Source organism: Streptomyces albofaciens JCM 4342 (assembly GCF_008634025.1).
Lineage (GTDB): Bacteria > Actinomycetota > Actinomycetes > Streptomycetales > Streptomycetaceae > Streptomyces > Streptomyces albofaciens.
The window spans coordinates 722,786-777,346 of sequence record NZ_PDCM01000001.1 but is presented as its reverse complement, the minus strand read 5'-3'; the positions used below and the strand labels follow the sequence as shown (position 1 = coordinate 777,346).

At 70.3% G+C, this 54,561-nt stretch carries 65 protein-coding genes (2 of these 65 only partly in view); 9 read left to right on the top strand and 56 right to left on the bottom strand.

From position 1 onward, the window contains the following. The 4 genes from CP973_RS03735 to CP973_RS03720 all read left to right on the top strand — a co-directional run. A protein-coding gene (locus tag CP973_RS03735) for a sensor histidine kinase (RefSeq protein WP_150237489.1) crosses the window boundary here: on the top strand, positions 1–114 show its 3' portion. It extends 1,326 nt beyond the left edge of the window; the window shows 114 of its 1,440 coding nt (coding positions 1,327–1,440); its start codon lies off the left edge, out of view; the stop codon is at positions 112–114. Positions 115–169: 55 nt separating this feature from the next. Beyond that, positions 170–1,453, top strand: a complete 1,284-nt coding sequence (locus tag CP973_RS03730) for an LCP family protein (RefSeq protein WP_244409258.1) — start codon at positions 170–172, stop codon at positions 1,451–1,453. Positions 1,454–1,503: 50 nt separating this feature from the next. Next, the gene (locus CP973_RS03725) at positions 1,504–3,030 is read left to right on the top strand and encodes an FtsW/RodA/SpoVE family cell cycle protein (RefSeq protein ID WP_150243090.1); all 1,527 of its coding nucleotides are present in this window, start codon (positions 1,504–1,506) and stop codon (positions 3,028–3,030) included. A 167-nt stretch (positions 3,031–3,197) separates the two neighbouring features. After that, the gene (locus CP973_RS03720; RefSeq protein ID WP_150237487.1) at positions 3,198–4,394 is read left to right on the top strand and encodes a class I SAM-dependent methyltransferase; all 1,197 of its coding nucleotides are present in this window, start codon (positions 3,198–3,200) and stop codon (positions 4,392–4,394) included. 7 nt (positions 4,395–4,401) lie between these two features. Here CP973_RS03720 and CP973_RS03715 read toward each other — a convergent pair whose 3' ends face one another. The 4 genes from CP973_RS03715 to tsaB all read right to left on the bottom strand — a co-directional run bounded on the left by CP973_RS03715 (position 4,402) and on the right by tsaB (position 7,367). Beyond that, positions 4,402–4,767: a hypothetical protein gene (locus CP973_RS03715; RefSeq protein ID WP_150237486.1), complete on the bottom strand. Its 366-nt coding sequence runs from the start codon at positions 4,765–4,767 to the stop codon at positions 4,402–4,404. A gap of 206 nt (positions 4,768–4,973) precedes the next feature. Then, the gene (gene tsaD / locus CP973_RS03710) at positions 4,974–6,119 is read right to left on the bottom strand and encodes a tRNA (adenosine(37)-N6)-threonylcarbamoyltransferase complex transferase subunit TsaD (RefSeq protein ID WP_150237484.1); all 1,146 of its coding nucleotides are present in this window, start codon (positions 6,117–6,119) and stop codon (positions 4,974–4,976) included. Continuing rightward, on the bottom strand, positions 6,112–6,654 hold the full coding sequence (gene rimI / locus CP973_RS03705) for a ribosomal protein S18-alanine N-acetyltransferase (RefSeq protein WP_244409720.1): 543 nt from the start codon (positions 6,652–6,654) through the stop codon (positions 6,112–6,114). Before rimI ends, tsaD begins: the two co-directional genes overlap by 8 nt. A gap of 53 nt (positions 6,655–6,707) precedes the next feature. Beyond that, a complete protein-coding gene (gene tsaB / locus CP973_RS03700; protein ID WP_150237482.1) occupies positions 6,708–7,367 on the bottom strand; it encodes a tRNA (adenosine(37)-N6)-threonylcarbamoyltransferase complex dimerization subunit type 1 TsaB in 660 nt (219 codons plus the stop codon). Positions 7,368–7,453: 86 nt separating this feature from the next. Between tsaB and CP973_RS03695 the strand changes: the two genes are divergently transcribed. Then, on the top strand, positions 7,454–8,020 hold the full coding sequence (locus CP973_RS03695; RefSeq protein ID WP_150237480.1) for a hypothetical protein: 567 nt from the start codon (positions 7,454–7,456) through the stop codon (positions 8,018–8,020). Positions 8,021–8,095: 75 nt separating this feature from the next. Here the strand turns inward: CP973_RS03695 and CP973_RS03690 are convergent, their stop codons facing one another. From CP973_RS03690 to glmS, 7 genes are all read right to left on the bottom strand, one after another. Next, positions 8,096–8,311, bottom strand: a complete 216-nt coding sequence (locus CP973_RS03690) for a hypothetical protein (RefSeq protein ID WP_150237478.1) — start codon at positions 8,309–8,311, stop codon at positions 8,096–8,098. A gap of 177 nt (positions 8,312–8,488) precedes the next feature. Continuing rightward, complete coding sequence (tsaE, locus tag CP973_RS03685; RefSeq protein WP_150237476.1) at positions 8,489–9,034, bottom strand: tRNA (adenosine(37)-N6)-threonylcarbamoyltransferase complex ATPase subunit type 1 TsaE; 546 nt, start codon at positions 9,032–9,034, stop codon at positions 8,489–8,491. Positions 9,035–9,143: 109 nt separating this feature from the next. Beyond that, positions 9,144–10,406 carry an alpha/beta fold hydrolase gene (locus CP973_RS03680; RefSeq protein WP_150237474.1) on the bottom strand — a complete coding sequence of 421 codons (1,263 nt, stop codon included), beginning with the start codon at positions 10,404–10,406 and terminating at the stop codon, positions 9,144–9,146. Beyond that, positions 10,403–11,563, bottom strand: coding sequence for an alanine racemase (gene alr, locus CP973_RS03675; RefSeq protein WP_150237472.1), 1,161 nt, complete (start codon positions 11,561–11,563; stop codon positions 10,403–10,405). The genes CP973_RS03680 and alr overlap by 4 nt, the downstream gene beginning before the upstream one ends. Positions 11,564–11,627: 64 nt before the next feature. Continuing rightward, positions 11,628–13,055, bottom strand: a complete 1,428-nt coding sequence (locus tag CP973_RS03670) for an NAD(P)H-hydrate dehydratase (protein WP_150237471.1) — start codon at positions 13,053–13,055, stop codon at positions 11,628–11,630. A gap of 91 nt (positions 13,056–13,146) precedes the next feature. After that, positions 13,147–13,515 carry a holo-ACP synthase gene (locus CP973_RS03665; protein ID WP_150237469.1) on the bottom strand — a complete coding sequence of 123 codons (369 nt, stop codon included), beginning with the start codon at positions 13,513–13,515 and terminating at the stop codon, positions 13,147–13,149. Continuing rightward, positions 13,512–15,359 (bottom strand): glutamine--fructose-6-phosphate transaminase (isomerizing), encoded by a 1,848-nt coding sequence (glmS, locus tag CP973_RS03660; protein WP_150237467.1) that lies wholly within the window; start codon positions 15,357–15,359, stop codon positions 13,512–13,514. Before glmS ends, CP973_RS03665 begins: the two co-directional genes overlap by 4 nt. Positions 15,360–15,518: 159 nt before the next feature. On the opposite strand from glmS, the gene coaA reads away from it, so the two are divergent. Beyond that, a complete protein-coding gene (gene coaA, locus CP973_RS03655; RefSeq protein ID WP_150237465.1) occupies positions 15,519–16,517 on the top strand; it encodes a type I pantothenate kinase in 999 nt (332 codons plus the stop codon). Between the two features lie 39 nt (positions 16,518–16,556). Beyond that, positions 16,557–17,489, top strand: coding sequence for a DUF389 domain-containing protein (locus tag CP973_RS03650; RefSeq protein ID WP_150237463.1), 933 nt, complete (start codon positions 16,557–16,559; stop codon positions 17,487–17,489). Here the strand turns inward: CP973_RS03650 and glmM are convergent, their stop codons facing one another. From glmM to CP973_RS03625, 5 genes are all read right to left on the bottom strand, one after another. Then, a complete protein-coding gene (gene glmM, locus CP973_RS03645) occupies positions 17,490–18,848 on the bottom strand; it encodes a phosphoglucosamine mutase (RefSeq protein WP_150237461.1) in 1,359 nt (452 codons plus the stop codon). A gap of 142 nt (positions 18,849–18,990) precedes the next feature. Further along, positions 18,991–19,503, bottom strand: a complete 513-nt coding sequence (rpsI, locus tag CP973_RS03640) for a 30S ribosomal protein S9 (RefSeq protein ID WP_004571852.1) — start codon at positions 19,501–19,503, stop codon at positions 18,991–18,993. A gap of 41 nt (positions 19,504–19,544) precedes the next feature. Then, complete coding sequence (gene rplM / locus CP973_RS03635) at positions 19,545–19,988, bottom strand: 50S ribosomal protein L13 (protein WP_150237458.1); 444 nt, start codon at positions 19,986–19,988, stop codon at positions 19,545–19,547. Between the two features lie 205 nt (positions 19,989–20,193). Further along, a complete protein-coding gene (locus tag CP973_RS03630) occupies positions 20,194–21,450 on the bottom strand; it encodes a glycosyltransferase 87 family protein (RefSeq protein WP_150237456.1) in 1,257 nt (418 codons plus the stop codon). Between the two features lie 63 nt (positions 21,451–21,513). Then, on the bottom strand, positions 21,514–23,166 hold the full coding sequence (locus CP973_RS03625; protein WP_150237454.1) for an ABC-F family ATP-binding cassette domain-containing protein: 1,653 nt from the start codon (positions 23,164–23,166) through the stop codon (positions 21,514–21,516). A gap of 56 nt (positions 23,167–23,222) precedes the next feature. On the opposite strand from CP973_RS03625, the gene CP973_RS03615 reads away from it, so the two are divergent. After that, positions 23,223–24,047 carry a hypothetical protein gene (locus tag CP973_RS03615; protein WP_167538259.1) on the top strand — a complete coding sequence of 275 codons (825 nt, stop codon included), beginning with the start codon at positions 23,223–23,225 and terminating at the stop codon, positions 24,045–24,047. Between the two features lie 21 nt (positions 24,048–24,068). On the opposite strand, the gene truA is transcribed toward CP973_RS03615, so the two are convergent. The 33 genes from truA to CP973_RS03445 form a co-directional block, all read right to left on the bottom strand. Further along, entirely contained in the window at positions 24,069–24,920 is an 852-nt protein-coding gene (gene truA, locus CP973_RS03610) for a tRNA pseudouridine(38-40) synthase TruA (protein ID WP_150237450.1), read from the bottom strand. A gap of 73 nt (positions 24,921–24,993) precedes the next feature. Then, positions 24,994–25,488, bottom strand: coding sequence for a 50S ribosomal protein L17 (rplQ, locus tag CP973_RS03605; protein ID WP_150237449.1), 495 nt, complete (start codon positions 25,486–25,488; stop codon positions 24,994–24,996). A 256-nt stretch (positions 25,489–25,744) separates the two neighbouring features. Continuing rightward, on the bottom strand, positions 25,745–26,767 hold the full coding sequence (locus tag CP973_RS03600; protein ID WP_030890689.1) for a DNA-directed RNA polymerase subunit alpha: 1,023 nt from the start codon (positions 26,765–26,767) through the stop codon (positions 25,745–25,747). Positions 26,768–26,963: 196 nt separating this feature from the next. Then, entirely contained in the window at positions 26,964–27,368 is a 405-nt protein-coding gene (gene rpsK / locus CP973_RS03595) for a 30S ribosomal protein S11 (protein WP_004571845.1), read from the bottom strand. Positions 27,369–27,432: 64 nt separating this feature from the next. Further along, entirely contained in the window at positions 27,433–27,813 is a 381-nt protein-coding gene (rpsM, locus tag CP973_RS03590; protein ID WP_004571844.1) for a 30S ribosomal protein S13, read from the bottom strand. A 205-nt stretch (positions 27,814–28,018) separates the two neighbouring features. Next, positions 28,019–28,132, bottom strand: a complete 114-nt coding sequence (rpmJ, locus tag CP973_RS03585) for a 50S ribosomal protein L36 (protein WP_003956441.1) — start codon at positions 28,130–28,132, stop codon at positions 28,019–28,021. A 59-nt stretch (positions 28,133–28,191) separates the two neighbouring features. Further along, complete coding sequence (gene infA / locus CP973_RS03580; protein ID WP_003956442.1) at positions 28,192–28,413, bottom strand: translation initiation factor IF-1; 222 nt, start codon at positions 28,411–28,413, stop codon at positions 28,192–28,194. A 196-nt stretch (positions 28,414–28,609) separates the two neighbouring features. After that, positions 28,610–29,446, bottom strand: a complete 837-nt coding sequence (gene map, locus CP973_RS03575) for a type I methionyl aminopeptidase (protein WP_150237448.1) — start codon at positions 29,444–29,446, stop codon at positions 28,610–28,612. A gap of 123 nt (positions 29,447–29,569) precedes the next feature. Next, a complete protein-coding gene (locus tag CP973_RS03570) occupies positions 29,570–30,223 on the bottom strand; it encodes an adenylate kinase (protein WP_030589659.1) in 654 nt (217 codons plus the stop codon). Continuing rightward, entirely contained in the window at positions 30,223–31,536 is a 1,314-nt protein-coding gene (gene secY, locus CP973_RS03565) for a preprotein translocase subunit SecY (protein WP_150237447.1), read from the bottom strand. The genes CP973_RS03570 and secY overlap by 1 nt, the downstream gene beginning before the upstream one ends. A gap of 235 nt (positions 31,537–31,771) precedes the next feature. After that, a complete protein-coding gene (gene rplO, locus CP973_RS03560; protein ID WP_004571840.1) occupies positions 31,772–32,227 on the bottom strand; it encodes a 50S ribosomal protein L15 in 456 nt (151 codons plus the stop codon). A 1-nt stretch (position 32,228) separates the two neighbouring features. Beyond that, a complete protein-coding gene (gene rpmD / locus CP973_RS03555) occupies positions 32,229–32,411 on the bottom strand; it encodes a 50S ribosomal protein L30 (protein WP_004571839.1) in 183 nt (60 codons plus the stop codon). Next, a complete protein-coding gene (gene rpsE / locus CP973_RS03550; protein ID WP_004571838.1) occupies positions 32,411–33,016 on the bottom strand; it encodes a 30S ribosomal protein S5 in 606 nt (201 codons plus the stop codon). Before rpsE ends, rpmD begins: the two co-directional genes overlap by 1 nt. Before the next feature lie 77 nt (positions 33,017–33,093). Then, positions 33,094–33,477 carry a 50S ribosomal protein L18 gene (gene rplR, locus CP973_RS03545; RefSeq protein WP_030375637.1) on the bottom strand — a complete coding sequence of 128 codons (384 nt, stop codon included), beginning with the start codon at positions 33,475–33,477 and terminating at the stop codon, positions 33,094–33,096. A 3-nt stretch (positions 33,478–33,480) separates the two neighbouring features. Continuing rightward, positions 33,481–34,020 (bottom strand): 50S ribosomal protein L6, encoded by a 540-nt coding sequence (rplF, locus tag CP973_RS03540; RefSeq protein ID WP_004571836.1) that lies wholly within the window; start codon positions 34,018–34,020, stop codon positions 33,481–33,483. A 21-nt stretch (positions 34,021–34,041) separates the two neighbouring features. Beyond that, on the bottom strand, positions 34,042–34,440 hold the full coding sequence (rpsH, locus tag CP973_RS03535; RefSeq protein ID WP_150237446.1) for a 30S ribosomal protein S8: 399 nt from the start codon (positions 34,438–34,440) through the stop codon (positions 34,042–34,044). A gap of 267 nt (positions 34,441–34,707) precedes the next feature. Beyond that, the gene (locus tag CP973_RS03525) at positions 34,708–34,893 is read right to left on the bottom strand and encodes a type Z 30S ribosomal protein S14 (protein WP_004571834.1); all 186 of its coding nucleotides are present in this window, start codon (positions 34,891–34,893) and stop codon (positions 34,708–34,710) included. A 2-nt stretch (positions 34,894–34,895) separates the two neighbouring features. Beyond that, a complete protein-coding gene (gene rplE, locus CP973_RS03520) occupies positions 34,896–35,456 on the bottom strand; it encodes a 50S ribosomal protein L5 (RefSeq protein ID WP_030016984.1) in 561 nt (186 codons plus the stop codon). Next, positions 35,456–35,779 carry a 50S ribosomal protein L24 gene (rplX, locus tag CP973_RS03515; RefSeq protein WP_004571832.1) on the bottom strand — a complete coding sequence of 108 codons (324 nt, stop codon included), beginning with the start codon at positions 35,777–35,779 and terminating at the stop codon, positions 35,456–35,458. Before rplX ends, rplE begins: the two co-directional genes overlap by 1 nt. 3 nt (positions 35,780–35,782) lie before the next feature. Continuing rightward, complete coding sequence (rplN, locus tag CP973_RS03510; RefSeq protein ID WP_003974257.1) at positions 35,783–36,151, bottom strand: 50S ribosomal protein L14; 369 nt, start codon at positions 36,149–36,151, stop codon at positions 35,783–35,785. Between the two features lie 131 nt (positions 36,152–36,282). Continuing rightward, positions 36,283–36,564 carry a 30S ribosomal protein S17 gene (gene rpsQ / locus CP973_RS03505; RefSeq protein WP_030589651.1) on the bottom strand — a complete coding sequence of 94 codons (282 nt, stop codon included), beginning with the start codon at positions 36,562–36,564 and terminating at the stop codon, positions 36,283–36,285. Beyond that, on the bottom strand, positions 36,564–36,788 hold the full coding sequence (rpmC, locus tag CP973_RS03500) for a 50S ribosomal protein L29 (protein WP_004571830.1): 225 nt from the start codon (positions 36,786–36,788) through the stop codon (positions 36,564–36,566). The genes rpsQ and rpmC overlap by 1 nt, the downstream gene beginning before the upstream one ends. Further along, positions 36,788–37,207 carry a 50S ribosomal protein L16 gene (rplP, locus tag CP973_RS03495; RefSeq protein ID WP_004571829.1) on the bottom strand — a complete coding sequence of 140 codons (420 nt, stop codon included), beginning with the start codon at positions 37,205–37,207 and terminating at the stop codon, positions 36,788–36,790. Before rplP ends, rpmC begins: the two co-directional genes overlap by 1 nt. Before the next feature lie 5 nt (positions 37,208–37,212). Then, entirely contained in the window at positions 37,213–38,037 is an 825-nt protein-coding gene (gene rpsC / locus CP973_RS03490; protein WP_150237445.1) for a 30S ribosomal protein S3, read from the bottom strand. Beyond that, entirely contained in the window at positions 38,037–38,384 is a 348-nt protein-coding gene (rplV, locus tag CP973_RS03485; protein ID WP_009997296.1) for a 50S ribosomal protein L22, read from the bottom strand. The genes rpsC and rplV overlap by 1 nt, the downstream gene beginning before the upstream one ends. Before the next feature lie 45 nt (positions 38,385–38,429). Then, on the bottom strand, positions 38,430–38,711 hold the full coding sequence (gene rpsS, locus CP973_RS03480) for a 30S ribosomal protein S19 (RefSeq protein ID WP_150237443.1): 282 nt from the start codon (positions 38,709–38,711) through the stop codon (positions 38,430–38,432). Positions 38,712–38,723: 12 nt separating this feature from the next. After that, positions 38,724–39,560: a 50S ribosomal protein L2 gene (gene rplB, locus CP973_RS03475; RefSeq protein ID WP_030677025.1), complete on the bottom strand. Its 837-nt coding sequence runs from the start codon at positions 39,558–39,560 to the stop codon at positions 38,724–38,726. Between the two features lie 39 nt (positions 39,561–39,599). Further along, a complete protein-coding gene (gene rplW / locus CP973_RS03470) occupies positions 39,600–39,923 on the bottom strand; it encodes a 50S ribosomal protein L23 (protein ID WP_030589643.1) in 324 nt (107 codons plus the stop codon). Continuing rightward, positions 39,923–40,573 carry a 50S ribosomal protein L4 gene (rplD, locus tag CP973_RS03465; protein ID WP_150237442.1) on the bottom strand — a complete coding sequence of 217 codons (651 nt, stop codon included), beginning with the start codon at positions 40,571–40,573 and terminating at the stop codon, positions 39,923–39,925. Before rplD ends, rplW begins: the two co-directional genes overlap by 1 nt. A gap of 8 nt (positions 40,574–40,581) precedes the next feature. Further along, on the bottom strand, positions 40,582–41,226 hold the full coding sequence (rplC, locus tag CP973_RS03460) for a 50S ribosomal protein L3 (protein WP_150237439.1): 645 nt from the start codon (positions 41,224–41,226) through the stop codon (positions 40,582–40,584). A gap of 17 nt (positions 41,227–41,243) precedes the next feature. Further along, complete coding sequence (gene rpsJ / locus CP973_RS03455; RefSeq protein ID WP_004571821.1) at positions 41,244–41,552, bottom strand: 30S ribosomal protein S10; 309 nt, start codon at positions 41,550–41,552, stop codon at positions 41,244–41,246. Positions 41,553–42,004: 452 nt separating this feature from the next. After that, complete coding sequence (locus CP973_RS03450; protein ID WP_150237437.1) at positions 42,005–42,916, bottom strand: helix-turn-helix transcriptional regulator; 912 nt, start codon at positions 42,914–42,916, stop codon at positions 42,005–42,007. Between the two features lie 147 nt (positions 42,917–43,063). After that, positions 43,064–43,342 (bottom strand): hypothetical protein, encoded by a 279-nt coding sequence (locus tag CP973_RS03445; protein WP_150237436.1) that lies wholly within the window; start codon positions 43,340–43,342, stop codon positions 43,064–43,066. An 865-nt stretch (positions 43,343–44,207) separates the two neighbouring features. Between CP973_RS03445 and CP973_RS03440 the strand changes: the two genes are divergently transcribed. Next, positions 44,208–46,043, top strand: coding sequence for a nucleotidyltransferase domain-containing protein (locus CP973_RS03440; RefSeq protein WP_150237434.1), 1,836 nt, complete (start codon positions 44,208–44,210; stop codon positions 46,041–46,043). A gap of 69 nt (positions 46,044–46,112) precedes the next feature. Here the strand turns inward: CP973_RS03440 and panD are convergent, their stop codons facing one another. The 7 genes from panD to CP973_RS03405 all read right to left on the bottom strand — a co-directional run. Then, entirely contained in the window at positions 46,113–46,544 is a 432-nt protein-coding gene (gene panD / locus CP973_RS03435) for an aspartate 1-decarboxylase (protein ID WP_150237432.1), read from the bottom strand. Between the two features lie 212 nt (positions 46,545–46,756). Continuing rightward, a complete protein-coding gene (tuf, locus tag CP973_RS03430) occupies positions 46,757–47,950 on the bottom strand; it encodes an elongation factor Tu (protein ID WP_030589621.1) in 1,194 nt (397 codons plus the stop codon). 158 nt (positions 47,951–48,108) lie between these two features. Continuing rightward, the gene (gene fusA, locus CP973_RS03425) at positions 48,109–50,229 is read right to left on the bottom strand and encodes an elongation factor G (RefSeq protein ID WP_150237431.1); all 2,121 of its coding nucleotides are present in this window, start codon (positions 50,227–50,229) and stop codon (positions 48,109–48,111) included. Between the two features lie 39 nt (positions 50,230–50,268). After that, positions 50,269–50,739 (bottom strand): 30S ribosomal protein S7, encoded by a 471-nt coding sequence (rpsG, locus tag CP973_RS03420; RefSeq protein WP_004571813.1) that lies wholly within the window; start codon positions 50,737–50,739, stop codon positions 50,269–50,271. Positions 50,740–50,741: 2 nt separating this feature from the next. Then, positions 50,742–51,113, bottom strand: coding sequence for a 30S ribosomal protein S12 (rpsL, locus tag CP973_RS03415; protein ID WP_003948652.1), 372 nt, complete (start codon positions 51,111–51,113; stop codon positions 50,742–50,744). 423 nt (positions 51,114–51,536) lie between these two features. After that, positions 51,537–52,016, bottom strand: coding sequence for a DUF1707 and DUF4190 domain-containing protein (locus tag CP973_RS03410; protein ID WP_150243083.1), 480 nt, complete (start codon positions 52,014–52,016; stop codon positions 51,537–51,539). 298 nt (positions 52,017–52,314) lie between these two features. Then, positions 52,315–54,561, bottom strand: partial view of a DNA-directed RNA polymerase subunit beta' gene (locus CP973_RS03405; protein WP_150243081.1) — the 3' portion only. The gene runs 1,653 nt beyond the window's last position; only the last 2,247 of its 3,900 coding nucleotides appear in the window; its start codon lies off the right edge, out of view; it ends in the stop codon at positions 52,315–52,317.

The window sequence follows — 54,561 nt, the reverse complement described above, 5'->3', positions numbered from 1 at the left end:
GCGCACGGCGGCGATCTGTCCGTACGGGACCGGGAGGACGGGGGGTCCGGCGCGCGCTTCGTGGCCGTCCTGCCCGGAGGCTCCGGGGCTCCCCGGTCCCCCGTTCGCTCCTGAAGTCGCCTTCAGTACCTTCAGGCTTCCTTCAGCCCCGCCCGGCCAGCCTGGTCGGATGAAGCACCGTCGCAGGCCCATCGCCCCGGACGCACCCCGCCCGCAGGGACGCCGGCGCAGACCGCGGCGCCGTGTGCTGCGCGGGCTCCTGCTGTGTGTCTGTGCGCTCCTGCTGTGCGCCGCCGGTGCGGGCTGGTACTTCTACCGGGACCTGGCCGGGCAGATCGGCTCGTCGCGGGCGCTCGGCGACGGCGCGCCGAAGTCGTCCGGCGGGGCGACCAACATCCTGTTGATGGGGCTGGACAGCCGCAAGGACCGCGACGGCAATGATCTGCCGAAGGACGTGCTGGCAAAGCTGCACGCGGGCGCCTCTTCCGACATCGGCGGCTACAACACGAACACGCTGATCCTGCTGCACGTGCCCGCCGACGGCGGGCGGGCCACCGCGTTCTCCATTCCGCGCGACGACCTCGTGGACATACCGGGACACGGCAAGGACAAGATCAAGAAGGCGTACGGGCTGGCCAAGGCCGCCGTGGAGGACCGGCTCGCGCGCCAGGGCGTCACCGACCACGACCGGCTGGAGCGGGAGGGGCGGGAGGCCGGGCGCCGGGCCGAGATCGAGACGGTACGCGCCTTCCTCGGCGTGCCGGTCGACCACTTCGCCGAGGTCAGCCTGGTGGGCTTCCTGCACATCGCGGACGCGCTCGACGGCGTACCGGTGTGTCTGAAGCACCCGGTCAAGGACCGGTACTCGGGCGCCGACTTCCCGGCCGGGCGGCAGACCCTGGACGGGCCGCAGTCGCTGGCGTTCGTACGGCAGCGGCACGGCCTGCCCGCCGGCGACCTGGACCGTACGCGCCGCCAGCAGGCGTTCCTGGCGTCCGCCACGCACAAGCTGAACTCGGCGGGCACCTTCACCGACCCGCTGCGGCTGCTGAGGCTGATGGACGTCGCCAAGCAGGACCTGGTGATCGACGAGGGCTGGGACCTGCTGTCGTTCGTCCGGCAGGCGAAGAACCTTTCGGGCGGTAACGTACGATTCTCCACACTGCCCGTCGAGGGCTTCGCCAAGCACCGCGGCGAAGACGTGAACCTGGTCGATCCGCGGAAGATACGGCGGCTGGTCGCCCGGGAGACGGGCGCCGCGAACGGCGGCTCCGCCGCGCCCGAGGCCTCGGCCGGGTCCGGTGCCGCCTCCGGCGCACCTCGCTCACCTGCGGGAACCCTGCAACCGTCGCCCTCGTCTTCTTCATCGGCGGTGGAGTCCGGTTCCGGGGCGGGAGGTTCCGGGCAGACGGCTCCCATAATCGATGGCGGAGGCATCCCGTGCGTGGACTGACGAGCTCGCTCCGGCCCCCCGAGGGCCCGGAGAGCGACGCCGAGCGCACGATGACGTTCGCCGCCCTGGCCCAGGCCCCCAACCGGCGGCGTACGGAGATGTGGCTGCTGGCCTTCGCCATGCTGATCACGGTCTTCGGCTACACGTACACCGGTCTGTCGATGACCGGCAGGCTGCCTGACGGGCTGCCCGGCTTCGCCGCCGCCATGTTCTTCATGGCGCTCGTGCCGCACCTGGTCGTCCGCCGCTTCGCGCCGCGCGCCGACCCGCTGATCCTGCCGCTCGCCACACTGCTGTCCGGCATCGGCCTGGTGCTGCTGAACCGCCTCGACATCACGTACGCGGCCAAACCGAGCCTGCACATGACCCCGGCGGCGGGCGGGCAGCTGGTGTGGACGGTGATCGGGGTGGCGGTCTGCACGGCCACGCTGATGCTGCTGCGCGACCACCGCTTCCTCCAGCGCTACATCTACCTGACGATGGCCGTCGCGCTGGTGCTGCTGATGGCCCCGGCGTTCTTCACCGCGGACACGTACGGCGCCAAGCGCTGGATATTCGTCGGGCCGCTGTCGCTGCAGCCCGGCGAGTTCGTGAAAATAATGATCGCGGTGTTCTTCGCGGGCTATCTGACCCTGAACCGCGACGCGCTCGCGCTCACCGGACGCCGGGTGATGGGCGTCCAGCTGCCGCCCGGCCGCCAGCTCGGGCCGATCTTCACGATATGGGTCATCAGCCTGCTGGTGCTGGTCTTCGAGCGCGACCTCGGTACGTCGCTGATCTTCTTCGGGCTCTTCGTGATCACGCTCTACATGGCCACCGAGCGCACCAGCTGGGTGCTGTGCGGCCTGGCCATGGCCGTGGTCGGCGCCGCCGTCGTCGGCATGACCGAGCCGCACGTCAAGGGCCGGGTGATGGCCTGGCTGCACCCCATGGACATCTTCCTGCCGGAGAAGGAGCGGCCGCCGGGCCTGATATCCGACCAGGCCGCCCAGGCGCTGTTCAGCTTCGGCAGCGGCGGCATCAGCGGTACGGGCCTGGGCCAGGGCCACCCCGAACTGATCGGCTTCGCGGGCAACAGCGACTTCATCCTCACCACCGTCGGCGAGGAACTGGGCCTGGCCGGCGTGATGGCCGTACTGCTCCTGTACGTCCTGCTCGCGCAGCGCGGCCTGCGGGTGGGGCTCACCGCCCGCGACCCCTTCGGCAAGCTGCTGGCGGTGGGCCTGGCCAGCGCGCTGCTGCTCCAGGTCTTCGTCGTGTCCGGCGGCGTCACCGGGCTGATACCCCTCACCGGCAAGGCCCTGCCGTTCCTGGCCAAGGGCGGATCGTCGCTGGTCGCGAACTGGGTCATGGTGGCGCTGCTCATCCGTATCAGCGACAGCGCGCAGCGGCGGCGCGAGCCGGTGGGCATGCCGGGCGGGCGGGGCGGCGCACGTGGCCGGCGCACGCGGGCGGCCGACCCGGACGCGACACAGGCCACACCGCGCGTGGTGGCGGCGCTGCCGGGTCCGGCCGCCCAGGGAGGCGGCGGCCGCGCGCGGGGGCACGGGCGCCGCGCCCGCCGCGCACGCGGCTAGACCCTCCCGTACGACGCACCGCCCCCGCGTGCCCAGGCCCTCTCGTACAACCCACCACCTTCCGCGCGGCCAAGGCCCTCCCGCACAGCGCACCGCCCCAGCCGCTGACGCGCCGCCCGGACCGGCCGGTCCGCCCCGCCGCTCCCCCGCCCGCCCCCTGGCCCACAATGGACCAGGTGAACCAGGCGAACGACCTCGACTCCTTCTCCGCGCTGCACACGCCCGAAGGGCAGGCGCTGCTGGCCGAGCTGCGCGCTCACGACCCGGCCGACGAGCTGGCGACCGCGACCCGGCTGCGGCGCGACCACCCGGCGTCGCTGGTCTCCGCCGCGCTGGGCCAGGCGCGGCTGCGCCAGCGCGCGGCGGCCAAGTTCGGGGCGGACGCCGCGCACATGTACTTCACGCCCAACGGCGTCGAACAGTCCACCCGCAGCACGGTCGCCGCCCACCGCGCCACCCGCCTCGCCGCCCTCGGCGTCCGCTCGCTCGCCGACCTGTGCTCCGGCATCGGCGGCGACGCCATCGCCCTGGCCCGCGCCGGCATCCACGTGCTGGCCGTCGACCGCGACCCGCTGGCCTGCGCGGCGGCCCGCGCCAACGCCGAGGCGCTGGGGCTGGCCGACCGGATCGAGGTGCGCTGCGCCGATGTCACCGAGGTGGACACCTCGGCGTACGACGCGGTGTTCGTCGACCCGGCGCGGCGGGGCGGGCGCGGCGGCCGGATCTTCGACCCCGAGGCGTACTCGCCGCCGCTGTCCTGGGCCGTACAGGCCGCCCGTACGGCACCGCACGCCGCCCTGAAGATCGCGCCGGGCATCCCGCACGAGATCGTCCCCGACGAGGCGGAGGCGGAGTGGATCTCCGACGGCGGCGACGTGAAGGAGGCCGTCCTGTGGTTCGGCACCGCGCCCGGCGCCCGCCGCGCCACGCTCCTGCCCGCCGGTGACTTCCTGCTCGGCACCGGCCTGCCCGACCCGGAGCCGGGCCCGGTCGGGCGCTGGCTGTACGAACCGGACGGCGCCGTCATCCGCGCCCACCTGGTGGCCGAGGTCGCGCAGCGGGTGGACGGCCGGCTGATCGACCCGACCATCGCCTACATCACCGCGGACGAGCACCGCCCCACCCCGTACGCCACGGCCTACGAGATCACCGACACCCTGCCCTTCAACGTCAAGAAGCTGAAGGCGCTGCTGCGCGAGCGGGGCGTCGGGGTCGCCGTCATCAAGAAGCGCGGTTCGGCGGTCGAGCCCGACGAACTGCGCAAGAAGCTCAAGCTCTCCGGGCCGAACTCCTGCGTGGTGTTCCTGACGCGAGTGGCCGGCGCGCCCACGATGCTGCTGGGCCGCGAGGCGCCCACCGCCTGACGGCCGCCTACGCCCGGTCCGTCAGCTCCTCCGCGTACACCTGCGAGAGGGGCTGCGGGCCGACGTACTGCTGGCAGGTGCACTGCCCCGGCTCGTACGCGACCGGCTTCTTCTCCGCGTCCCAGGCCGTCGGCACCTGGACCGCCTCATGGCACCTGCCCTGCTTGTCGTGCTTGGCGAGATGGTGCGTACACCCGCACACCGGCTCCGGCGGCCGCTGCGCCGCCTCCAGCTCCAGCCGCTCCCGCCGCACCAGCTCCAGGCGCTCCATCTTCCGCTTGTGCCGCGTCTTCAGCGCCTTGCGCCCGGTCTCGGCCACCGTGGCGAAACCCCCCGCCATGAAGAACGCGAACACCCACCAGATCCAGTTCACGGCCTGCCGCCTCCCCGTATGTCTGCATTTTCGGCTTGGCCAGGGTATGACGTGGTGTCACGAACAGGCAGGGCAGGTTTGCGCGGCGGCGCCCTTCGGAGACCGGGGCGCCGTGATCACGGCGCTTCGCCGGCCGCCACGGCGTCGTGCAACAGCGTGATCGAGGCCGTTCGCCCGCTCCCCCTACGAGTACGGGTTGTCCCCGCTCACGAATACAGGTTGTCCTTGCTCAGCTCATGGAAGTGATCGTGATCGTGCGCGTGACCATGACCGTGGTCAGGGCCGTGGCCGTCCCCGTGGTCGTGGTCCGTCCCCGGTACGTGCGGCTCCGTGACCGGGAGGGACGAGTCGGCCGGGAGGTCCCAGGAGGAGGCCGGGCGGTTGCGGGCGACCATTTCGGCGCCGAGGGCGGCGACCATGGCGCCGTTGTCGGTGCAGAGTTTGGGGCGGGGGACGCGGAGGGTGATGCCCGCCTTCTCGCAGCGGTGCTGGGCCATCGCGCGGAGGCGGGAGTTGGCCGCGACGCCGCCGCCGATCATCAGGTGGTCGACGCCGTTGTCCTTGCAGGCGCGCACCGCCTTGCGGGTCAGTACGTCGACGACCGCCTCCTGGAAGGACGCCGCGACGTCCGCGACCGGGACCTCCTCGCCCGCCGCGCGCCTGGCCTCGATCCAGCGGGCGACGGCCGTCTTGAGGCCGGAGAAGGAGAAGTCGTAGATCGGGTCGCGGGAGCCGGTCAGGCCGCGCGGGAAGCGGATGGCTTCCGGGTCGCCCTCGCGTGCGTAGCGGTCGATGACCGGGCCGCCCGGGAAGCCCAGGTTCAGGACGCGCGCGACCTTGTCGAACGCCTCGCCCGCCGCGTCGTCGATGGTCGAGCCGAGGGGGCGGACGTCGGCGGTGATGTCGGGCGCGAGCAGGAGGGAGGAGTGGCCGCCGGAGACCAGCAGGGCCATCGTCGGCTCGGGCAGGGCGCCGTGTTCGAGCTGGTCGACGCAGATGTGCGAGGCGAGGTGGTTGACGCCGTACAGCGGCTTGCCGAGGGCGTAGGCGTACGCCTTGGCCGCCGAGACGCCGACGAGGAGGGCGCCTGCCAGGCCGGGGCCGGCCGTGACGGCGATCCCGTCGAGGTCGGACGCGGCGATCCCGGCCTCCTTCAGGGCGCGCTGGATGGTGGGGACCATCGCCTCCAGGTGCGCGCGCGAGGCCACTTCCGGTACGACGCCGCCGAAGCGCGCGTGCTCGTCGACGCTGGAGGCGACGGCGTCCGCGAGGAGGGTGTGCCCGCGCACGATGCCGACGCCGGTTTCGTCGCAGGAGGTCTCGATGCCGAGGACGAGCGGTTCGTCAGCCATGGGTGGGGGTTCCTTGCGCGGTGGGAGGTTCGGTGGACGGGGAGGGGGTCGCGGCCGGGGTCCCGGCCCCGGAATCGGCCGGAGATTCGGAGGGGGACTGGGTGGTACGGCGCATGACGAGGGCGTCCACGTTGCCCGGCTGGTAGTAGCCGCGCCTGAAGCCGATCGGCTCGAAGCCGAAGCGCTCGTACAGCCGCTGCGCCCGCGTGTTGTCGACGCGTACTTCGAGGAGCACCTCGGCGCACTCGAAGGCGGTCGCGGCGGACAGCAGCTCGGTCAGCAGCCGGGAGCCGAGCCCAGTGCCCCACTGGTCGCGGGCGGTGGCGATGGTCTGGATGTCGCCGGTGCCGTCGACGGCGGCCAGGCCGCCGTAGCCGACCAGGCGGCCGTCGAGTTCGGCGACGACGTAACGGCGGTTGGCGGCCGGTCCGCGGGCGTGTGCCAGCTCGGACCAGAACATGCCTGCCGACCAGGCGTCCTCCGGGAACAGCTCGCGCTCCAGGTCCAGTACGGGGGCGATGTCCCACCAGCGCATCTCACGGAGCACGGCGCCGTCCCGCGCGCCCTGTCCGGAAGCCACCCTCGCGGTCACTTCGGCGTGACCACCTTGTAGTTGGCGGGCACCTGCGCGTCCGGGCGGCGCAGGTACAGCGGCTGCGGCGGCAGCAGTTCCTCGCCGCGCGCCAGCTTCTCGGCGGCGAGCGAGGCGAGCGCGCCCGCGGACTGGTGCTCGGGGCCGCCGGCCCGCAGGCCGGTGAAGGTGTCCGCGTACAGCACCGCGCCCGCGCCGACCGCGGGCACCCCGCCGACCTGGTCCGCGATGTCCGCGGGGCGGTCCACGGCGGGCTCGGTGAGGCGGGTGCGGGCGTCGGCGTAGCGCGCCCAGTAGACCTCCTTGCGGCGCGCGTCGGTCGCCACCACGAACGGTTCGTCGAGCCCGGCGGCGTACGCGATGCCGTCCAGCGTGCACAGGCCGTGGACGGGCACGTCGAGGGCGGCCGCGAAGGTCGCCGCCGTGACGAGCCCGACCCGCAGTCCGGTGTACGGGCCGGGGCCGACGCCGACCACGATGTCGCTGACCGCGTCGAGTTTCACGCCCGCCTCGGCGAGCACCCGGTCGACGGCGGGCAGCAGCAGTTCGCCGTGCCGGCGCGCGTCCACCTGACGCTCCTCGGCGAGTACGCGGGAGCCGTCGTGGACCGCGACGGTGACGGCGGGGGTTGCGGTGTCCAGAGCAAGCAGCAGCACGCCTCCAAGACTACGGCGCGGCCGTGGGTGCCCTGCCGGGTGCTACCGTCACCCGTAGTCACGCGCGTACGAAAGGTGGCACGGCGGTGTCCGGTAAGAGCAGCACGATCGTCACCGCTTTGACCGCGGCCGCGCTCGCCGCCGTCGGCTTCCTGGCCTATCAGGCGTCCGCCTCGGCCCCCGACCACACCACCGCGGGCAAGCGCCCGTCGTCCTCCGCGAGCCCGGCCCCGGGCAAGGGCAAGGACGGCGCGGACCAGCAAAAGGCCGAGGTCCCGGTCCCGCCGGACTCGGGCGAGGGCGAGCGGGTCGTCTACGCGCTGGGCGCCCGGCGGGTGTGGCTGGTCACGGCGGACGGCAAGGTGAAGCGGACGTACGAGGTCACGCCGAGCACGGTGTCCCCGGCGCCGGGGACGTACAAGGTCACCGGGCGGTCGCTGAAGATCCCCGGCTCGGACGGGGTACCGATCGAACACGTGGTGCGCTTCACGGTCGCCGAGGGCGTGGTGATCGGCTTCAGCTCGGCGGTCGACGGCTCGATGCCGGACCCGAACGCGAAGAAGAAGACCGGCGGCATCCGGGAGACCCGCGAGGACGGCACGGCGATGTGGGACTTCGCGCTGCGGGAGACGAAGATCGTCGTCGTTCCCTAGGGCGGGGGTCGTTTCCCGAGGGGCGGCGTGCGCGTCCCCGAGGGACGGTGGCCGAAGGGCGCGGGGACGCCGCCCCTACGCCGCGTCGCGCCTCCCGGCCCTCTGCGTCTCCTGCACGCCGACGACGCGCGTCCCGTCTGTCTCCGCGTCCTCCTCGGCACGCGACGGCGGCTCCGGGGGCGTGGACACCGCGCTGGCCGCGGCGCACGCCGCCAGCAGTTCGTTCATGGTCGGCGACGGCTCGGTCGCGCCGCTGCGGACCCCTGCGGTGACGGGCTGGTGGGCCGACATGGATGCCTCCCGTGGCTCCTGGGCGGGCAAGCGGGCGTAGTTAGGCAGACCTAACCGGCTCTCTCTTCACCCATGTGACCACGTTCGGCGCCGCGCGCGCAACATCTTCCCGACGGCTTGTCGGAAACTACGGTGCGAGGCGCCGCCCGCTCCCCGCCCGGCGCGGCCCCTTCCCGCCTACTCCCCGGCCAGCACCGACAGGTCCACACCCGCCCAGCGCGGCCCGACACCCCGGACGGCGACCTCGCGCACATCGTCCTCGTCGGTCACCACGTCGGAGTGCGCGCCGTCCGGCAGGCCCGGCGCGTCCGCGCCCACCGTGCGCCCGATGACCAGATGCAGCCGGTCCTCGGACAGCTCCTCGACCTTGTCCTCGCCCCACTCCACGACCACCACCGACTCCGGCAGCGACACGTCGAGGTCCAGGTCCTCCATCTCGTCCAGCCCGCCGCCGAGCCGGTACGCGTCCACGTGCACCAGGGCCGGGCCCTCGGCCAGCGGCGGATGCACCCGGGCGATCACGAACGTCGGCGAGGTGACCGCCCCGCGCACGCCCAGGCCCTCGCCCAGGCCGCGGGTCAGGGTCGTCTTGCCCGCTCCCAGCTCCCCGGTCAGCATCACCAGGTCCCCCGGCCGCAGCAGCCCGGCCAGCCGGCGGCCCAACTCCTGCATGCGGGTGGGCGACTTGACGGTTACGTGCACGGTCGTCTCGGTGGCGCTCATGCGCCGATGGTACGGCGCACACAACCGGCATTCCGAACCCGGCGTTCCGGACCCGGCGTCGCTGACCCGCCCGCCGTACCGTCCGCGCGGCGGGCGCCGGGCCGCCGCGCTACGCCCGCGCCGACCGCGCTCCCGCGGCCGCCGCCGCGGCCCGCCCGATCAGCGTCTCCAGATGGCCGGTGACCACCTCGGGGCGCTCCAGCATCACCAGGTGGCCCGCGCCCGGCTCGCACACCGACTCGGCGCCCGGCAGCAGCTCGGCGATGGTGTCGCTGTGGTCGGAGGGGGTGATCAGGTCCCGGTCGCCGGCCAGCACCAGGGCCGGTACGGCGTCGAACGCGGCCAGCGCCTCGGTCTTGTCGTGCACCGCGAAGGCCGGGAAGAACTCGGCGACGACATCGATCGGCGTCGCCTCGATCATCCGCTCGGCGAACCGCGCCACCCCCGGGTCCACCTCTTTCGGCGTACCGAACGAATAGCGCTTGACCAGCCCGGCGAAGAGGTCGGCGGTCGCCCGGCGGCCCTTCTCGACCAGCTCGCTCTGCGCGCCGAGCGCCTTGAGCACGCCCGGCGCCAGCTTGTGGAACGCCTTGACGCCCAGTGACGGCAGCCCGAAGGCGACCTCGCTGAGCCGCCCCGCGGAGGTGCCGATCAGGGCCACCCCGACCACCCGCTCCGCGACGTACTCCGGATACTGGTCGGCCAGCGCCATCACGGTCATACCGCCCATGGAGTGCCCGACCAGCACGATCGGCCCCTCCGGCACGGTGGTGTCCAGCACCGCCTTCAGGTCCCGGCCGAGCAGGTCGATGGTGACCCGCTCGGTGCCCTCGCGCTGGGCCCTGCCGCGCTCCGAGCGGCCGTGGCTGCGCTGGTCCCAGTGGACCGTGCGCACCGCGCCGCGCAGGGCGGCGCGCTGGAAGTGCCAGGAGTCCTGGTTGAGGCAGTAGCCGTGGCAGAAGACGACCGTGAGCGCCTCGGCGCGGCGCCCCAGCAGCTTCAGCAGCCGCTTGCGGCGCGCGCTGCCGGTGCCGCCGCCCTTGGTGCCTCTGCCGTCGCCCGGCTCGTCGATCTCGTAGTGCAGTTCCGTGCCGTCCTCGGCCACGGCCGTGCCCGGCGTGCCGCGCAGCGTGCCGTACGGGCCCGCCGCGTCCAGCGCGAGCCGCGCCTTGCGCCGCATGCCCCGGCCGACCGTCAGCCGCTCGATGGCCACACCCGCGGCGGCGCCCGCCGCCACCACGCCGATCGCCGCTCCGGCGATGCCCGCGTGGCGTCCGGCCCGCGTCCAGCCGCCGACCGCCGTGGCCGCCCCGGCCGCCGCTTCCGCCGCGTCGATCGCGGTGTCGGCGGCCGCCCCCGTCCTGTCGCTCATGTCCCGCTCCCCGTGTCCGCGCGCTCATCAACATAGACGCGTGGCACCCGGGTACCGATCCGCGTGACGATTTCGTACCCGATGGTGCCGGTCGCACGCGCCCAGTCCTCGGCGGTCGGCTCGCCCCGGTCCCCCGGGCCGAACAGCACAGCCACGTCTCCCACCTGGGCCGGGTCCCCGCCAAGATCGACCACAAACTGATCCATCGCGATCCGTCCGGCGACCGTCCGCCATTTGCCCGCGACCAGTACCGGTCCGCTGCCCGACGCATGCCGCGGGATGCCGTCGGCGTAGCCGAGCGGCACCAGGGCGAGGGTGGTCTCGCCGGACGTCGTGTACTGGTGACCGTACGAGACGCCATGGCCACCGGGTACGCGCTTCACCGACGCCAGCGCCGCCTCCAGCGTCATCACCGGCCGCAGTCCGAAGTCCTCCGGCGCGCCCATCTCGGGGCTGGGCGAGAGGCCGTAGACGCCGATCCCGGCGCGCACCAGGTCGAAGTGCGCCCGGGGGAGGCTGAGCAGCGCCGGGGTGTTGGCGTGATGCCGTACCTCGGGGTCCAGACCGGCCTCGCGGACCACCGCGTCGGCCTCGGCGAAGAGCGCCAGCTGTGCGTCGATGGAGGGGTGGCCCGGCTCGTCGGCGCATGCGAAGTGCGACCAGACGCCGGTGACGCGGACCGTGCCCTCGGCCTCGGCGGCGCGCGCGGCGGCGACCAGTGCGGCCCAGTCGGCGGGCTGGCAGCCGTTGCGCCCCAGCCCGGTGTCGACCTTCAGCTGCACCCGGGCGGTACGGCCGCAGGCCCGCGCCGCGTCCATGACCTCGCGCAGCGCCCACATCCCGCTGACCGACACGTCGATGTCCTGCTCGATCGCCTGCCGCCAGGGCCCGCCGGGCGTCCACAGCCAGCACATCAGGCGGCCGGTGTCGCCCGCGTCCCGCAGCGCGAAGGCCTCCTCCGGCAGGGCCGTGCCCAGCCAAGTCGCCCCGGCCTCCCGCGCGGCACGGCCGCAGCGGACGGCGCCGTGGCCGTACCCGTCCGACTTCACCACGGCCATCAGCTCGGCCCGTGGCGCGCGGGCCCGCAGCGCCCGCACATTGGAGCGCACCGCGGCGAGGTCGATGGCCGCACGGGCACGCATGGCTGTGTGGTTCATCCACACAGTGTCTCAGGACGGGGATTGGGGCCCGGCGAGGCAGGTGGAGAAGGAGGGCCCGCCCTCACGACCGGCTGACGTCCCGCCACGCCTCCCCCAGCGCCCCCGCCACGTCCGTCGCCAGGATCGGCGCGCCGTCCGGGGTGGCCGCCAGCCGGGCGGCCAGGCCGTGCAGATACGCGCCCGCGGACGCCGCGTCGCGCGCGGACAGGCCGGTGGCCAGCAGCGATCCGGTCAGGCCGGACAGCACGTCGCCGCTGCCGGCGGTGGCCAGCCAGCCGGTGCCGGTGGGGTTGGCGCGCACGGGGCCGCCCGCCGGGTCGGCGACGAGGGTGGTGGAGCCCTTCAGGAGGGCCGTGGCGCCGTACCGCTCGGCCAGTTCCCGTACGGAGCGCAGGCGGGACGCCTCGACGTCCGCCCGGTCGGCGCCGAGCAGCGCGGCGGCCTCCCCGGCGTGCGGCGTCAGCAGGGTCGGCGCGGCGCGGTCCCGTACCCGCGCGGCGTCCAGGAAGCGCAGCCCGTCGGCGTCCACCAGCACCGGTACGTCGGAGCCGAGCACGTCCGCCACCGCGTCCCCGTCGTCGCCGATGCCGGGGCCGATGACCCAGGACTGGACGCGGCCCGCCTTCGAGGGCGGCCCGGCGTGCACCAGGGTCTCCGGGAACCGCGCCAGCACCTCGTCGGCCGCCGGGCCCACGTACCGTACGGCCCCGGCGCCGCCGCGCAGCGCCCCGGACACGGCCAGCACCGCGGCGCCCGGATAGCGCGCGGACCCCGCGACCACGCCCACCACACCGCGCCGGTACTTGTCGCTCTCCGCCGAGGGGCGGGGCAGCAGGGCCGCCACGTCCGCGTACTGGAGCGCCTCCACCCCGGCGTCCGCGGGCAGATCGAGGCCGATGTCCACCAGCCGCAGCGCGCCCGCGTACTCGCGCGCCGGGTCGATCAGCAGGCCCGGCTTGTACGCGCCGAAGGTCACCGTCACATCGGCCCGTACGGCCTCCCCCGGCACCTCGCCGGAGTCCGCGTCCACGCCGCTCGGCAGGTCGACGGCCACGGTCATGGCCCCACGGGCCGCCTCGGCCAGCCGCGCCGCCTCCGGCCGCAGGCCGCCCTTGCCGCCGATGCCGACGATGCCGTCCACGACGAGATCGGCGCGCGCGATGTCGGCGAGGGCGTCGCCGGACACCCGGCCGCCGGCCGCCCGGAGGGCCGCCAGGCCGCCCGCGTGCGCCCGTTCCGGGGACAGCAGGACGGCGCGTACGCCCGCGCCGCGCCGGGCCAGCCGGGCGCCCGCGTACAGCGCGTCGCCGCCGTTGTCACCGCTGCCCACGAGCAGTACGACCCGGGCCCCGTACACCCGCCCCAGCAGCTCCGCGCAGGCCACCGCCAGCCCGGCGGCGGCCCGTTGCATCAGGGCCCCTTCGGGCAGCCGCGCCATCAGGTCCCGCTCGGCCGCCCGTACGACATCCACGCTGAACGCAGTCCTCATGCACCCAGTCTGACCCCGGGCGGCCCCGGCATTCCTCCCGGCTCGCCCGGCCACGGGTACCGGCGCGTCCGGCCGCGCCCGCCGGCAGCGCTCACCCCTCCGCGATCACCACCGCCGAGGCCACGCCCGCGTCGTGACTGAGCGACACGTGCCAGGACCGCACGCCCAGTTCCGCCGCCCGCTCGGCCACCGTCCCGCGGATCTGGAGCATCGGCTGCCCGGACTCCAGCACCGCCACCTCCGCGTCCGTCCAGCGCAGCCCGCCGGGCGCGCCCAGCGCCTTGGCCACCGCCTCCTTGGCCGCGAACCGGGCGGCGAGCGAGGCGATGCCCCGGCGCTCGCCGCTGGGCAGCGTCAACTCCCGCTCGACGAACAGCCGGTGCGCCATCTCCGGGGTGCGCTCCAGGGCCGCCCCGAAGCGGTCGATCTCGGCGACGTCGATGCCCACCCCGATGATCATTCGACGGTCACCGACTTGGCGAGGTTGCGCGGCTGGTCCACCTCGTTGCCGCGCGCCGTGGCCAGTTCGCAGGCGAACACCTGGAGCGGCACCGAGGAGACCAGCGGCTGGAGCAGGGTGGGCGTGCGCGGGATGCGCACGACGTGGTCCGCGTACGGGACGACCGCCTCGTCGCCCTCCTCCGCGATCACGATGGTGCGCGCGCCGCGGGCCCGGATCTCCTGGATGTTGGAGACGATCTTGCCGTGCAGGACGGACCGGCCGCGCGGCGACGGCACGACCACCACCACCGGCACACCCTCCTCGATCAGCGCGATCGGGCCGTGCTTCAGCTCGCCCGCCGCGAAGCCCTCCGCGTGCATGTACGCGAGTTCCTTGAGCTTCAGCGCGCCCTCCAGGGCGACCGGGTAGCCCACGTGCCGCCCCAGGAACAGCACCGTGTCCTTGTCCGCGAGACCGCGCGCCAGCTCCCGTACCGGCTCCATCGTCCCCAGGACCTGCTCGACCTGCGTGCCGACGCCGGCCAGCTCGCGCACCACGGCCCGGATCTCGTCGCCCCACTGCGTGCCGCGCACCTGCCCCAGGTACAGCGCGAGCAGGTAGCAGGCCACCAGCTGGGTCAGGAACGCCTTGGTGGAGGCGACCGCGACCTCGGGCCCGGCGTGGGTGTAGAGCACCGCGTCCGACTCGCGCGGGATCGTCGAGCCGTTGGTGTTGCAGACCGCGAGGACCTTCGCGCCCTGCTCGCGGGCGTGCCGCACCGCCATCAGGGTGTCCATCGTCTCGCCGGACTGCGAGATGGCGACGACCAGGGTGCGCGGGTCCAGGATCGGGTCCCGGTAGCGGAACTCGCTGGCCAGCTCCACCTCGCAGGGGATACGGGTCCAGTGCTCGATCGCGTACTTGGCGATCATCCCGGCGTGGAAGGCCGTGCCGCAGGCCACTATCACCACCTTGGTGGCCTCGCGCAGCACCGCGTCGTCGATGCGGACCTCGTCCAGCGAGAGCACCCCGGACGCGTCCACCCGGCCCAGCAGCGTGTCCGCGACCGCCTTCGGCTGCTCGGCGATCTCCTTGAGCATGAAGTAGTCGTAGCCGCCCTTCTCGGCGGCCGAGGCGTCCCAGTCCACGTGGTACTCACGGACCTCGCCCGGCGCCCCGTCGAAGTCCGTGACCGTCACCCCGTCCCGGCGCAGCTCCACGACCTGGTCCTGGCCCAGCTCGATCGCCTCACGGGTGTACGCGATGAACGCCGCCACGTCCGACGCGAGGAACGCCTCGTCCTCGCCGACACCCACCACCAGCGGTGAGTTGCGGCGCGCGCCCACCACCACGTCCGGCGCGTCCGCGTGCACCGCGACCAGCGTGAACGCGCCCTCCAGCCGCCGGCACACCTGCCGCATCGCCTCGGCCAGATCGCCGCAGGAGGAGAAGCTCTCCGCCAGCAGATGCCCGACCACCTCGGTGTCCGTCTCGGACGCCAACGTGTGACCGCGCCCGGACAGTTCGGCCCGCAGCGCCGCGAAGTTCTCGATGATGCCGTTGTGGACGACGGCGACCCGCCCGGCGTTGTCCAGGTGCGGATGGGCGTTGGCGTCGGTGGGCGCGCCGTGCGTGGCCCACCGGGTGTGCCCGATCCCGGTCGAGCCGGTCGGCAGCGGACGCTCGGCCAGCTCCTTGTCGAGATTGGCGAGCTTGCCCGCCTTCTTGGCCGCGGCCAGCCCTCCGTCGGCCAGGACGGCCACCCCGGCCGAGTCGTAGCCGCGGTACTCCAGCCGCTTCAGCCCGGCGAGCACGACGTCCAGGGCGGACCGGCCGCCCGTATACCCCACGATTCCGCACATGAGGGCAGCCTACGGGGCGACGTGATCAAAGCCCCCGCTCTATACGGTCAACCCGCGGCGCCGCCGCCCTACGGCGCCGCTCACGGCCCGTCCGCGACACGGACGGCCACAACCCCACCCCGGAGGGAACCGGGCGCCGCGCGCGCGGACAATGGGCGCGTGCCCCTCACCACAGAGCCGACCGAGTCGCAGCACCGCCGCCGCGCCGAGCGCACGCCGTACGTGGACCTGACGCGCGCCGAGTGGAGCGCCCTGCGGGAGAAGACCCCGCTGCCGCTGACCGCCGAGGAGGTCGAGCGGCTGCGCGGCCTGGGCGACGTGATCGACCTGGACGAGGTGCGCGACGTCTACCTGCCGCTGTCCCGGCTGCTCAACCTGTACGTCGGCGCCACCAGCAACCTGCGCGGCGCGCTCAACACCTTCCTCGGCGACGCGGGCGGCGGCCACGGCGCGCAGCCCGGCACACCGTTCGTCATAGGGGTCGCGGGCAGCGTGGCCGTCGGCAAGTCCACCACCGCCCGGCTCCTCCAGGCGCTGCTGGCCCGCTGGCCGGAGCACCCGCGCGTCGAGCTGGTCACCACCGACGGCTTCCTGTTCCCCAACGCCGAACTGCACCGCCGCGGCCTGATGTCGCGCAAGGGCTTCCCCGAGTCCTACGACCGCCGCGCCCTGACCCGCTTCGTCGCCGACGTGAAGTCCGGCAAGTCCGAGGTCAGCGCCCCGGTCTACTCCCACCTGATCTACGACATCGTGCCCGGCGAACGGCTGACCGTGCACCGCCCCGACATCCTGATCGTCGAGGGCCTGAACGTCCTCCAGCCCGCCCTGCCCGGCAAGGACGGCCGCACCCGCCTCGGCCTCGCCGACTTCTTCGACTTCTCGGTCTACGTGGACGCCCGCACCGAGGACATCGAGCAGTGGTACCTGGGCCGCTTCCGCAAACTGCGCGCCACCGCCTTCCAGAACCCGTTCTCGTACTTCCGGAAGTACACCCAGGTTTCCGAGGAAGAAGCCCTCGACTACGCCCGGATGATCTGGCGCACCGTCAACAAGCCCAACCTGGAACAGAACGTCGCACCGACCCGGGGGCGCGCCAACCTCGTGCTGCGCAAGGGGCCGGACCACAAGGTGCAGCGGCTGTCCCTGCGCAAGCTCTGACGACGGCGGGAACCCGCCGCCTTCCACGAGAGGTACACCGTGCTGCACCTGCGCCTGATCGTCCCCGCCGACCGTACGCAGGCCGTGCTGCGCCTGGTGGAGAGCACGGTCGGCACCACCCACCTCGCCGTCCTGGCCGGCGCCGCGCACGATCCGCCGGGCGATGTCGTCCTGTGCGACGTGGCCCGCGAGGCCGCCGACGGCCTGCTGCACGAGCTGCGGGCGCTCGGCATCGACCGGGACGGCGCGATCGCCGTCGAGAACATCGACCTGTCGCTGTCCACCCGCGCGGACCGGGCGGAGAAGGACGCGCCCGGCGAGGGCGCGGACGCCGTGCTGTGGGAGTCGCTGACCGACGCCACCCACGAGGAGTCCACGCTCTCCGTCACCTATCTGGCGTTCCTGACGCTCGCCACGATGCTCGCGGCCTGCGGCGTGGTGCTGGACAACGCGATCCTGATCGTCGGCGCGATGGCCGTCGGCCCGGAGTTCGGCCCGCTGGCCGGCGTCTGCACGGCCCTGGTGCGCCGCGCGCCCGGGCTGGCCTGGCGCTCCCTGCTGGCGCTGGTCGTGGGCTTCGCGGTGGCGATGGCGCTGACGGTGGGGTTCAGCCTGGTCATGGACGCGGTGGGGCTCTTCCACGCCGAGGCGCTTACGGCCGAGCGCCCGAACACGAACTTCATCTACCGGCCGGACTGGTTCTCGTTCGTGGTCGCCGTCCTCGCCGGGATCGCCGGGGTCCTCTCCCTCACCTCGGCGAAGTCCGGCGCCCTGGTCGGCGTGGCGATCTCGGTCACCACCGTCCCGGCCGCCGCGAACGCCGCCGTCGCCTTCGGCTACAGCTCGTACCGGCAGGCGTGGGGCTCCACGGAACAGCTCCTGCTGAACCTCGCCGGCATCGTCATCGCGGGCACGCTGACACTGCTGGCCCAGAAGATCTTCTGGGCCAGCAGGAAGCGCGTACGGGGTTAGCTAGCCCAGCGCCGACTTCACCACGTCGGCCAGCCGTCCGGCGACGGCCCCCGCCTGCTCGATGTCGGCGGCCTCGACCATGACGCGGACCAGCGGCTCGGTGCCGGAGGGGCGCAGCAGTACGCGGCCGGTGGCGCCCAGTTCCTTCTCGGCCTCCGCGACCGCGGTGGTCAGCTCCGGCGAGGTGCCGACCCGCGTCTTGTCGACGTCCGGGACGTTCACCAGCACCTGCGGCAGCCGCTCCATGACGCCGACCAGCTCGGCCAGCGGGCGGCCGGTGTCCGCGACGCGGGCGGCCAGCATCAGGCCGGTGAGGGTGCCGTCGCCGGTCGTGGCGTGGTCCAGCGCGATGACGTGGCCGGACTGCTCGCCGCCGAGCGCGAACCCGCCGGCCTTCATCTCCTCCAGGACGTAGCGGTCGCCGACCGCCGTCTGGACGAAGGTCAGGCCCTCGCGCTCCATGGCCAGCTTGAAGCCCAGGTTGGACATGACGGTCGCCACGACGGTGTTCTTGCGCAGCGTGCCGGCCTCGCGCATGCCGAGCGCCAGGACGGCCAGGATCTGGTCGCCGTCGACCTCGTTGCCCTGGTGGTCCACCGCCAGGCAGCGGTCCGCGTCGCCGTCGTGCGCCACGCCCAGGTCGGCGCCGTGCTCGACGACCGCCGCGCGCAGCTTGGCGATGTGGGTGGAGCCGCAGTCGTCGTTGATGTTCAGGCCGTCGGGCTCGGTGCCGATGGTGACGACCTCGGCGCCGGCCCGCGCGAACGCCTCCGGGGAGACCCGGGAAGCCGCGCCGTGCGCGCCGTCGATGACGATCTTCAGGCCGTCCAGGCGGTTGGGCAGCACGCCCACCAGGTGCGCGACGTAGTTGTCGAAGCCCTGGTCGTAGTCCTTGACCCGGCCGACACCGGCGCCGGTGGGCCGGTCCCACGGCTCGCCGGAGCTGTGCGCCCGGTAGGTGCGCTCGATGCGGTCCTCCAGCTCGTCGGCGAGCTTGTGGCCGCCGCGGGCGAAGAACTTGATGCCGTTGTCGGGCATCGGGTTGTGGCTGGCGGAGAGCATCACGCCCAGGTCGGCGCCGAGCGACCCGGTCAGGTACGCCACGGCCGGGGTCGGCAGCACGCCCACCCGCAGCACGTCCACGCCCGCGCTGGCCAGGCCCGCGACGACCGCGGCCTCCAGGAACTCCCCCGACGCCCGCGGATCGCGCCCGACCACGGCCACGGGCCGGTGGCCCTCAAAGGTGCCGGCTTCCGCGAGCACATGCGCCGCCGCGACCGAGAGACCGAGCGCCAGCTCGGCCGTCAGATCGGCGTTGGCGACACCGCGCACACCGTCCGTGCCGAAGAGTCGTCCCACTGGTGTCCTCCGAGTTGATGTACGTGGACCAGAGCATTGCGTCCAGGTATACGCCGCTGGTCCCGGATAGCCGAACGCCCCGGCAGCACGGATGGTGCCACCGGGGCGTTCGCCAAGAGCCGCGCGAGCAGCCAAGCGGCAATTAGCGCTTGCTGTACTGCGGCGCCTTGCGGGCCTTCTTCAGACCGGCCTTCTTGCGCTCGACCGCACGGTCGTCGCGCTTGAGGAAGCCGGCCTTCTTCAGCGGACCGCGGTTGTTGTCCTCGTCCGCCTCGTTCAGCGCACGGGCCACGCCCAGGCGCAGCGCGCCGGCCTGGCCGGAGATGCCGCCGCCGGAGATGCGGGCCACGACGTCGTAGCGGTTGTCCAGTTCGAGCACCTTGAAGGGCTCGTTGACTTCCTGCTGGTGCACCTTGTTCGGGAAGTAACCCTCAAGGGTGCGGCCGTTGATCTTCCACTGGCCGGTGCCCGGGATGATCCGCACGCGGGCGATGGCGTTCTTGCGACGGCCGAGGCCGGCGGCCGGCTGCGGGTCGCCGAAGCGCGAGGCGAGCGACTCGGAGGTGTACTCGCCCTCCAGCGGGACCTCGGTCTCGGTGGTGTATTCCTCGACCTCGACCTCGTCCAGCGGGGTCTCGGGGGTGGTCTCAGCCACGATGCTCCTCAGATTCTCTTCGTCTTAGGGGGTGGCCGGACTTACTGCGCGACCTGGGTGATCTCGAACGGGACCGGCTGCTGGGCAGCGTGCGGGTGCTCGGGGCCCGCGTAGACCTTCAGCTTCGAGAGCATCTGACGGCCCAGGGTGTTCTTGGGCAGCATGCCCTTGATGGCCTTCTCGACGGCCTTCTCGGGGTTCTTTTCGAGCAGGTCCTCGTAACGGACCGCACGCAGACCGCCCGGGAAACCGGAGTGGCGGTAGGCCATCTTCTGGATGCGCTTGTTGCCGGACAGGTGCACCTTGTCGGCGTTGATGATGACGACGAAGTCGCCGGTGTCGACGTGCGGCGCGTACACCGGCTTGTGCTTACCCCGCAGGAGGGAAGCGGCCTGGGAGGCCAGACGGCCCAGGACGACGTCCTGGGCGTCGATGATGTGCCACTGGCGCTGGACATCGCCGGGCTTGGGGCTGAACGTACGCACGGTTAGCCTTCGCTTCTTCAGTGAATAGGGTCCTGTACTGGTCACCACGATCGATCGCCAGCACTGGCGGCCCCGCGGGTGACGCAACCCGGGTTCCTGCCGCTGGTCATCGGCCCGGTGGACCGGCGTAAGGGCCCCTCACGTGAGATAGAGCAAGCCAATACGCATAACGAACCAGCAGAATACCGGGCCGCCCCCAGCCGGGTCAAAACACGTCCCGAACCGGCGTGCGATCCGCACCCTCGGGTCCCACGGGCATGGTAGCCACCGCCCGCAGCACGCGCGGCCGGACGCAGGTCCACGCCAGCACGGCCGCGACGGTCCACAGCATCGCCGCGTCCCGGAAGGCCCGCCGGTGCAGTGCCTCCAGGTGCGGCCAGGCCAGCCCGCTGACCTGCGGTACGAGGGCGATCCAGAACCAGATCGTACGAGCCGCCGAGCCCGGCAGGGCCACGGAGGCCACCAGCGGCGGCAGCACCACCAGCAGGTAGTGGTCGAAGGACGGCCGGGACACCAGGAACGCCGCGAGCATCAGCATCGCGGCGGTCTCGACGAGCCGCAGCGGGCCCGCGTCACCGCGCCGCCAGCGCGCCCAGGCACACCCGGCCCCGGCCGCCGCCACCACCGCGGCGACCCCGTACGCCGCGGTCTCCGGCACGCCCAGCCGGGTCAGGATCATCCCGAGCGAGGCGTCGAAGGGCCGCGCGAAGCTGTCCTGGCCGTGCAGCAGGAACGGCAGGGTACGGGTGAAGAACATGCCGGGGCGCGGCATCAGCAGCGCCGCCAGCCCGGACGCCACGACGGGCACCGCCACCGCCACCGCGAGGGCCCGCCGGCGCCGCGCCAGGACCAGCAGCAGGAGCAGCGGCGCGAGCAGCGGCTTGAGGGCCAGCGCGAGGCCGAGGACCGCGCCCGCGGCCACCCACCGGGAGCGCAGCGCCAGGAGCAGCACCAGAGGCAGCGCCACCACGGAGGCCAGCGTCCAGTTCCCGATGTTGACCACGTTGCGGAACGGCTCGAAGAACGCCAGGGCCGCCACCCCGAGCACCGCCAGCCTGCTCCGTACGGGCACCCGGAAGATCCGCAGCGCCAGCAGCCAGCCCAGCACCACCGCCCCCACGCCCGCCACCGGCACCAGCAGCCGCAGCTTCCCGGCGGACAGCAGCGCCTCGGGCACCGCGGCCGGCACCGCGCTCGGCAGGTACAGGAACCGCTTGTCGGCGTACGGGGCGTCACCGTCCAGGAGCGCCCGCGCCGCCTTGACGACGAAGTCGTTGTCCATGCCGACGGTGGCACTGTGGCGGTGGATGTTGAAGATCACCGCCACCATCAGGGCGGCGGCCACCGCCCACAGCGGCCAGGGAGCCCGCCTGAGCAGCCATCCGACGACCGGGGAGGCCGCGGCCTCCGCTGCGTCCCCCGCCTCCCCGACGCCCGCTATGCCCGTTTTCTCCGCGCTCATGCGTCCATCTAAGAGCCGCTGCCACGGGCTCACCACCGGACGCGACCCAAGCGGTGACGCGGGCTATCGCTTGCGTTCGACCCTCCGCTCGTCCCACACCGGCTCCGCCGTCTCCCGCACCCGCCCGTCCGAGCCGAAGACCAGGTACCGGTCGAAGGACCGCGCGAACCAGCGGTCGTGCGTCACCGCCAGCACCGTGCCCTCGTACGCCTCCAGCCCCTCCTGGAGCGCCTCGGCGCTCTCCAGGTCGAGGTTGTCGGTCGGCTCGTCCAGCAGCAGGGCGGTGCTCCCCGCCAGCTCCAGCAGCAGGATCTGGAAACGCGCCTGCTGGCCGCCCGACAGGCGGTCGAAGCGCTGCTCGGCCTGGCGCTCCAGCTCGTACCGGCGCAGCGCGCTCATCGCCTTGCCCCGGTCCTTGGCGTGTTCCGTCCAGAGAATGTCCAGAAGGGTGCGGCCCTCCAGCTCCGGGTGGGCGTGCGTCTGCGCGAAATGACCGGGCACGACGCGCGCGCCCAGCTTCCAGCTACCCGTATGCGCGACGTCCTCGCCCGCCAGCAGCCGCAGGAAGTGCGACTTCCCGGAGCCGTTCGACCCGAGCACCGCAACCCGCTCCCCGTAGAAGACCTCCAGGCCGAACGGCTTCATCAGCCCGGTCAGCTCAAGGTTTTCGCAGGTCACCGCCCGCACACCGGTACGCCCGCCACGCAGCCGCATGGTGATCTCCTGCTCGCGCGGCGGCTCCGGCGGCGGCCCGGCCTCCTCGAACTTGCGCAGCCGGGTCTGGGCGGCGTGGTAGCGGGAGGCCAGCTCATGGCTGTTCTCCGCCGCCTGCCGCAGGCTGCGCACCAGCTTCTTCAGCTGCTCGTGCTTCTCGTCCCAGCGCCGCCGCAGCTCCTCGAAGCGCGCGAAGCGCTCCTTGCGTGCCGCGTGGTACGTGTCGAAGCCGCCGCCGTGCACCCATACGTCCGAGCCCGCGGGCCCCGGCTCCACGCTGACGATCTTGTCGGCGGCGCGCGCCAGCAGCTCCCGGTCGTGGCTGACGAAGAGCACGGTCTTCTTCGTCTCGCGCAGCCGCTCCTCCAGCCAGCGCTTGCCCGGAACGTCCAGATAGTTGTCCGGCTCGTCCAGCAGCAGCACCTCGTCGGTGCCGCGCAGCAGCGACTCCAGCACCAGCCGCTTCTGCTCGCCGCCGCTGAGCGTGCGCACCTGCCGCCACTGCGCCTTCTCGTACGGGACGCCCAGCGCGGCCATGGTGCACATGTCCCAGAGCGTCTCGGCCTCGTACCCGCGCGCCTCGGCCCAGTCGCTGAGGGCCTGCGCGTACTGCATCTGCGCGGCCTCGTCATCCACGTCCCCCACTGCCTGAACGGCGCGGGAGGTGCCCCCATACACGGCGTGCTCGGCGGCATCCACGGCCGCCGCCGCTTCCCTGATCCGCGGCGACGCCACCGACACCAGCAGGTCCCGGACCGTGCGCTCATCCCTGACCGACCCCACGAACTGCGGCATCACCCCCAGCCCGCCGCTCACGGTCACCGTGCCCCCGTGCGGCTGGAGCTCCCCCGAGATCAGCCGCAGCAGCGTCGTCTTGCCCGCGCCGTTGGCGCCGACCAGCGCCACCGAGGCGCCCTCACCGACCCGGAAGGAGACGTCCCCCAACAGGACCCGCCCGTCCGGCAGGTAGTACTCCAGATGCCCGGCCTCCACGTGTCCCATGGCCCGGATTCTCGCCGCCCGCCGCGCGTTCCACCAACCGGTTTAGGATGCGCGGCATGAGCTTTGGGCATGGTGGGCCGTTCGGGCCCGGGGGACCGGACTCCTCGACTCCTGACTGGGAGGCGCTCGCCGACGAGAGCGAGTCACGCGAAAAGCGCCGCCGCTGGCTGTTCATCGGCGGCGGCGCCCTCGCGACCGTCGCCGTGGCGGGCATCGTCGCCACCGCCGTGATCACCAGCAACAAGAACGGCAACGACCTGCCGCACGCCCAGAAGCTGCCGGACGAGCCCGACGAGCCCAAACCGTCCTTCTCCGAGGTCTCCGTCCCGCCGCCGCCGAACCCGCGGGACTACATCACCGACCCCAAGAAGGACACCGCGGCCCTCACCCCCGACTCCCTCTTCCCCGACAAGAGCATGGTCATCGACAAGCGGTCCTACCCCCGGGTGACCACCGCCGCCACCGACGACTGCACGGCCGGCACGCACGGCGCGCTCGGCTCGGTGCTCAAGCACAACGGCTGCAAGAAGCTGCTGCGTGCCACGTACTCCAAGGACGGCGTCGCGGTCACCGTCGGCGTCGCGGTCTTCGACTCCAAGGCCGCCGCCTTCAAGGTCAAGGACGCCAACAAGCCCAGCCTCGCGCCGCTGGCCGGCGGCGGCGTCGGCACCTTCTGCGCGGGCACGGCCTGCACGATGTACACCAACGCCACCGGCCGCTACGCCTACTTCACCATCGCCGGCAACCTCGACGGCTCGGCCGTCACCAAGGCGTCCACGAAGGCCCTCCAGATCGGCCGGGACGGCGGCCAGTACGCGTACAACCGCATCTGGCAGCGCGGCACGGACCAGGCGGCCAAGGCCGCCCGCGCCCAGTCCTGACGACGCCCGCGCCGGGGCGGCTCAGCAGCAGCCGCCCCCGGGCAGCGTCCGCTTGTTGCGCGCCTCCTGGTTGCGGGCCATGAGCAGGTCGTCCGCCGGATAGCCGACCTCCTCCAGGGTCAGCCCGTGCGGCCGTACGACATGCACCGCCGAGTCCCGCACCCCGGCCGCCAGCACCTTCCCCGGCCACTCCACCGGCCGGTGCCCGTCCCCCACGAACAGCAGCGCGCCCACCAGCGAACGCACCATGTTGTGGCAGAAGGCGTCCGCCTTCACGGTCGCCGTGACGATCCCGTCGCCGTCCCGCACCCAGCTCAGCTCCTGGAGCGTACGGATCGTCGTCGCGCCCTCGCGCCGCTTGCAGTAGGCGGCGAAGTCGTGCTCCCCCAGCAGGGCCCGCGACGCCTCGTTCATCGCGTCGACGTCCAGGTCCCAGTCGTGCCACAGCACGTGGCCGCGCAGCAGCGGATCGACGCCCCCCGGGTGATCCGTCACCCGGTAGGCGTACCGCCGCCAGATCGCCGAGAACCGCGCGTTGAACCCGTACGGCGCCTCGGCGGCCCGCCACACCCGTACGTCCTTCGGCAGCCGCCCGGCCAGCCGCCGCAGCAGCTTGTCCGCGTGCTCGGCCCACAGCTCCGCCGGCAGGTCCACGTGCGCCACCTGCCCCCGCGCGTGCACCCCGGCGTCGGTCCGCCCCGCCACGGTCAGCTCGTACGTCTCCGCCGACCGCGTCACCGTCCGCAGCGCGGTCTCCAGCTCCTCCTGGACCGTGCGCCGCGCCCGCTGCTTCGCCCAGCCGGAGAAGTCCTTCCCGTCGTACGAAAGGTCCAGCCGCACCCGTACGAACCCGGGCTCCACTTCATCGCTCACCCGTGCATCCTCTCAAGCGGAACGGGCCCGCCCCCCTGAGGGGAGCGGGCCCGTCCGGTGGCCTGTGTCAGGCTCAGGCGTCCTTCGACTCCTCGGCCGGGGCCTCGGCGGCCTCGCCCTTGGTGTCCTCGGCCTTGGCGGCCTCGTCGGACTCCTTCACCGCGCGCTTGGTCGCGGCCTCGGCCTCGGCAACGGTGGCCTTCTTGGCGATCTCGCCCTCGACCAGCTCGATGACCGCCATCGGGGCGTTGTCGCCACGACGGTTGCCGATCTTGGTGATACGGGTGTAACCACCCGGACGCTCCGCGAAGCGCGGCGCGATCTCCGTGAAGAGCGTGTGCACGACGCTCTTGTCCGAGATCAGCTGCATGACCTGGCGGCGGTTGTGAAGGTCGCCCTTCTTCGCCTTGGTCACCAGACGCTCGGCGTACGGACGCAGACGGCGGGCCTTGGCCTCGGTCGTCGTGATGCGGCCGTGCTCGAACAGGTTGCTGGCCAGGTTGCGCAGCATCGCACGCTCGTGCGCAGCGCTGCCGCCCAGACGGGCACCCTTGGCGGGCTTCGGCATGGTATTTCTCCTTCATTGCTGCACCGGCCGTATCAGGTACCGGTGTCAGTTCCCGCGGGGCGGGTGCCCCGCGGAAGATCTTTCGCGCTGGAAGCGGCCGGGTCTCCCCTGCCGCTTCCAGTCTCGGCCAGGCTCGTTCATCCAGCCCGGCCGAAATCAAGCCCGTCCGGCGTTTGAGGACGAGGCCTCAGGGCCGATCAAGCCTGCACTTGAGTACGGCGGGCCGCCGTTACCGGCCGACCCGCCGCAGGCGGGCTCAGTACTGCTCGGTCTCCACGAAACCGGCATCCGCGTCGTCGTCGGCGCCGAACGCGTCAGCCGCAGCGGTCGGGTCGAACCCGGGGGGCGAGTCCTTCAGCGCCAGGCCCATACCGGCCAGCTTCGCCTTGACCTCGTCGATCGACTTCGCACCGAAGTTGCGGATGTCGAGCAGGTCCGCCTCGGAGCGGGCGACGAGCTCGCCCACCGAGTGGATGCCCTCGCGCTTGAGGCAGTTGTACGACCGAACGGTGAGCTCCAGCTCCTCGATCGGCAGCGCCAGGTCGGCGGCCAGGGCGGCGTCCGTGGGGGACGGGCCCATGTCGATGCCCTCGGCGTCGATGTTGAGCTCGCGCGCCAGGCCGAACAGCTCGACCAGGGTCTTGCCGGCCGACGCCATGGCGTCACGGGGACGCATGGCCTGCTTGGTCTCGACGTCGACGATCAGCTTGTCGAAGTCGGTGCGCTGCTCGACACGGGTCGCCTCGACCTTGTAGGTGACCTTGAGGACCGGCGAGTAGATGGAGTCGACCGGGATACGGCCGATCTCCTGGCCCACCTGCTTGTTCTGCACCGCGGAGACGTAGCCGCGACCGCGCTCGACGGTCAGCTCCATCTCCAGCTTGCCCTTGCTGTTCAGCGTGGCGAGGACCAGGTCGGGGTTGTGCACCTCGACACCGGCCGGCGGCGCGATGTCCGCGGCGGTGACCAGGCCGGGGCCCTGCTTGCGCAGGTACATCACGACCGGCTCGTCGTGCTCGGAGGAGACGACCAGCTGCTTGATGTTCAGGATGAGGTCGGTGACGTCCTCCTTGACGCCCGGCACGGTGGTGAACTCGTGCAGGACACCGTCGATGCGGATGGACGTGACCGCCGCACCCGGGATCGAGGAGAGGAGCGTACGACGCAGGGAGTTGCCGAGGGTGTAGCCGAAGCCCGGCTCCAGCGGCTCGATCACGAACCGGGAGCGGTATTCGTCGACGACCTCTTCGGTCAGCGAGGGACGCTGAGCGATCAGCATGAGGTGTTTGCCTTCCAGTCTTGGCACCCGCTATTTGATGCCAGCTGCGCCGGACGGTGGCCCGGCGGTTTCTACAAGGGTACGGGCGGCACGGCGCGACTCCCAGGAGTCGCGGCGTACCGCCCGAAAAGTGCCTGGTGACGGCCCGCGCCGAAGCGCGGACCGGCCGGCGGCGGCCCCGAGGGACCGCCCTGCGTCAGACGCGGCGACGCTTGGGGGGACGGCAGCCGTTGTGCGGCGTGGGGGTGACGTCCTGGATCGAGCCGACCTCCAGGCCGGTGGCCTGGAGCGAGCGGATCGCGGTCTCACGGCCGGAGCCGGGACCCTTGACGAAGACGTCGACCTTGCGCATGCCGTGCTCCTGCGCGCGGCGGGCGGCCGACTCGGCGGCCATCTGCGCGGCGAACGGCGTGGACTTGCGCGAGCCCTTGAAGCCCACGTGGCCCGCCGAGGCCCAGGAGATCACGTTGCCCGTGGGGTCGGTGATCGAAACGATGGTGTTGTTGAACGTGCTCTTGATGTGAGCGTGCCCGTGGGCGACGTTCTTCTTCTCCTTGCGGCGCACCTTCTTGGCGCCGGCCGTACGGCCCTTCGGAGGCATGTATTACTCCCGGTGGAGGTGGTCGGTCCTACAGCGAAGACCGCTGATGAGCGTCCGCTGAGGACTACTTCTTGCCCGGCTTCTTCTTGCCGGCGATCGCGCGACGCGGACCCTTGCGGGTACGGGCGTTCGTGCTGGTGCGCTGACCGTGCACCGGCAGGCCGCGGCGGTGACGCAGACCCTGGTAGCAGCCGATCTCGACCTTGCGGCGGATGTCGGCCTGGATCTCGCGACGGAGGTCACCCTCGGTCTTGAGGTTGTTGTCCACGTACTCGCGGATCTTGACCAGGTCCTCCTCGGCCAGGTCGCGAACGCGGGTGTCCGGGTTCACGCCGGTGGCGGCGAGGGTCTGCTGCGACAGGGTGCGCCCGATGCCGAAGACGTAGGTGAGGGCGACCTCGACGCGCTTGTCGCGCGGGAGATCAACGCCTGCGAGGCGTGCCATTTATTGGCTCCTGAGGTATTCGGAGGTCTTCCGCAGCACCGTTCCCGTAAGACTCTTCGGAATTACGAGCCGGGTCCCCGGCCTCCGAGCCGGGGGTGTCGTCCCCGCGCGACGAACGCGAGGGGTCGGGTGTCTGCGTATGTACGTATTGCTGTGCGTTTGCGTCGCGCGAAGAAACTGCGAAATGCAGAGAGGTCGGCGTGCGTCAGCCCTGGCGCTGCTTGTGGCGCAGGTTGTCGCAGATCACCATGACCCGGCCGTGGCGGCGGATCACCTTGCACTTGTCGCAGATCTTCTTGACGCTCGGCTTGACCTTCATGGGATGTGAGGTTCTCCGGGTCAGTGCCGCCACCCCACGGGAGGGGGCGTCGACAAGATCTACTTGTAGCGGTAGACGATCCGGCCACGCGTCAGGTCGTACGGAGACAGCTCCACGACGACCCGGTCATCCGGGAGGATGCGGATGTAGTGCATCCGCATCTTGCCGCTGATGTGCGCGAGGACCTTGTGACCGTTCTGAAGCTCCACCTTGAACATCGCGTTCGGGAGGGACTCGATCACGGTGCCCTCGATCTCGATGGCACCTTGCTTCTTGGCCACGCTTCGCCCTTCGAATCGGCTACCTTGATCGACTTCGTACGGATGCATACCCGGAAAACAGGCACACGGATGCACGACAGCCGACGCGTCAGTCTACGTCAGCGTTCCCGAAAAGACGAATCCACGATTATTGCCCACGCTCTGTGATCGTTACGCCTCGGGGGTCGGCCAGGTGCCACGCGCCGTACACACGGGCTCAGGCCAGCGGGTCCGGCGCGGCCTCGATGCCCAGCTCGGCCAGCTTCGCCTTGCCGCCGTCCGGAGCGGTCAGCACCAGCGGGCCCTGCTCGGTCAGCGCGACGGAGTGCTCCCAGTGCGAGGACCAGCTGCCGTCGTTCGACTTGACCGTCCAGTCGTCCTCCAGGACGTGGGTCTTGGCCGTGCCCAGGTTGACCATGGGCTCGATGGCGATGCAGAAGCCGGGGACCAGCTTCGGGCCGCGGCCGCGCTTGCGGTCGACGTAGTTCAGCAGGTGCGGGTCCATGTGCATCTCCGAGCCGATGCCGTGGCCGCCGTAGTCCTCGACGATGCCGTACTTGCCGTTCGCCGGGCGCGGCTGCCGGCGGATGTAGCCCTCGATGGCCTTGGAGATGTCGACCAGGCGGTTGCCCTTGCGGACGGCCGCGATGCCGGCCCACATGGACTCCTCGGTGACCCGGCTCAGCTCGACCAGCTCCGGAGAGTGACCGGAGCCCACGAACGCGGTGTAGGCCGCGTCGCCGTGCCAGCCGTCGATGATCGCACCGCAGTCGATCGAGATGATGTCGCCGTCCTTCAGGACGGTCTCGGTGTCGGGGATGCCGTGGACGACGACGTCGTTGACCGAGGTGCAGATCGTCGCGGGGAAGCCGCCGTACCCGAGGAAGTTCGACTTGGCACCGTGCTCGGCCAGCACCTTGCGCGCGGCGTCGTCCAGGTCCTTGGTGGTCGCGCCGGGCACCGCCACCTCCCGGGTGGCCGCGTGGATGGCGGCGACCACCAGCCCCGCCTCGCGCATCTTCGCGATCTGCTCGGGGGTCTTGATCTCCACCATGGTGGCGTACGCCTTCCTGAACCGACTACTACGACGCTGGGGCGGCCCGCGGCCGCCCCATACACGATACGGCCGCGGTCCCGTTCCCGGGCACCGCGGCCGTACGCGTGGATCTTCGTGGAACTACTCGCCCTTGCCCAGCGCGGCCATCGCGCGCTGGGTGACCTCGTCCACCTTGCCGAGGGCCGGGATCGTGACGACCAGGTCCTGCGCCTTGTAGTGGTCGATGATCGGCTCGGTCTCCGTGTGGTAGACCTCCAGCCGCTTGCGGACGGTCTCCTCGCGGTCGTCCTCGCGCTGGTAGAGGTCGCCGCCGCAGATGTCGCAGACGCCCTCGGTCTTCGGCTTGTGGTAGTCCACGTGGAAGACATGGCTGCTGTCGTTGCGGCAGATCCGGCGGCCGGCGATCCGCTTGACCACCTCGTCCTCCGGGACCTCCAGGTCCAGGACGGCGTCCAGCTTCACGCCCTTGCCCTTGAGGTAAGCGTCCAGCGCCTCGGCCTGGCCGATGTTGCGCGGGAAGCCGTCCAGCAGGAAGCCGGCCTCGGCGTCCGGCTGGTCCATCCGGTCCTCGGCCATCGCGATCGTCACCGAGTCGGGCACCAGGTTGCCCGCGTCCATGTAGGACTTCGCCTCTTTGCCGAGGTCCGTGCCCTGGCTGATGTTGGCGCGGAACAGGTCGCCCGTGGAGATGTGCGGGATCGAGAGGTTCTTGGCGAGGTACGCGGCCTGCGTACCCTTGCCTGCCCCAGGAGGCCCGACGAGGACGATTCGCATCAGCGGAGGAACCCTTCGTAATTGCGCTGCTGGAGCTGGCTCTCGATCTGCTTCACGGTCTCCAGACCCACACCCACGATGATCAGGATGCTCGTCCCGCCGAACGGGAAGTTCTGGTTGGCCTTGAACAGCACCAACGCCACTGTTGGCACCAGCGCGATCAGACCCAGGTACAGCGAGCCCGGCCACGTGATCCGGTTGAGCACGTAGCTGAGGTACTCGGCCGTGGGGCGACCAGCCCGGATGCCCGGGATGAAGCCACCATACTTCTTCATGTTGTCGGCAACTTCTTCGGGGTTGAAGGAGATGGCGACGTAGAAGAACGCGAAGAAGACGATCAGCAGGAAGTACGTGACGATGTAGACCGGGTGGTTGCCCTTGGTGAAGTTGGTCTCGATCCAGACCGCCCAGCCCGCCTTGGACCCGCTGAACTGGGCCACCAGGGCCGGGATGTAGAGCAGCGACGAGGCGAAGATGACGGGGATGACACCCGCCTGGTTCACCTTGAGCGGGATGTAGGTCGACGTGCCGCCGTACGAGCGGCGGCCGATCATCCGCTTGGCGTACTGCACGGGGATCCGCCGCTGGGCCTGCTCGACGAAGACCACCAGGGCGACCATCGCCAGGCCCACCACGATGACGGCGAAGAACTCGATCCAGCCGTCGGCCAGCTTGCCGGACAGCTTGATCTGCCACAGCGAGCCGGGGAAGCCGGCCGCGATGCCGACGAACATCAGGATCGACATGCCGTTGCCGATGCCCCGGTCGGTGACCAGCTCACCGAGCCACATGACCATGGCCGTACCGGCGGTCATCGTGATGACCATGGTGATCGTGGTGAAGATCGAGTCGCTCGGCACGATCTGGTTGGCGAGCTGGCAGCCCTGGAACAGCGCGCCGCTCTTGGCGGTGGCGACCAGGCCGGTGCCCTGGAGGACCGCCAGCGCGACGGTCAGGTACCGGGTGTACTGAGTGATCTTCGCCTGTCCGGACTGGCCCTCTTTCTTCAGGGCCTCCAGACGGGGGATGACCACGGTCAGCAGCTGGAGGATGATGCTTGCCGTGATGTACGGCATGATCCCCAGCGCGAAGATCGTGATCTGGAGCAGCGCACCACCGCTGAACATGTTCACCAGGCCGAAGAGACCGCCATTGGCGCCGGCCTGCTTCATGCAGGTGTCGACATTGGAGTAGTTCACCCCCGGCACCGGAACGTGCGCTCCGAGCCGGTAGACGAGCACGATGCCCAATGTGAACAGCAGCTTCTTGCGCAGGTCGGGCGTCTTGAACGCTCGGGCGAACGCGGTGAGCACGGTGCCTCCTGCGCCTCCCGCCTCTGGAGCGAGAGGTGACGGTCTAAAGGATCGACGGATACAAAGCGGCCAAAACCGCGCAGACATTAGCCCACGCGGTGGGGGCCCGGGGGAAGAACCCCCGGAAAATACAGCAACAGTGCACGCCACCTTACCGGCGACCAGGCCCCCCTTGGAACGACCGACCGGGGATGCCCCAATACGTGGGCATCCCCGGTCAGTTGATTCACTGAGCTCAGATGAGCTCGGTGACGCTGCCACCGGCAGCGGTGATCTTCTCCTTGGCGGAGCCGGAAACGGAGTCCACCGTCACCGTCAGCGCCACGGAGATCTCGCCCTGGCCCAGGACCTTGACGAGCTCGTTCTTGCGCACCGCGCCCTTGGCGACCAGGTCGGCCACCGTGACCTCGCCACCCTGCGGGTAGAGCGCGGCCAGCTTGTCCAGGTTCACGACCTGGAACTGCTTGTGGGCGGGGTTCTTGAAGCCCTTCAGCTTCGGGAGGCGCATGTGCAGCGGCATCTGGCCGCCCTCGAAGCGCTCCGGAACCTGGTAACGGGCCTTCGTGCCCTTGGTACCACGACCAGCGGTCTTACCCTTGGACGCCTCACCACGACCCACACGGGTCTTGGCGGTCTTGGCGCCCGGGGCAGGACGGAGGTTGTGGACCTTCAGCGGGTTGTTCTCCGCCATGTCAGTCGACCTCCTCGACCGTCACGAGGTGGCGGACGGTGTGCACCATGCCGCGGTACTCGGGGCGGTCCTCCTTGACAACCACGTCGTTGACCCGCTTGAGGCCGAGCGAACGCAGGGTGTCGCGGTGGTTCTGCTTGCTGCCGATGATGGACTTGGTCTGCGTGATCTTGAGCGAAGCCATTACGCGTTCACCCCGGCACGCGCCCGCAGCAGAGCGGCGGGAGCAACGTCCTCCAGCGGCAGGCCACGACGGGCAGCGATCTCCTCGGGGCGCTGCAGGCCCCGCAGAGCGGCCACCGTGGCGTGCACGATGTTGATCGGGTTCGACGAACCGAGCGACTTGCTCAGCACGTCGTGGATGCCCGCGCACTCCAGGACGGCGCGCACCGGGCCACCGGCGATCACACCGGTACCGGGGGAAGCCGGCTTGAGCAGGACGACGCCCGCAGCCTCTTCGCCCTGGATCGGGTGCGGGATGGTGCCGGCGATACGGGGGACCTTGAAGAAGTGCTTCTTGGCCTCCTCAACACCCTTGGCGATGGCGGCCGGCACCTCCTTGGCCTTGCCGTAACCGACACCCACGGTGCCGTCACCATCGCCCACCACGACCAGCGCGGTGAAGCTGAAGCGACGACCACCCTTCACAACCTTGGCGACGCGGTTGATTGCGACAACCCGCTCGACGTAAGCGGTCTTCTCGGCAGCTGCGCCGCCGTCCCGCCGGTCCTTACGGTCCCGCCGCTCGCCGCCACCGGCACCGCTGCCGCGGCGCTGGGGTCCAGCCATTGGAATTACCTCTCTCTGTTACTCCCTCCGACGCCGTCACCGGCGCTGGAGGGGCCCAGTAGCTACGGAACCGGGACTTAGAACTTCAGTCCGGCTTCGCGGGCTGCATCGGCCAGAGCGGCAATCCGCCCGGCGTACTGCTTACCACCACGGTCGAACACGACGGCCTCGACGCCGGCGGCCTTGGCGCGCTCGGCGACCAGGGAACCCACCTGCTTGGCCAGGTCCGTCTTGTTGCCCTCGCCACCGCGGATCGACGCGTCCAGGGTCGACGCCGACGCCAGGGTGTGACCCTTGATGTCGTCGATGACCTGGGCGGTGATGCCGCGGTTGGACCGCGTCACGACCAGACGCGGACGCTCCGGCGTACCCGAAATCCGCTTGCGGATGCGGATGTGGCGACGCTTGGCGGCGGCGCGCTTGTAGGCGTCACCCTTCGCGACCTTCACACCGTATGCCATGGCTTACTTACCAGCCTTTCCGACCTTGCGGCGGATGACCTCGCCGGCGTACTTGACGCCCTTGGCCTTGTACGGGTCGGGCTTGCGCAGCTTGCGGATGTTCGCGGCGACCTCGCCGACCTTCTGCTTGTCGATGCCCTCGACGCTCAGCTTGGTCGGGGACTCGACCTTGAACGAGATGCCCTCGGGCGCCTCGACCAGGATCGGGTGGCTGTAACCGAGCGAGAACTCCAGGTTGGAGCCCTTCGCCTGGACGCGGTAACCGACACCGCTGATCTCGAGCGCCTTCGTGAATCCCTGGGTCACGCCGGTGATCATGTTCGCCACCAGCGTGCGGGACAGGCCGTGCAGGGCCTTGTTCTGACGCTCGTCGTTCGGGCGGGTGACGTTGATGACGCCGTCCTCACCCTTGGCGACCTCGATGGGCGCGGCGACGGTGTGCTGCAGGGAGCCCTTGGGACCCTTCACCGAAACCGTGCGGCCGTCGATGGTGACGTCCACACCAGCGGGAACCTGGATGGGCAGCTTGCCAATACGCGACATTGGCTATTCCTCCGTTCCCGGTTACCAGACGTAGGCGAGGACTTCCCCACCCACGCCCTTCTTCTGCGCCTGCTGGCCGGTGAGGAGACCGTGCGACGTGGAGATGATCGCCACGCCCAGGCCGCCGAGCACCTTCGGCAGGTTGGTGGACTTTGCGTAGACCCGCAGGCCCGGCTTCGAGATGCGCTTGATGCCGGCGATCGAGCGCTCGCGGTTGGGACCGAACTTCAGCTCGAGGATGAGGTTCTTGCCGACCTCGGCGTCCTCGACCTTCCAGCCGGTGATGTAACCCTCCTGCTGGAGGATCTCCGCGATGTGCGACTTGATCTTGCTGTGCGGCATCACGACGGTGTCGTGGTACGCCGAGTTCGCGTTCCGCAGACGCGTGAGCATGTCTGCGATGGGGTCAGTCATGGTCATGAATTGGCCTTCGGCCTCTCTCGCCGGGGTTTCCTGTATGCGCCATCCCTCTCCCCGATCAGGGTCGGGACGGGTGCGGCGCGGGGACCTTCGGCGTAGTAAGTCGTTCCTGGGCGGCGGGGCGCCCAACCCTTCTACCCTACGGGATCAAAGGGCGGGGCCCCGCCGAACAGATGCTTACCGAGAGACTCCGGAACCACCCACGTGACTCCTGCCGTCCGCCAGGCCGCCCGTGCGGGCGCTGGTCGGACAGACGGGAAGGGGTGTTTACCAGGAGCTCTTGGTCACGCCCGGCAGCTCGCCACGGTGAGCCATCTCACGGAGGCACACGCGGCACAGGCCGAACTTGCGGTACACGGAGTGCGGCCGGCCGCAGCGCTGGCAACGCGTGTACGCGCGCACAGCGAACTTCGGCTTGCGGGCCGCCTTAGCGATCAGAGCCTTCTTCGCCACGGTCAGTTCTCCTTGAACGGGAAGCCGAGGTGACGAAGCAGGGCGCGGCCCTCATCGTCGTTGGACGCCGTGGTGACCACGGTGATGTCCATGCCCCGCTGCCGGTCGATCTTGTCCTGGTCGATCTCGTGGAACATGACCTGCTCCGTGAGACCGAAGGTGTAGTTGCCCCGACCGTCGAACTGCTTCGGGGACAGACCACGGAAGTCGCGGATGCGCGGGAGCGCGAGCGACAGCAGGCGGTCCAGGAACTCCCACATGCGGTCACCGCGGAGGGTGACGTGGGCACCGATCGGCTGGCCCTCGCGCAGCTTGAACTGCGCGATGGACTTACGGGCCTTGGTGACGGCCGGCTTCTGGCCGGTGATCGTGGTGAGGTCCTTGATGGCACCCTCGATCAGCTTGGAGTCGCGGGCGGCGTCGCCCACACCCATGTTGACCACGATCTTGGTCAGACCGGGGATCTGCATGACGTTCTCGTAGGAGAACTCGTCCTTCAGCTTCCCGGCGATCTCTTCGCGGTAGCGCTGCTTGAGGCGCGGCGCGTTGGTGGTGGCAGTCATCAGATGTCCTCACCGGTCCGCTTGGCAACGCGGATCTTGTTGCCTTCGTCGTCGAAGCGGTACCCGACGCGGGTGACGACCTTCTTGCCGTCCTTCTCCACGACGAGCTGCACGTTGCTCACGTGGATCGGGGCCTCGGTCGTCACGATGCCGCCGGTCTTGGAGCCACGAGCGGTCTGACCGGCCTTGGTGTGCTTCTTGACCCGGTTGACACCCTCGACCAGGACACGGTCCTCGCGGGGGAAGGCCGCGATGACCTTGCCCTGCTTGCCCTTGTCCTTGCCGGTGATGATCTGGACCAGGTCGCCCTTCTTGATCTTCATCGGTTACAGCACCTCCGGCGCGAGCGAGATGATCTTCATGAACTTCTTCTCGCGCAGCTCCCGGCCCACGGGGCCGAAGATGCGGGTGCCGCGGGGGTCGCCATCGTTCTTGAGGATGACGGCCGCGTTCTCGTCGAAGCGGATGTACGAGCCGTCCGGACGGCGGCGCTCCTTGACGGTGCGAACGATGACCGCCTTGACGACGTCACCCTTCTTCACGTTGCCACCGGGGATCGCATCCTTGACGGTGGCGACGATGACGTCACCGATGCCCGCGTAGCGGCGGCCCGAACCACCGAGAACACGGATGGTGAGAATTTCCTTCGCACCCGTGTTGTCGGCGACCCGAAGCCGCGACTCCTGCTGGATCACGTCTATCTCCTGATCGTCTGCCGGTTCCCGGCGGGGGCCTCACTGCAGAGGCCCACCGCCGAGCCTGGCGGAACTGACCTGGGGGAAACCCCCCAGGCGGTATCTAGCGGAATTCCCGAACGGGAAGTTCCTTACTTGGCCTTCTCGAGGATCTCGACGATGCGCCAGCGCTTGCTCGCCGAAAGCGGACGCGTCTCCATCAGGAGGACGCGGTCGCCGACACCGGCAGCGTTCTGCTCGTCGTGCGCCTTGAGCTTGTTCGTACGGCGGATGACCTTGCCGTACAGCGCGTGCTTGACACGGTCCTCGACGGCGACGACGACGGTCTTGTCCATCTTGTCGCTGACGACCAGACCCTCGCGGGTCTTGCGGAAACCGCGCTCGTTCGTCTCAGTCACATTCTTCTCGCTCATCAGGCGCTCTCCACCGTCTCGATGCCGAGCTCGCGCTCGCGCATCAGGGTGTAGATCCGGGCGATGTCCTTGCGGACGGCCTTCAGCCGGCCGTGGTTCTCAAGCTGTCCGGTCGCCGCCTGGAAGCGGAGGTTGAACAGCTCCTCCTTGGCCTCACGAAGCTTCCCAACGAGGTCCTCGTTGTTCAGCTCGCGCAGCTCGGTCGCCTTGGTACCGGCCGCCATCACGACTCACCTGCCTCGCGCCGCACGATGCGGCACTTCATCGGAAGCTTGTGGGCGGCGCGGGTCAGCGCCTCCTTCGCAACCTTTTCGTTCGGGAAGGACAGCTCGAACATCACCCGACCGGGCTTGACGTTCGCGACCCACCACTCCGGAGAACCCTTACCGGAACCCATGCGGGTCTCGGCCGGCTTCTTCGTCAGCGGGCGGTCCGGGTAAATGTTGATCCAGACCTTGCCGCCACGCTTGATGTGACGGGTCATGGCGATACGAGCGGACTCGATCTGCCGGTTCGTCACGTAGGCGGGGGTCACGGCCTGAATGCCGTACTCACCGAAGGCAAGCTCGGTGCCACCCTTGGCCATACCGTTGCGCTTCGGGTGGTGCTGCTTGCGGTGCTTGACCCTGCGAGGGATCAGCATGTCGGTCAGCCCTCCGTTCCGGTGCTCTCAGCAGCCGGAGCAGCGGCAGCGGCCTCGGCCTTGGGGACCTCGGCAGCGGCGTTCTGCTGCGGCTTGCGGCCGCCACGGCCGCCACGCTCGCCACCGCGGCGCGGACGGTCGTTGCCACCGCGGGCCGGGCGGTTGCCCGCACGGGCGGCGGCGTTCTCGGCGCGGACCTCGGCGATGTTCTTGACGTCGCCCTTGTAGATCCAGACCTTCACACCGATGCGGCCGAAGGTGGTCTTGGCCTCGAAGAAGCCGTAGTCGACGTTGGCGCGGAGCGTGTGCAGGGGCACGCGGCCCTCGCGGTAGAACTCCGAGCGCGACATCTCGGCGCCGCCGAGACGGCCACCACACTGGATCTTGATGCCCTTGGCGCCGGCCTTCATCGTCGACTGCATGCTCTTGCGCATGGCGCGACGGAAGGAGACGCGGGAGGACAGCTGCTCGGCGACGGCCTGGGCCACGAGCTGAGCATCGGTCTCGGGGTTCTTGACCTCAAGGATGTTCAGCTGGACCTGCTTGCCGGTCAGCTTCTCCAGTTCGCCGCGGATGCGGTCGGCCTCGGCGCCACGGCGGCCGATGACGATGCCCGGACGAGCGGTGTGGATGTCAACGCGGACGCGCTCACGGGTGCGCTCGATCTCCACCTTCGAGATGCCGGCGCGCTCCATGCCCTTCGTCATCATGCGACGAATGGCGACGTCTTCCTTGACGTAGTCCTTGTACAGCTTGTCGGCGTACCAACGCGACTTGAAGTCGGTGGTGATGCCGAGCCGGAACCCGTGCGGGTTTACCTTCTGGCCCATTACCGGGTTCCTTCCTTGCTGCTGACGACCACGGTGATGTGGCTGGTCCGCTTGCGGATCCGGTAGGCACGGCCCTGGGCACGCGGACGGAACCGCTTCAGGGTCGGACCCTCGTCGACGTACGCCTCGCTGATGACCAGCGTGGAGGCGTCCGTGTGGTCGTAGTTGTGCGCGGCGTTGGCAATGGCGCTGTCCAGCACCTTGCCGACGGGCACGCTCGCGGCCTGCGGGGCGAAACGCAGGACCGCCTGAGCCTCCGTGGCATCCATGCCACGGATAAGGTCCACCACGCGGCGGGCCTTCATGGGCGTGACGCGGATGTACCGCGCCTGGGCCCTGGCTTCCATGGTTGTCCCTTCGGTGTCAGTCATTGGTCTTCGCACTCCGGTCGATCAGCGACGACGCGACTTGCGGTCGTCCTTCTCGTGGCCGCGGAAGGTGCGGGTCGGCGCAAACTCGCCGAGCTTGTGGCCGACCATCGACTCGGTGACGAACACCGGGACGTGCTTGCGGCCGTCGTGCACCGCGATCGTGTGGCCCAGCATGGCCGGGACGATCATCGAGCGGCGGGACCAGGTCTTGATGACGTTCTTGGTGCCGGCTTCGTTCTGAGCATCCACCTTCTTGGCGAGGTGGTCGTCGACGAAGGGCCCCTTCTTGAGACTACGCGGCATCTAAACCCGCTCCTAGCGCTTCTTGTTCGTCTTGCGGCGGCGGACGATGTACTTGTTCGAAGCCTTCTTCGGCGAACGCGTACGACCCTCCTTCTGGCCCCAGGGCGAGACCGGGTGGCGACCACCGGAGGTCTTGCCCTCACCACCACCGTGCGGGTGGTCGACCGGGTTCATCACGACACCACGCACGGTCGGGCGGACGCCCTTCCAGCGCATACGGCCGGCCTTGCCCCAGTTGATGTTCGACTGCTCGGCGTTGCCGACCTCGCCGACGGTGGCGCGGCAGCGCACGTCGACCAGGCGGATCTCACCGGACGGCATACGAAGGTGGGCCATGGAGCCCTCCTTCGCCAGCAGCTGCACGGAGGCACCCGCGGAGCGGGCGAACTTCGCGCCGCCGCCGGGCCGCAGCTCGATGGCGTGGATCGTCGTACCGACCGGGATGTGGCGCAGCGGCAGGTTGTTGCCCGGCTTGATGTCGGCCCCGGGGCCGTTCTCGATGCGGGCGCCCTGCACCAGGCCACGGGGGGCGATGATGTAGCGCTTCTCGCCGTCCGCGTAGTGCAGCAGCGCGATGCGAGCGGTGCGGTTCGGGTCGTACTCGATGTGCGCGACCTTGGCCGGCACGCCGTCCTTGTCGTGACGACGGAAGTCGATCACGCGGTAGGCGCGCTTGTGGCCACCGCCCTGGTGGCGAACGGTCACACGACCGGCGTTGTTACGGCCGCCCTTGCTGTGCAGCGGGCGGACCAGCGACTTCTCCGGCGTGGACCGCGTGATCTCGACAAAGTCGGCGACGCTGGAGCCACGACGGCCCGGGGTCGTCGGCTTGTACTTGCGGATACCCATTTCTCAGTCCTCGTCCGATTCCGGACGACTCGGACTCCGTTAGGAGACCGGGCCGCCGAAGATGTCGATACGGTCGCCCTCGGCGAGGGTCACGATGGCGCGCTTGGTGTTGGCGCGCTTGCCGAAACCGGTGCGGGTGCGCTTGCGCTTGCCCTGCCGGTTGATCGTGTTGACCCCGGTGACCTTGACCGAGAAGACCGCCTCGACGGCCTGCTTGATCTGGGTCTTGTTCGCACGCGGGTCGACGACGAACGTGTACTTGTTCTCGTCCAGCAGCGCGTAGCTCTTCTCGGACACGACCGGCTTGACGAGAATGTCGCGCGGGTCCGTGAAGGACTTGCTGGTAACGGTCGCCTCAGCCATCAGGCGGCGCTCCCTTCGGTCTCAACGGCCTTGGGGCCAGACACGAAGGACTCGAAGGCGGCCTTGGTGAAGACCACGTCGTCGGAGACGAGCACGTCGTACGTGTTCAGCTGGCCCGGCTCCAGGATGTGGACCTGGGGCAGGTTGCGGGCGGACAGCCACGCGGCCTCGTCGGCGCGCTCGGCGACCAGCAGCACGTGCTTGCGCTCGCTGATCCTGCCGAGGAGAGCCTTGGCGGCCTTGGTGGAGATCTCGCCCTCGACCACGCCGGAGACGACGTGGATGCGGCTGTTGCGGGCCCGGTCGGTGAGGGCACCGCGCAGGGCGGCGGCCTTCATCTTCTTCGGGGTCCGCTGGCTGTAGTCACGCGGCACGGGGCCGTGGACGACGCCACCGCCGGCGAACTGCGGAGCGCGGGTCGAACCCTGACGCGCGCGGCCGGTGCCCTTCTGGCGGTACGGCTTCTTGCCGCCGCCGCGGACCTCGCCACGGGTCTTGGTCTTGTGCGTGCCCTGACGGGCCGCGGCCAGCTGCGCGACGACGACCTGGTGGATCAGCGGGATGCTGACCTTCGCGTCGAAGATCTCCGCGGGGAGCTCGACGGTCCCGGCCTTGTCGCCTGCCGGCGAAAGGATGTCAATGGTGCTCATCGGTTACCTCAGGCCCCCTTGGCCGCGGTACGGACCAGGACGAGGCCGCCGTTCGGACCAGGAACTGCGCCCTTGATGAGCAGCAGACCCTTCTCCGCGTCAACGGCATGGACGGTCAGGTTCTGGGTGGTGACCCGCTCGTTGCCCATACGGCCGGCCATCCGCATGCCCTTGAACACGCGGCCCGGGGTGGCGCAGCCACCGATGGAGCCCGGCTTGCGGTGCACGCGGTGGGCACCGTGCGAAGCCTTGCCGCCGTGGAAGCCGTGACGCTTCATGACACCGGCGAAGCCCTTGCCCTTGCTCTTGCCGGTCACGTCCACCTTGACGCCCGACTCGAAGGTCTCGGCGGTCAGCTCCTGGCCGAGGGTGTACTCGCTGGCGTCAGCGGTACGGACCTCGACGAGGTGGCGGCGGGGGGTGACGTCGGCCTTCGCGAAGTGGCCCTTGAGGGGCTTGTTCACCTTGCGCGGGTCGATCTCGCCGAAGGCGATCTGGACGGAGTCGTAGCCGTCCGTGTCGTTGGTGCGCACCTGGGTCACGACGCAGGGGCCGGCCTTCACCACGGTCACCGGGACGACACGGTTGTTCTCGTCCCAGACCTGGGTCATGCCGAGCTTCTCGCCCAGGATGCCCTTGATCTGCTTAGCCATTCTCAGATCACCGACCCTCAGAGCTTGATCTCGATGTCGACACCGGCCGGGAGGTCGAGTCGCATCAGGGAGTCAACGGTCTTCGGCGTCGGGTCGAGGATGTCGATCAGGCGCTTGTGCGTGCGCATCTCGAAGTGCTCGCGCGAGTCCTTGTACTTGTGCGGCGACTTGATGACGCAGTACACGTTCTTTTCGGTGGGGAGCGGCACCGGGCCCGCGACCGACGCACCAGTACGGGTCACCGTCTCGACGATCTTCTTCGCCGACGTGTCGATGACCTCGTGGTCGTAGGCCTTGAGCCGGATGCGGATCTTCTGTCCCGCCATGGCTACTTCGTAGTCCTGTCTCTCGTAACGCTCTGGGACCCGGTACGTTGCCGTTCATCCACCGACCCACGCGGTCGGGCGTGTCGCGCTCTTCCCCGTAGATCTCCGCAGGGGCGATCCTTCGAGAAGGAGAACGTGGGGGATGAACACCCACCGGGCGCCTGGCTGAGGCACCCCGCTGACGCTTCCCGGAAGATTCCCGTACTTCCGCCCCTGATAAGAGGCGACGAATACCTAGGACTCGCTTCCAGTCCTCCCGGCGGGAGGCGCGCAGCATCGGCACTCAACCGAGCAACCTGGACAGTGTGCCATACGAGCGGCGAACGCCGCCAATCAAGCCCGAGATCGTACACCGCCCCGTGCCCCGCCATGACACGACCCCGCCCACGACACGCCGGATCCGGCCGGTGCGGGCCGCGTCGCCGCAGGCCGGAGCGGGTGCACGCGTGACGTCACGCCGCGATCGCCATCTGCCACTGGATGCGGGCGGGTTCCTCCGTACGGCGGTCCCCGGTCTCCATGGTGAAGGCGGCGCGCGGGTGGTCGCGGACCAGGCGGAGCCACTCCGCGACCGTGGCCGCGGCCGGTACGGGCACCACGCGGCCGGAGCGGGCCGGGCCGCGGCTGGACAGCACGGTGACGGTGAACCGGTCCGTCTCGGTGACCAGCACCGCGTCGTGCGGGAAGCGCGCCACGCATTCCATCACGCCGCGCGCGGGCTCCTGCCCGTCGGCCACGACCAGGACGTGGTCGCCGTGCTCGTCCGTCGTCCCGTCGAGCCCCGCCAGCAGCGTCAGGAAGCGGCTTATGTGGCGGCTGCTCAGCTCGTCGATGACGCGCTGGCGCCCGTCCTTGAAGCCCGGGGTGGTGGCGAACCGGAAGGTCAGCGAGATCCGGCCGGCCAGCGCCACGTCGATCTGCGCCATCTCCTCGCGCGTGGGGTACGCGGCGCCGTCGTCCAGGCCGTACGCGGCGAGCCAGCGGTTGACCTCGGACCACAGCCACGCCTGGGACCGGCCGACGGTCCCCTCCGGGGCCGGGAAGGGCGCGCCCCGGGCCTTGCGCGCCCCGGCGGCCCACTGGGCGACGTTCTGCCGCGAGCGCCCCGTGCGCTCGGCGATCTCGTGTATGCCGACCAGGTCGCGGTCCAGGCGGCACACCCGCAGGCGCGGCACGGCGGCCCGTATCGCGGACGCGGCTTCGAGCGCGGCCTGCACCGCGCAGTCACCGGACCGGGCGACGCTGACCAGGTCGACGCCGCCGGCCCGCGCCAGGAGGGCGTCACAGGTCTCGCGCAGCGCGTCGACGGCGTCCTGGTCGTCGACGGTCGCGCCCGTGACGACGAAGGTGAAGTCGTAATCCATGGCGGCGGCCCCCTAGTCCTCCGGCAGGGTCCCAGAGTGTGTTGTCGTTCGTCAACAGACAAAGCATGACAAAACCCATCACATCCCGCTCGGGCAACTGCCGCAAAACGCACGCACACCGACGGCCCACCTCAGTTGACGCAGCGGTCACGCCTCGTCGCGCGGCATGCCCGTCAGACTGCGGTTCGGCGCCTCGCCGGGCAGCGGGCACCGGGCCGCCATCCGGTCGATCACACGGGCGTGCGCGCTCGGACTGCGCGGTGTGCCCGCCACGGGAATGACCGTGCAGCGGCTCTCGCACGGGCAGTACAGGCGCCCCCAGTGCCCGTCCTTGCGCAGCACCCAGCCCCGGGCGGCCCACTTCTCCAGGACGCGCCGTACGTCCTTCTTGGGGTGATCGGAGGGCCTGATCTCGCTGCCGACCATCCGCTCACCGCCCGTCGGCGGATACGGCCGACTCCCGGACCCCGCGACGCGCGGGCGCCTTCGGGACGGCGGTGGGGCCGGCGCTGCGCGCGGCAGGGGCGACGGGGTGAGCAAATACCACGAGAGGCTGACTCCTCTGGTGCCGACGGGACTTCTTGTGGCGACGCCTGGTCCCCCTCGGCGCGCGCCGCCCCTCCCCGGGCCGTCACGCTCCGACATCAGTACGTTACTCCAAATGACGGACGGCATTCGGCAATGGGCGCACGCCACACCCCGCGACCCGATCTTCCGCGGACGCACGCCCCGCTCCCCCGCACTCCGATTCACCACCGTGCGCTCCCCGGCACCCGCGACCGCCGAGCGTGAAAATACCGCCGCCGCGACGGAAAGCACGCGGCATTCGATTTGCCGCAAAATCCTATAGCTCACAAGAAATGGAAGCCGTCCGAATGAAGCTGGGGAGCCGGTGACTGAAGGCCCCCGCCAAGGGAATCCTGTTTCCCGTGCCGAGGGGCCCGAATAGGAGGGGCCTTCACGACCTCTCCTGGGACCGGGGCCTCCGGGCCGGCTCCGGCACGTACGGCCCACACGGCCCCCGGCGACGGCCCGGACCCGGCGCCGTAAACATGAACCCGCCTCCCGCGGCGGAATTCTTCGTGCTCCCCGCCGCGCCGATTTCCGCACGGCGGTACGACCGGAACCTGCCGCCCTACCCCACGCGTGCCCTGCCGGTCCCGTAAGACCGGCCGGCGGCTCATCGGTATATCCCGCACCTACGTCCCGTACCGAGGAATCACCCACCCGCCTATGCACACAACCACGCCGAAATCCCCCGCCAGGACTTTCCACCACCGGAGGAAGTGCCATGCCCCTGAACCCGCCACCCGAAAACGGCCCGTCGGCGCCGCCCCGTGTGATCGCGGTCAGCGGCCCGGCCCACGTGGGGAAGAGCACCCAGTTGCGGCTGCTGGCCCGCCGTACGCCGCGGCTCGACGTCTGCCACCCCGCGGAGGAGCACGCCCCCCAGTGGCCGGCCCTCCTCGGTACGGACCGCACCGGCTGGTGGCTCCGGGACGTCTCCTACCAGGAGCTGGCGGATGTGCTCGCCGCCTCCTTCCTGACCCGCGCGCGGCAGCCCAACGCGGGTGGCCTGCGCTGCGTACGGCAGGGCCTGCCCATGCTGGAAGCGACGCTGGCGGCGGTGGCCGCGGTGCGCGAGGCGCGCACGACGGCGCGCGCGGCCGATGTCGCCCGGGCCGCGCTCGCCCCGTACCGCGCCGCTCTGTGCGCCGCCGAGGAGAGCGAGTACGGCGTCGTCCTGCTGCACGACGAGGACCCCGCGCAGGGCCTGGCACGCGGTCTGGCCCGGTCACCGGCCCCGAGCGGGCTTCTGGAGAACTACCAGCGCCGCCTCCACGAACAGATTCACCGCCTCGTCGACGAAGGGCGGTTCGACACGGCCGTCGTCGTCGGCGACCGGCCGGTCATCGACATCCAGCACGAACTCCGGCAGCACCTCCACCGGCGGTACCCGGCGGTCCCGGAGTGTGCGCTCTCCCGCGTACGGGTGGTGGCGCTGGGCGGCGACAGCGACCCGGAGCGCGAGGCCGCGGGTGAATACCTGCGCACCCGGCGCGGCTATGCCCGCCTGGATGCCGCGCACCTCGCCGGTGGGACGGCAGCCGATGACGTGACCTGGGCCGAATGCCTCACCGACGGCCTCGACCGGTACTGCGCCGCGCATCCCTTCCTCGATCGGGTGAGTATCGAGCCCGTACGTGCCCCCGGCGCGCTCGCGGAGCTGCGCAAGATCTTCGGCGACCGGCTGCGGGTCCGGAACGGGCCGCCCGCCGGGCGGGCCGCCACCGCTCCCTGGGCCCGGCTGGCGCTTCAGCGCGATCTCGACCGCCTGGCCTTCGACTCGGCCTGGACGTTCCGGCCGCCGAAGCCCGTCTCCGTCCACAGCCTGGGGTTGCCGCCGTGCCTCGGCGTCCACCTGCGCGCGCTGCGCGAGCGGCTCACCCGGCCGTTTCCCGTCGTGGACCTGATCGCGGTGACCGGCAGCGCGGCCCGGGGAACGTACGAGCACGGCCGGAGCGACCTGGACGTCCTCGTGCTGACGCCGCAGGAGCGGCTCTCCGGGCTCCGTCGGGTGTGCGCGGACCTGGCACCCGGACTGGCCGGGGCGCGGCTGACGATGACGGTCCTGACCGAGGACGAGTTCCGCGCGGGCGCCCTGCCGCCGCGGCTGCTGCACGTCCTCACCCTGAGCGGGGCGGGCGCGCTCGCGCCCCTGTGGTGCGCCCCCGGCCTCGCCCTGCCCGTACCGGACGCCGTGACGTACGCGGAGGGCAGCCTGCGCGACGGCGTGCGGGCCGCCGTCGCCATCCGCAGGCAGCTCCTGCTGGAGGACCCGGACCCGTACGCGCTCCACAAGGCCACCGCCCTCCTGGCGAAGATCATGCTCCGGGTGGAGTGCGGTGCCGAGTACCCGGCCGACGACCAGGCCATCGAGGCCTTCCGCCGGCGGCAGGGCGACGGCGGTGGTGACGGGCCCGACGACGTACGGCACGACCGGGCCGGGGTCGAACGGACGGCCGGGGACGTGCTGCGCGGCTGGCTGGCGACGTGCGCCGCCGGACCGGCGGGCGCCGCACCGGAGACCGGGTTCCCGGGCACCGGTGCTCCCGGACACCGCTGACCGCGTACGGCCGAAAAGCGCCCCCCGAACCGGTCGAGCCGCCCTCACGCGAGTAGGCGACCGCGCCGGTCACCCCACCGGCCGCGCAGCCACCGCCCCGGGGCTCCGCCGCACGTCCCCGCCCGGCACCGGCTCCGAGGCGTCCGCGCCCACACCGACGATGCGGTTGTCCGCGTCGACGTGCACCACGCGCGGCCGCAGCGTACGGGCCTCGGCGTCGTCCACCTGCGCGTAGCTGATGAGGATCACCAGGTCGCCGGGGTGTACGAGGTGGGCGGCGGCGCCGTTGATGCCCAGCACGCCGGAGCCGCGCTCGCCCTCGATGATGTACGTCTCCAGGCGGGCGCCGTTGGTGATGTCGACGATGTGGACCAGCTCGCCGGGGAGCAGATCGGCGGCGTCCAGCAGGTCGGCGTCGACCGTCACCGAGCCGACGTAGTGCAGGTCCGCCTGGGTGACGGTGGCCCGGTGGATCTTGGACTTGAACATGGTGCGCAGCATGCGTCACTCCTGGAAGCAGGGTCGCGTCCTCCGGTGAGGTACGCGCCGACCCGCACATGCTAGGCAGCCCGCGACGGAAGCAGAAGGCCTCCCAGGCCGTCGGCGGGCGGCGACAGGCGCCCGGAAACAGCGAGAAGCCCCGCTCACCCGAAGGTGAGCGGGGCTTCCCTGAGCGCTCGGAAGAGCTGCCGGGTCTCCCCGACCGTCAGGAATTACTTGACGATCTTGGTGACCTGGCCGGCGCCGACGGTCCGGCCACCCTCACGGATGGCGAACTTCAGGCCCTCCTCCATGGCGACCGGCTGGATCAGCTGGACGGACATGGAGGTGTTGTCGCCCGGCATGACCATCTCGGTGCCCTCGGGGAGGGTCACGACGCCGGTCACGTCCGTGGTACGGAAGTAGAACTGCGGGCGGTAGTTGTTGAAGAACGGGGTGTGGCGGCCACCCTCGTCCTTCGACAGGATGTACGCCTGCGCCTCGAACTCCGTGTGCGGGGTGACCGAGCCCGGCTTGATGATGACCTGGCCGCGCTCGACGTCCTCGCGCTTGATGCCACGGAGCAGCAGACCGACGTTCTCACCGGCCTGGCCCTCGTCGAGCAGCTTGCGGAACATCTCGATGCCGGTGACCGTGGTGGTGGTCTTCTCGGTCTTGATGCCGATGATGTCGACGGTCTCGTTGACCTTGAGGACACCACGCTCGATACGACCGGTGACAACGGTGCCACGGCCGGTGATCGTGAAGACGTCCTCGATCGGCATCAGGAACGGCTTGTCGGTGTCGCGCTCCGGCGAGGGGATGGCCTCATCGACGGCGTTCATCAGGTTCAGGACCGACTGGCCCCACTCCTTGTCGCCCTCCAGCGCCTTGAGCGCCGAGACCTTGACGACCGGAACGTCGTCGCCCGGGAACTCGTACTCCGAGAGGAGCTCACGGACCTCGAGCTCGACGAGCTCCAGGATCTCCTCGTCGTCCACCATGTCGGCCTTGTTCAGGGCGACGACGATGTACGGAACGCCGACCTGGCGGGCCAGGAGCACGTGCTCCTTGGTCTGCGGCATCGGACCGTCGGTCGCGGCGACCACGAGGATCGCGCCGTCCATCTGGGCGGCACCGGTGATCATGTTCTTGATGTAGTCCGCGTGACCCGGGCAGTCGACGTGGGCGTAGTGACGGTTCTCCGTCTGGTACTCGACGTGCGCGATCGAGATGGTGATACCGCGCTGGCGCTCCTCGGGAGCCTTGTCGATCTGGTCGAAGGCCGAGGCCTCGTTCAGGTCCGGGTACGCGTCGTGCAGCACCTTGGTAATGGCGGCCGTGAGGGTCGTCTTACCGTGGTCGATGTGACCGATGGTGCCGATGTTGACGTGCGGCTTAGTCCGCTCGAACTTCGCCTTCGCCACTGGGGTCCTCCTGTGGAGTGGTTCTGTACGCCTTACTCATCGGCGCCAGGTGATCTTTGCTGGGGTGCCGGCTGCCGGGCCCACCCCGCGGGTGGCGGGGACGGGCCCCGGCAGACGGTGTCAAGCCTAAAGCGTGTTCCGACTCGGGGGAGCCGGGACTACTCGCCCTTGGCCTTCGCGATGATCTCCTCGGCGACGTTCCGCGGAACCTCGGCGTAGGAGTCGAACTGCATCGAGTAGCTTGCGCGACCCGAGGTCTTGCTGCGGAGGTCTCCGACGTAGCCGAACATCTCCGAGAGCGGAACCAGGCCCGTGACGAGCTTGGCGCCGGCGCGGTCCTCCATGGACTGGATCTGACCACGGCGCGAGTTGATGTCGCCGATGACGTCACCCATGTAGTCCTCGGGCGTCGTCACCTCGACCTTCATCATCGGCTCCAGCAGGGCCGGGCTGGCCTTGCGGGCGGCCTCCTTGAAGGCCATCGAACCGGCGATCTTGAAGGCCATCTCCGAGGAGTCGACCTCGTGGAACGCACCGTCGAGGAGCACGACCTTGACGCCGGTCAGCGGGTAGCCGGCGAGCACGCCGAACTCCATGGCCTCCTGGCAGCCCGCGTCCACGGACGGGATGTACTCCCGCGGGATGCGGCCACCGGTGACCTTGTTCTCGAACTCGTACCCGTCGCCCTCAAGCGGCTCCAGCGCGATCTGCACCTTCGCGAACTGACCGGAACCACCGGTCTGCTTCTTGTGGGTGTAGTCGTAGCGCTCGACCGCCTTGCGCAGCGTCTCACGGTAGGCGACCTGCGGCTTGCCGACGTTGGCCTCGACCTTGAACTCACGCTTCATACGGTCGACCAGCACGTCGAGGTGCAGCTCGCCCATACCCGCGATGATGGTCTGGCCGGTCTCCTCGTCCGTGTGGACCTGGAAGGACGGGTCCTCCTCGGCGAGGCGCTGGATGGCGACACCCAGCTTCTCCTGGTCGCCCTTGGACTTGGGCTCGATGGCGACCTGGATGACCGGGGCCGGGAACTCCATCGACTCCAGGATGACCTGGTTCGACGGGTCGCAGAGGGTCTCACCGGTGGTGGTCTGCTTCAGACCCATGACGGCGACGATGTCACCGGCACCCACCGACTCGATCTCCTCACGCTTGTTCGCGTGCATCCGGTAGATCTTGCCGATGCGCTCCTTCTTGCCCTTCACCGAGTTGGTGACCTGCGAGCCGGCCTCAAGGCGGCCCGAGTACACCCGGATGAAGGTGAGCTTGCCCAGGTGGGGGTCGCTCGCGATCTTGAAGGCCAGCGCGGCCAGCGGCTCGTCCTCGGAGGGACGGCGCTTGATGACCTCGTCCGCGTCGTTGACGGCGTGGCCCTCGATGGCCTCGACGTCCAGCGGCGACGGCAGGTAGCGCACGACGGCGTCGAGCAGGGGCTGCACGCCCTTGTTCTTGAACGCGGTGCCGCAGAAGACCGGGGTGACGGTGGTGTCGCCGCCCTTGCCGGAGTTGATGGTGATGCGGCGGATCGCCGCGTGCAGCTGCTCCTCGGTGGGCTCCTGGCCCTCCAGGTACAGCTCCATCATCTCTTCGTCGTTCTCGGCGACGGCCTCAAGGAGCTTGCCGCGCCACTCGTCGGCGGCCTCGGCGTGCGTGGCCGGGATGTCGATCGTGTCGTACATCTCGCCCTTGGCGGCCTCGGCCGACCAGACCAGCGCCTTCATGGAGACGAGGTCGATGACGCCCTTGAAGTCCGCCTCGGTGCCGATCGGCAGCTGCATCACGATCGGGGTCGCGCCCAGGCGGTCCACGATCATGTCGACGCAGCGGTGGAACTCCGCACCGGTGCGGTCGAGCTTGTTGACGAAGCAGATACGCGGCACGCCGTAGCGGTCCGCCTGGCGCCAGACGGTCTCGGACTGCGGCTCAACACCGGCAACGCCGTCGAACACCGTCACGGCACCGTCGAGCACGCGCAGCGAGCGCTCCACCTCGACGGTGAAGTCGACGTGGCCCGGGGTGTCGATGATGTTGATGGTGTGGTCGACGTTGTTCAGCGGCCAGTGGCAGGTCGTCGCGGCAGACGTGATCGTGATGCCGCGCTCCTGCTCCTGCTCCATCCAGTCCATCGTGGCAGCGCCGTCGTGGACTTCACCGATCTTGTAGGAGACACCGGTGTAGAACAGGATCCGCTCGGTGGTGGTCGTCTTGCCCGCGTCGATGTGGGCCATGATCCCAATGTTGCGGACCTTGGCCAGGTCAAGCGAAGTGGTAGCCATAGTGGCTCAATCTTCTCTCGGTCTCGATGTGGGTAGCGACTACCAGCGGTAGTGCGCGAAGGCCTTGTTGGACTCGGCCATCTTGTGCGTGTCCTCGCGCTTCTTGACCGAAGCACCGAGGCCGTTCGAGGCGTCCAGCAGCTCGTTCATGAGGCGCTCGGTCATGGTCTTCTCACGACGGGCGCGGGAGTAGCCCACGAGCCAGCGCAGCGAGAGCGTGGCGGCACGGCCGGGCTTGACCTCGACGGGGACCTGGTAGGTCGCGCCACCGACACGGCGGGACTTGACCTCAAGGGTCGGCTTGATGTTCTCCAGCGCGCGCTTCAGCGTGATGACCGGGTCGTTGCCGGTCTTCTCACGCAGACCCTCCATGGCGCCGTAGACGATGCGCTCGGCGGTGGAGCGCTTGCCGTTCAGCAGCACCTTGTTGATGAGGGAGGTCACCAGAGGAGAGCCGTAGACCGGGTCGATGATGACCGGGCGCTTCGGGGCGGGGCCCTTACGAGGCATTCTTACTTCTCCTTCTTGGCGCCGTAGCGGCTGCGAGCCTGCTTGCGGTTCTTGACGCCCTGCGTGTCGAGGGAGCCGCGGATGATCTTGTACCGAACACCCGGCAGGTCCTTCACACGGCCGCCGCGCACGAGCACGATCGAGTGCTCCTGCAGGTTGTGGCCCTCACCCGGAATGTAAGCGGTGACCTCGATGCCGCTGGTCAGACGCACACGCGCGACCTTACGCAGGGCCGAGTTCGGCTTCTTCGGGGTGGTCGTGAAAACACGCGTGCAGACGCCGCGGCGCTGGGGCGAACCCTCCAGTGCGGGCGTCTTGTTCTTCTCGACCTTGTCCTGCCGGCCCTTGCGGACCAGCTGCTGGATCGTAGGCACCGTTTCTCCGGTTTCTGTGTGCCAGTCTCGGTAAAGCTAACCTGGAACAGCCCCCGACCCACGCGGTCGGGTGTGTCGAATACTGCAGACCCCTCGCTGGGACGAGGACGGCGGCAGATTGCGGTGTCGAGACCCGGCTTCCGTGCGGACGAGTGCACGCACGGCAGCCCGAGGACACCCCAGGCACAAGGTCAGAGCGTACCTACCGCATGGGCTGCGGTCAAAACAAATGCACACGCGAAGGACACGCCGGACTCCTCCGGCGCTGCGGCCACCGTAGTGCGATCAGGAGCCGTACGGAAGAAGGCTCCACCACCGCTCCGCGGGCCGATCGGGCCGCCGGATGGGCCATACGGGTGGGCCGGGGACCGTCCCGCCGGCTTGTACCACGCCGGCGCCGGCTTCGCGCGAGTGACGTTCTTCCTAGGCGCGTACCAGCACCGCCAGCATCATCATCAAGAGGAAGAACGCCCACCCGCCGATGCTCAGCCAGCCCATGACCAGCCCGGCGAGCGCCTGGCCGTCCCCGCGCTCCCCGGACCGGCGGATCTCGGCCCGCGCCTTGTGGCCCAGGATCACCGCGGGTATCCCGGTCAGGCCCCCCGTCGCCATGGTGAGGATGCCGCAGACCAGCGCGCCGGTCGCGGTGCCGTTCGTGGGCATCGGCGGCGGCATCGGCGCCGGCATGAAGGTCTGCGGCACCGCCGGAGGAGGCGCGAACTGCGCCTGCGGCACCGGGCCCTGCGGCAGGTCCGCGACCAGCATCTGCAGCTCGCCATGGGTCTGGGCCTGGTACGCGCGGCCGATCCGCTGCTCGTACTCGTGCTGCGGAAGCCGGCCCTCGGCGAACCCGGCCTTCAGCACGTCGACCGCACGCTCACGGTCGGCGTGCGAGGCGCGCATCGTCGGCGCCTGTCCCGGCACCTGGGCCGGCGGCTGGCCGCCTTGCCACTTCGCCGGCTGCCCGCCCTGCCACGGCTGGTACGCCACTGGAGCACCTCCCCCATATTGAGCAGTACACCCATCATTCAGTACGCACCAGGAGATCGCACGGTTCCCCCGGACGAATCCGCGCGGCGCGCCGGCCCGCCGTCCGGCCATGGTGCGCGGGGCGGGAACGCCGCAGGGCGGCCACCCCCGGAGGGATGACCGCCCTGCCGCTACAGCGCGTGTCCGGTGAGCCGGCCGCGGCCTGCGGGACTTACTGGTTGTACGGACCGTAGTCGTAGTCCTCCAGCGGGACCGCCTGGCCGGAGCCGGTGCCGAAGGGCGAGTAGTCGATGTCGTCGTAACCGACGGCCGAGTACATCGCGGCCTTGGCCTCCTCGGTGGGCTCCACCCGGATGTTGCGGTAACGGGACAGGCCCGTACCGGCCGGGATGAGCTTACCGATGATGACGTTCTCCTTGAGGCCGATCAGGGAGTCCGACTTGGCGTTGATCGCCGCGTCGGTGAGCACCCGGGTCGTCTCCTGGAAGGACGCCGCCGACAGCCAGGACTCGGTGGCCAGCGAAGCCTTGGTGATACCCATCAGCTGCGGACGGCCGGAGGCCGGGTGGCCGCCTTCCTGGACCACACGACGGTTCTCGCTCTCGAACTTCGTACGCTCCACCAGCTCGCCCGGCAGCAGCTCCGCGTCGCCGGACTCGATGATCGTCACACGGCGCAGCATCTGCCGGATGATGATCTCGATGTGCTTGTCGTGGATCGCCACGCCCTGGTTGTTGTAGACCTTCTGGACCTCGCCGACCAGGTGGACCTGGACGGCCCGCTGGCCCAGGATGCGCAGCACGTCGTGCGGGTTGACGGCACCCACGGTCAGCGGCTGGCCGACCTCGACGTGGTCACCCTCGCCCACCAGCAGACGGGCACGCTTGGAGACGCCGTAAGCCGTCTCGTCGCTGCCGTCGTCCGGCGTGACGATGACCTTCTTGGTCTTCTCGGTCTCCTCGATCCGCACGCGGCCGGCGGCCTCGGAGATCGGGGCGACACCCTTGGGCGTACGGGCCTCGAAGAGCTCGACGACACGCGGCAGACCCAGGGTGATGTCGTCACCGGCCACACCACCGGTGTGGAAGGTACGCATCGTCAGCTGGGTACCGGGCTCACCGATGGACTGGGCGGCGATGATGCCGACCGCCTCACCGATGTCGACCAGCTTGCCGGTGGCCAGCGAGCGGCCGTAGCAGAAGGCGCAGGTGCCGACCGCGGACTCACAGGTCAGGACCGAGCGGGTCTTGACCTCCTCCACGCCGTGCGCGATCAGCTGGTCGATGAGCACGTCACCGAGGTCGACGTTGGCCGACGCGACGACCTTGCCGTCCACCACGACGTCCTCGGCCAGCATCCGCGCGTACACGGAGGACTCGACGTCGTCCGCCTTGCGCAGCACGCCGGAGGCGTCCTTGCTGGCGATCCGCAGCTTGAGGCCGCGCTCGGTGCCGCAGTCCTCCTCGCGGATGATGACGTCCTGGGAGACGTCCACGAGACGACGGGTGAGGTAACCCGAGTCGGCGGTACGCAGCGCGGTGTCCGCGAGACCCTTACGGGCACCGTGGGTGGAGATGAAGTACTCCAGCACGGACAGACCCTCACGGAACGACGCCTTGATCGGACGCGGGATGGTCTCGTTCTTCGCGTTCGACACCAGACCACGCATACCGGCGATCTGCCGCATCTGCATCATGTTTCCTCGGGCACCCGAGTCAACCATCATGAAGATGGGGTTCGTCTTGGGGAAGTTGTCGTTCATCGCCTCGGCGACCTCGTTGGTCGCCTTGGTCCAGATGTTGATCAGTTCCTGAGTGCGCTCGTCCTTGGTGATCAGACCGCGCTCGTACTGCTTCTGGACCTTCTCGTCCTGGGCCTCGTAGCCCGCGACGATGGACTTCTTGGCTTCCGGCACGACGATGTCGGAGACCGCGACGGTGACACCGGAACGGGTCGCCCAGTGGAAACCGGCCGCCTTCAGGTTGTCCAGCGTCGCCGCCACGACGACCTTCGGGTAGCGCTCGGCCAGGTCGTTGACGATCGCGGAGAGCTGCTTCTTGCCCACCGAGTAGTCGACGAACGGGTAGTCCTCGGGCAGCAGCTCGTTGAAGAGCGCGCGGCCCAGGGTCGTCCGCAGCCGGAAGCTGTCACCCTGCTGCCACTCCGGCTCGCCCTCCTCCTGCGCCGGCGGGGTCCAGCCGCGCGGCGGGACGGTGCCGATCGGGAAGCGGATGTCGACCTTCGCCTGGAGCGACAGCTCCCGGTTGTCGAAGGCCATGATCGCCTCGGCGACCGAGCCGAAGGACCGGCCCTCACCGATGACCTCGCGCTCCGCCTCGTCGGTGGTGAGGAAGAACAGGCCCAGCACCATGTCCTGGGTCGGCATGGTGACCGGACGGCCGTCGGCCGGCTTGAGGATGTTGTTCGAGGACAGCATCAGGATGCGGGCCTCGGCCTG

Coding starts and splice junctions, on each gene's coding strand:
- CP973_RS03730 (WP_244409258.1), top strand. CDS start 170: ATGAAGCACCGTCGCAGGCCCATCGCCCCGGACGCACCCCGCCCGCAG.
- CP973_RS03725 (WP_150243090.1), top strand. CDS start 1,504: ATGACGTTCGCCGCCCTGGCCCAGGCCCCCAACCGGCGGCGTACGGAG.
- CP973_RS03720 (WP_150237487.1), top strand. CDS start 3,198: ATGGACCAGGTGAACCAGGCGAACGACCTCGACTCCTTCTCCGCGCTG.
- tsaD (WP_150237484.1), bottom strand. CDS start 6,119: ATGGCTGACGAACCGCTCGTCCTCGGCATCGAGACCTCCTGCGACGAA.
- rimI (WP_244409720.1), bottom strand. CDS start 6,654: ATGCGCTGGTGGGACATCGCCCCCGTACTGGACCTGGAGCGCGAGCTG.
- CP973_RS03690 (WP_150237478.1), bottom strand. CDS start 8,311: ATGTCGGCCCACCAGCCCGTCACCGCAGGGGTCCGCAGCGGCGCGACC.
- tsaE (WP_150237476.1), bottom strand. CDS start 9,034: ATGAGCGCCACCGAGACGACCGTGCACGTAACCGTCAAGTCGCCCACC.
- CP973_RS03680 (WP_150237474.1), bottom strand. CDS start 10,406: ATGAGCGACAGGACGGGGGCGGCCGCCGACACCGCGATCGACGCGGCG.
- alr (WP_150237472.1), bottom strand. CDS start 11,563: ATGAACCACACAGCCATGCGTGCCCGTGCGGCCATCGACCTCGCCGCG.
- CP973_RS03670 (WP_150237471.1), bottom strand. CDS start 13,055: ATGAGGACTGCGTTCAGCGTGGATGTCGTACGGGCGGCCGAGCGGGAC.
- CP973_RS03665 (WP_150237469.1), bottom strand. CDS start 13,515: ATGATCATCGGGGTGGGCATCGACGTCGCCGAGATCGACCGCTTCGGG.
- glmS (WP_150237467.1), bottom strand. CDS start 15,359: ATGTGCGGAATCGTGGGGTATACGGGCGGCCGGTCCGCCCTGGACGTC.
- CP973_RS03630 (WP_150237456.1), bottom strand. CDS start 21,450: ATGAGCGCGGAGAAAACGGGCATAGCGGGCGTCGGGGAGGCGGGGGAC.
- CP973_RS03625 (WP_150237454.1), bottom strand. CDS start 23,166: ATGGGACACGTGGAGGCCGGGCATCTGGAGTACTACCTGCCGGACGGG.
- CP973_RS03615 (WP_167538259.1), top strand. CDS start 23,223: ATGAGCTTTGGGCATGGTGGGCCGTTCGGGCCCGGGGGACCGGACTCC.
- rplQ (WP_150237449.1), bottom strand. CDS start 25,488: ATGCCGAAGCCCGCCAAGGGTGCCCGTCTGGGCGGCAGCGCTGCGCAC.
- CP973_RS03600 (WP_030890689.1), bottom strand. CDS start 26,767: ATGCTGATCGCTCAGCGTCCCTCGCTGACCGAAGAGGTCGTCGACGAA.
- rpsK (WP_004571845.1), bottom strand. CDS start 27,368: ATGCCTCCGAAGGGCCGTACGGCCGGCGCCAAGAAGGTGCGCCGCAAG.
- rpsM (WP_004571844.1), bottom strand. CDS start 27,813: ATGGCACGCCTCGCAGGCGTTGATCTCCCGCGCGACAAGCGCGTCGAG.
- rpmJ (WP_003956441.1), bottom strand. CDS start 28,132: ATGAAGGTCAAGCCGAGCGTCAAGAAGATCTGCGACAAGTGCAAGGTG.
- map (WP_150237448.1), bottom strand. CDS start 29,446: ATGGTGGAGATCAAGACCCCCGAGCAGATCGCGAAGATGCGCGAGGCG.
- CP973_RS03570 (WP_030589659.1), bottom strand. CDS start 30,223: ATGCGAATCGTCCTCGTCGGGCCTCCTGGGGCAGGCAAGGGTACGCAG.
- rplO (WP_004571840.1), bottom strand. CDS start 32,227: ATGGCGGAGAACAACCCGCTGAAGGTCCACAACCTCCGTCCTGCCCCG.
- rpmD (WP_004571839.1), bottom strand. CDS start 32,411: ATGGCTTCGCTCAAGATCACGCAGACCAAGTCCATCATCGGCAGCAAG.
- rpsE (WP_004571838.1), bottom strand. CDS start 33,016: ATGGCTGGACCCCAGCGCCGCGGCAGCGGTGCCGGTGGCGGCGAGCGG.
- rplR (WP_030375637.1), bottom strand. CDS start 33,477: ATGGCATACGGTGTGAAGGTCGCGAAGGGTGACGCCTACAAGCGCGCC.
- rplF (WP_004571836.1), bottom strand. CDS start 34,020: ATGTCGCGTATTGGCAAGCTGCCCATCCAGGTTCCCGCTGGTGTGGAC.
- rpsH (WP_150237446.1), bottom strand. CDS start 34,440: ATGACCATGACTGACCCCATCGCAGACATGCTCACGCGTCTGCGGAAC.
- rplE (WP_030016984.1), bottom strand. CDS start 35,456: ATGACTGCCACCACCAACGCGCCGCGCCTCAAGCAGCGCTACCGCGAA.
- rplX (WP_004571832.1), bottom strand. CDS start 35,779: ATGAAGATCAAGAAGGGCGACCTGGTCCAGATCATCACCGGCAAGGAC.
- rpsQ (WP_030589651.1), bottom strand. CDS start 36,564: ATGAGCGAGAAGAATGTGACTGAGACGAACGAGCGCGGTTTCCGCAAG.
- rpmC (WP_004571830.1), bottom strand. CDS start 36,788: ATGGCGGCCGGTACCAAGGCGACCGAGCTGCGCGAGCTGAACAACGAG.
- rplP (WP_004571829.1), bottom strand. CDS start 37,207: ATGCTGATCCCTCGCAGGGTCAAGCACCGCAAGCAGCACCACCCGAAG.
- rpsC (WP_150237445.1), bottom strand. CDS start 38,037: ATGGGCCAGAAGGTAAACCCGCACGGGTTCCGGCTCGGCATCACCACC.
- rplV (WP_009997296.1), bottom strand. CDS start 38,384: ATGGAAGCCAGGGCCCAGGCGCGGTACATCCGCGTCACGCCCATGAAG.
- rpsS (WP_150237443.1), bottom strand. CDS start 38,711: ATGCCGCGTAGTCTCAAGAAGGGGCCCTTCGTCGACGACCACCTCGCC.
- rplB (WP_030677025.1), bottom strand. CDS start 39,560: ATGGGTATCCGCAAGTACAAGCCGACGACCCCGGGCCGTCGTGGCTCC.
- rplW (WP_030589643.1), bottom strand. CDS start 39,923: ATGGCTGAGGCGACCGTTACCAGCAAGTCCTTCACGGACCCGCGCGAC.
- rplD (WP_150237442.1), bottom strand. CDS start 40,573: ATGAGCACCATTGACATCCTTTCGCCGGCAGGCGACAAGGCCGGGACC.
- rplC (WP_150237439.1), bottom strand. CDS start 41,226: ATGGCTAAGCAGATCAAGGGCATCCTGGGCGAGAAGCTCGGCATGACC.
- rpsJ (WP_004571821.1), bottom strand. CDS start 41,552: ATGGCGGGACAGAAGATCCGCATCCGGCTCAAGGCCTACGACCACGAG.
- CP973_RS03450 (WP_150237437.1), bottom strand. CDS start 42,916: ATGGATTACGACTTCACCTTCGTCGTCACGGGCGCGACCGTCGACGAC.
- CP973_RS03445 (WP_150237436.1), bottom strand. CDS start 43,342: ATGGTCGGCAGCGAGATCAGGCCCTCCGATCACCCCAAGAAGGACGTA.
- CP973_RS03440 (WP_150237434.1), top strand. CDS start 44,208: ATGCCCCTGAACCCGCCACCCGAAAACGGCCCGTCGGCGCCGCCCCGT.
- panD (WP_150237432.1), bottom strand. CDS start 46,544: ATGCTGCGCACCATGTTCAAGTCCAAGATCCACCGGGCCACCGTCACC.
- fusA (WP_150237431.1), bottom strand. CDS start 50,229: ATGGCTACCACTTCGCTTGACCTGGCCAAGGTCCGCAACATTGGGATC.
- rpsG (WP_004571813.1), bottom strand. CDS start 50,739: ATGCCTCGTAAGGGCCCCGCCCCGAAGCGCCCGGTCATCATCGACCCG.
- CP973_RS03410 (WP_150243083.1), bottom strand. CDS start 52,016: ATGCGCGCCTCGCACGCCGACCGTGAGCGTGCGGTCGACGTGCTGAAG.